This is a genomic window from Pseudomonas sp. PK-RTE-24, assembly GCF_054052265.1.
Map to the genome: position 1 here is coordinate 2,486,104 of NZ_CM133224.1, position 55,247 is coordinate 2,541,350.

Here is a 55,247-nt window from a genome sequence, read left to right on the forward strand (position 1 = left end):
TCCCCTCGATTTGGGGGCGCTTCATAGTGGATCAGTGGTGTTTGACAGAAAAGCGGTTGAGTGTGGATTCTTGCCTGAATGCGGTATTACCCAAGCAGCGCACATATTGTTACGGCTGTGCCAACAGGCACGCTGCCTGGTGCGCGTCCGCACTGCTAGACTGCAGCGACATCGAATTTTCCAAGGGTGAGTCATGAAGCCTTCTACTGCTCTCGACATGCAAAGGTCCGCCGTCCGCGAAGTGATCGGGCGCTTTCGCGTGGCAAACCCGCGTGTATTTGGTTCAGCATTGCTGGGGACGGATCTGGACGGTAGCGATCTCGATCTGCTGGTTGACCCGCTGCCCGGCACGACGCTTTTTGATCTGGGCGGACTTCAGGTTGAGCTTGAAGACCTGCTGGGTGTTGCGGTCGAGGTGCTGACCCCCGGCGACCTGCCAGTGAAATTTCGTCAGCAGGTGCTTGATCAGGCGCGACCCGTCTAAAGCAGCGATCAAACCAAGTTTTGAGAGCACCTGCCCTTGAGCAGGTGCGTTTTTATCGACTTACGGCATCACCGGCGGCGTATACGCCAATGTCGTCCCCAGCGCCCACAACAACAGCAGCACCAGCGGCGTGTGCACCAGCAGTTGCACAAACGAGAAGCCTATCAAATCCCGCGCCTTCAACCCGAGCACGCCCAGCAGCGGCAGCATATAGAACGGATTGATCAGGTTCGGCAGGGCTTCGGCGGCGTTGTAGATCTGCACCGCCCAGCCGAGGTGGTATTGCAGGTCATTGGCGACTTGCATCACGTAGGGCGCTTCGATGATCCATTTACCGCCGCCGGACGGGATGAAGAAACCGAGAATCGCCGAATACACGCCCATCAGCAGCGCATAGGTGTCGTGGGAGGCGATGCTGACAAAGAAAGTCGAGATGTGATGCGCGAGGGTTTGCGCGTCGGCGCCTTTGACCGTGGTCATCAGCGCGGCGATCGAGCCGTACAGCGGAAACTGGATCAACACGCCAGTGGTGGTCGGCACCGCACGGGCCACGGCATCGAGGAAGCTGCGCGGGCGCCAGTGCAACAGCGCGCCGAGCATGATGAACAGGAAGTTGTAGGTGTTCAGGCCGGAAATCGCAGTGATCGCCGGTTTGGTCGAAAACTCGTGAAATAGCCAGCCCGCCGCCAGAAGCACCAGCACAATGATCAGCAACGGGCTGTGCTCCAGCCATTCACCGGGGCGAGTGCGCGGTTGCAGCGGCGGCAGGTTGAACGCCGGGTCGATGCCGCAGGCCTTGGCGTCGCGTGCCGAGTTCGGCCCGGGCGCGGTGGCGTAGGCGATGATGATCGAGATCACGATCAGCGCCAGCAGCATGACCCCGGATTGCCAGAGAAAAATGGTTTCGGTGAACGGGATTACGCCAGTGATCGACAGGATCGACGGCGGCAGGCTGCCTGGGTTGGCCTGCAACTGTGCGGCCGACGATGACAAGCCCAGCGCCCACACCGCGCCGAGGCCCAGGTAAGCAGCGGCACCGGCGGCGCGGTAATCCATCTTCAGATCGGTGCGGCGGGCGAGGGCGCGTACCAGCAGCCCGCCAAATACCAGCGACAGACCCCAATTGAGCAGGGAAGCGACCATCGAAATCAACGCTACCCAGGCCACGGCGGAGCGGCCGTTTTTCGGGATGCGTGCCAGTTTGTCGATCAGTTTGACCGCGGGCGGAGAGCTGGCGACGACGTAGCCGCCGATCACCACGAAGGCCATCTGCATGGTGAACGGGATCAGGCTCCAGAAGCCGTCGCCGAAGGCCATCGCTGCAGCGGTGGGTTTGGCGCCCATGGCCAGAGTGGCCAGCGCAACGATGATCACGGCCAACGCGGCGAATACCCAGGAATCGGGAAACCAGCGTTCGGCAAAACTGGAACAGCGCAGGGCAAAGCGCGCGGAGCGGCTATCTTCGATATCAACGGCCACGGGAAGTACCTCGGATTTTTTATGGTTATTTTGATCCGTGGGAGCAGTCGCCCGGCTCGACAGCCACAGAGAACCCTGTGGGAGCGAGCCTGCTCGCGAAGACGTCGGCACATTCAGCATCAGGTTGTCTGAACTGACGCTTTCGCGAGCAGGCTCGCTCCCACATGGGCGGCTGGTCGGTGTTGGCGTGGTCCCTTGGACAGGCGCTAACAGTAAATCAAGCGCCGCCCTTTTGTTGAGCAGGTTTTCGCAAACCGAGACTATGGTCTGACGGGTTGTCGATCCGTGCTTTTGCGTAGACCATGGGCGCCTTGGTTTTTGCCGATGCCTGAGTTCTTTGTCATGACTGCCAATTCTCCAGCCCGACCGGCGCCGTTCAGCCGCTCCGACTACAAGACCCTCGGCCTTGCGGCGCTTGGCGGGGCGCTGGAAATCTACGATTTCATCATCTTCGTATTCTTTGCGCTGACCCTCAGCCAGCTGTTCTTCCCCCCGGAAATGCCCGAGTGGCTGCGTTTGCTGCAAAGCTTCGGCATCTTCGTCACCGGTTATCTGGCGCGGCCTCTGGGCGGGATTCTGATGGCGCATTTCGCCGACCGTCTGGGCCGCAAAAAGGTGTTCAGCCTGAGCATCCTGATGATGGCGCTGCCGTGCCTGCTGATCGGGATCATGCCGACCTACGCGCAGATCGGATATTTCGCACCCTTGCTGTTGCTGGCGCTGCGCATCCTGCAAGGCGCTGCGGTGGGTGGTGAAGTGCCGAGTGCCTGGGTGTTCGTCGCCGAGCATGCGCCTGTCGGCCATCGTGGTTACGCCTTGGGCTTTCTGCAGGCCGGCCTGACGTTCGGTTACTTGATCGGCGCACTCACTGCGACCTTCCTGGCACAGGTTTTCACGCCTGCCGAAATTCTCGATTACGCCTGGCGCTATCCGTTTCTGCTCGGCGGCGTGTTCGGTGTGGTGGGCGTTTATCTGCGCCGCTGGCTCAGCGAAACCCCGGTGTTCATGGCCATGGAAGCGCAGCGCGAGGCGCGGGTCGAGCTGCCGCTGCGCACGGTGCTGCGTGAACATCGTCTGGCCATGCTGCCGGCCATGTTGCTCACCTGTGTGCTGACCTCGGCGGTGGTGGTGTTCGTGGTCATCACCCCGACGATGATGCAGAAAACCTTCGGCATGACCGCCAGCCACACCTTCGGCCTCAGTGCCTTGGGCATCGTTTTTCTGAATATCGGCTGCGTGATCGCCGGACTGCTGGTCGACCGCATCGGCGCCTGGCGCACGGTCATGCTGTACAGCCTGTTGCTGCCGCTGGGCATTGGCGTGTTGTATGGCTGCCTGATCATGGGCGGCCATTGGATCGGCATTGCCTATGCGGTCGCCGGCCTGGCTTGTGGGGTAGTGGGCGCGGTGCCTTCGGTGATGGTCGGGTTGTTCCCGGCGCGGATTCGCGTGTCGGGCATTTCCTTCACCTACAACATTGCCTACGCCGCCTGGGCAAGTATCACACCGCTGTTGCTGATTGGTCTGATGCCGTGGAGTCCATGGATCTGCGTGATCTTTTGTGCCGTGATGGGCGCTGTGGGGATTGTGACGGCGGCGTATTTCGGTGCGCGCATGTCACGTACCGGACCGTGTCAGGCGGCCGGCGCTGCCTGATCCGCAAGCGCCGGATTATTTTCGACTGACGGGTCTGGCGCTGGCTTAAGAAAAGCTGCGCAAGGCCGATGGCTAGGTTGTATCCGCTAACTACCCTGCCATCGGTGCTTTCCCATGTTCAATAAACGCTTGAAGCAAGAGCTGGCCGCTCTCCGCGAAGAACTCTCCAGCCTTGTACAAGTGAAGGAAAGCCTGGAAAGCGAAATGCTCGCGCTGACCCTTGAGCCCGACGGGCGGATTCGTTCGGTCAACCAGAATTTTCTCGATGAAATGTTCTACAAGAGCCAGGACCTGATCGGCCGGGCAATCGAAGACATCGTCCCGGCCCACGTCAAAACCGACGAATTCCATCAGCGCTTCAAGAACTCGATGAGCCGTGGCGAGCACTTCGCCGGCGCCGTGCGCCTGTTGCGCGGCAATGGCGACGAGGCGTGGCTGCGTTCCATCGTGCAACCGGTACGCTCGTCCGATGGCCGGATCAGACACATTTCCTTCTACGCCAGCGACCTGACCCGCACCATCGAGGCCTCCCGCGAGCATGAGAACCTGATCGGTGCGCTGGTGCGTTCCACCGCCGTGATTGAATTCGACCTCAACGGCAATGTGCTCAGCGCCAATGATCGCTTCCTCAACGGCATGGGTTACAGCCTGGCGCAGATCAAGGGTAAACATCACCGCACGTTTTGCGCCCCGGAAGAATACAACAGCGCCGAGTACCAGAACTTCTGGCGGCGCTTGAACAGTGGCGAATTCGTCGCAGGCCGCTTCAAGCGTATCGACAGCCATGGTCGTACGGTGTGGCTGGAAGCGTCCTACAACCCGGTGGTCGATGCCAACGACAGACTGTACAAAGTGGTGAAGTTCGCCACGGTGATCACCGATCAGGTCAACCGCGAGCAGGCGGTTGCCGACGCAGCGAGCATCGCTTACAGCACCTCGCAACAAACCGACAGCACCGCGCAACGGGGCACCACGGTCGTCACCGAAGCGGTCAACGTGATGCGTGATTTGTCGCTGCACATGCAAGCCGCTGGCGAAGGTATCGAGGCGCTCAACGAGCAGTCGCTGGTGATCGGCACGATCGTCAAAACCATCAGCGGCATTGCCGAACAGACCAACCTGCTGGCGCTCAACGCCGCGATCGAAGCCGCCCGGGCCGGCGAGCAGGGGCGTGGTTTTGCCGTTGTCGCGGACGAGGTCCGGCAACTGGCCTCGCGCACCAGCCAGGCGACGGACGAAATCGTCGGCGTGGTACGGCAGAACCAGGAAATGGCCCGCAATGCCGTGGCGCTGATGACCGACGGCAAGCTTCAGGCCGAACAGGGCCTGGCGCTGGCGGCGGAGGCGGGCACGGTGATCGTCGAGATTCAGGACGGTGCGCAGAAAGTGGTGGATGCGGTGGGGCAGTTTGCCAATCAGCTCTCTCACTGACACCGCACTGATCGTTCCCACGCTCTGCGTGGGAATGCCGCCCGGGACGCTCCGCGTTCCTTCGCTGGCGTGACGCAGAGCGTCACAGGATGCATTCCCGCGCAGAGCGTGGGAACGATCACCGAGGGGCAGCGCCGCATCTGCTCGCTCCCACAGGTTCTGTGTTTCGCCAGTGACAGCGCTACAATCGGCTCCTTTTCCCCCGGAGCAGATCCCCATGAGCGACTCCCAACGCCGTCCGGTACCCCTGAACAAAGCCTATCGCCTGCTCAATCACGGGCCGACCGTTCTCGTCAGTGCCGCTCACGACGGGCAGCGCAACATCATGGCCGCCGCCTGGGCCATGCCGCTGGATTTCGAACCGCCGAAAGTCGCCGTCGTCCTCGACAAATCCACCTGGACCCGCCAGTTGCTCGAAGCCTCCGGCACATTTGTGCTGAACGTGCCTTGCGTCAATCAGGCCGATATCGTGCAAACCGTCGGCAATACGTCCGGCCTGGAAATCACCCGTAACCAGGGGCACGACAAATTTCAGGCGTACGGCCTGCACACCTTTGCCGGCGAACAGGTTGAAGCGCCGCTGCTCGAGGGTTGTGTTGCCTGGCTCGAATGCCGCCTGCTGCCAGAGCCGCGCAATCACGAGCAATACGACCTGTTCCTCGCCGAAGTCATCGCCGCCCAGGCCGATGAGCGTGTGTTCAGCGATGGGCGCTGGCATTTCGAAGGGCAGGATGGATTGCGCACGCTGCATCACGTTGCGGGCGGGCATTTCCTGAAGATTGGGGATGGGGTGGATGGCAAGACGTTGGCGGTCTGATTTACTCCCGGGAGAAGGCCTGCTGCTCGGCAGGCCTTTTTCAATGCGGTGTTTCAGTCCCCCAACGCTTCTCCCTCACGCCGAGGATCGGCCCCCCCCGTCAAGGTCGCTTTGCCCTGCGCATCCTTCACCCGCGCGATCGCTTGGGTGCCGCTGGTCATGTCGATTTCGCTGACCGCGTGGCCCTTGTCCTTGAGTGCCTGAATCAGCGCCGGGCTGAACTGTCCCTGTTCCAGTTCGGTGGGGCCATTGCGGCTGCCGAAGTTGGGCAGGTTGATCGCACTTTGTGCATCGAGGTTCCAGTCGAGCAGGCCGATGGTGGTTTTCGCCACGTATTCGATGATTTGCGAACCGCCGGGCGAGCCGACCGTGGCGACGAATTCACCAGTGTTGCGATCAAAGATCAGTGTCGGCGCCATCGACGAACGTGGGCGTTTGCCCGGTTCGACGCGGTTGGCGACTTTCTGCCCGTTCTCTTCGGGGATGAACGAAAAGTCGGTCATCTGGTTGTTCAGCAGAAAACCCTGAACCATCAGGTGCGAGCCGAACGCGGCTTCGATGGTGGTGGTCATCGACACGGCGCCGCCGAGGTCATCCACCGCCACCACTTGCGAGGTCGAGATACGCAACGGCGAGCGGTCCGGTGCATAGGCAACCTGCACGCCCGGCGGTGTGCCCGGTTTGGCGCTGCCCATGCTGCGCTCGCCGATCAGGCTGGCGCGGCTGGCCAGGTAGGCCGGATCGAGCAGACCGTTGACCGGCACCGGGACGAAGTCGGTGTCGGCCACGTATTGCGCACGGTCGGCATAGGCCAGACGTTCAGCCTCGGCGATCAGGTGCACTGCTTGCGGCACCGGTTCGATGCCGGCCGGCTTATCGGTTTTCGTTGGTTTGAGCGGGGTCAGCGACAGGCGTGGGGCGCGAGTCTCCAGCGCCTGCAACGTGCCGAGAATCTGCGCCACGGCGATCCCGCCCGACGACGGTGGCGGCATGCCGCAGACCTGCCAACGCTTGTAGTCGGTACACAGCGGCGCGCGCTCCTTGGCCTGATAACGCTGCAAATCGTTCAGCGACAGGCTGCCGGGGTTGGCGTGCTGTTGAACCCTGGCGACGATCTCTTCGGCGATCGGACCTTTGTACAGCGCATCGGCACCTTCGCTGGCGATACGTTTGAACACGGCCGCCAACTTCGGGTTCTGCAGGCGCGTGCCGACAGCTTTGACGCTGCCATCGTCATTCAGGAAGTACGCAGCCATGTCTGGCGACTGGCGTATCAGTGGATCGGCAGTCAGCAGCGAATGCAGACGCGGGGAAATCGCAAAGCCTTGCTCGGCCAGTTTGATCGCTGGCTCAAACAGCTTCGCCCATGGCAAGCGACCGTGTTGTCGATGCGCCAGCTCCAGCGCCCGCAATACCCCGGGCGTACCGACCGAGCGCCCGCCGATCTGCGCTTGCGTAAAGGCCATCGGTTTACCGTCAGCCTTCAGGAACAGCTTCTCGGTGGCCCCGGCCGGCGCCGTTTCGCGGCCGTCATAGGTGCGCACCTGCTTGCCATCCCACAACACAATCATCGCCCCGCCACCGATCCCGGAAGACTGCGGCTCAACCAGCGTCAACACCGCCTGCATCGCAATCGCCGCATCAATCGCCGAACCACCCTGACGCAACATCTCCCGCCCGGCTTCGGCCGCGAGTGGATTGGCAGCAGCGGCCATGTGTTTATTGGCATGACGGGTTTGCAGATCAGTGCGGTAACCGGAAGCGGCTTCCGGTGCCAGCGGCAAGGAAGAAGAGGGCGGGGCGTTGCATGCGGTGAGGGTCAGAGCGCTGACAAGCAGTGTCAGGGCTGGCAGGCGAAAGCGCTTTAAGGGCTGGGCTGGAAACACGCGGGCTCTCCGTCCGTGGGGTAGAAGTCTTCGGGGACTTTATCGAGCGGGCCGGCGGGGTGCAAACTGCGTGAGGATTACAGCCCTCCCGCTCAGCGGCCGCGCCAATCGTTCGGCCGAAAACGATACCCTTGTGGGAGCGAGCCTGCTCGCGAAAGCGGTAACTCAGGCGATGCGATCTTCTTGAGAGTGATGCAGGGTTAGTGAGTCAGAAACTTATTGCTTGAAGCCGGGTAGACCATGGGTAGAGCGCCACTTTTTCACGATTTCGGTAATGCTCTCGGCTGTTTGTTGTTTCATATCCTCGGGCCAATAGATAAGGTCAGTGCCCGCTGGGTGCTCACACAGACGTTCAAATTCAAACAACAGCGGATCGAGAATCTCGTCTGGGCTTGTGTTGGCTGCAAGAACAGATTGCACAAATTTCAAGAATTCTGCTTCGGTGTAGTCGGATATGTTAGTCATGACATTCCCAAGTTGTAGTTCCACAGTTACAAATGAAAAGGGCGGCAGGATTCATGTCTTGAACCCAGGTAGTCGATTCGCTTCGCGCCATGCCATGACTGTACGAGCTATTCCGGCAGATGTTGTATCTGCTCCGGGCTCGGGGTAGTAGATCAGGTCTGTTCCAGCGGGGTGGCCGGTCAAAGCCCTGAATTCCGCCAGCAATCTGCCAAGCTCCTTGTCAGACCCACTTCTGTTGACTGCTCTTATATTTTTCACGAAACAGATGAATTCTGATTCTGTGTAGTCAGCTATGCTTTGCTTGGTGCGTTTTCTTATCATTGCTTGAAGCCCGACAGCCCATGGTCACTACGCCATTTCTTCAATGACTCAATGATTCCCTGTGCCGAGTCATCGGCGCCATCTTCAGGGTAAAAAATCAAATCGGATCCTGTTGGGTGTCCACATATCAAATTGAAGTGCAGAACGAGCTTGCTTTCTTCTTCTTCGCTCCCCTCATTTCCGATAATGCGCTCAAGGACGTTGATGAATTCTTGCTCGGTGTAATCTGACAAATCGTCTTTAATAAGGAATTCCGTTGCCATTGCCTATCTCATGCACGAATCTTGGATGTGTTGAGACGCAATAAATCGTGACAGCCAAAGTTAACTCGATGGCTCGAACCCTCAACGACACGATTTATCAAGAGTCTTTGAACCCCGGCAATCCCTGTGCTTCTCGCCAGTCCCTGACACTTTGCATTACCCCCACAGGGGAGTTATCAGCACCAGGCTCCGGGTAGTAGATCAAGTCCGATCCTGCTGGATGCTCGCTGATTGTCTCGAAGTGCGCCAACAGTAAATCAGCACGATCATCGTTTTCAGCTTCTTCATCCTCTTTCGCGAGCTCTTGTAGTAGCGCGACGAATTCGGCCTCTGTGTATTCAGAAATGCTGGCTTTTAATAAGGTGTCTTTCATATTTGCCTATTCACGCCGGTGTATATCGATATGGTTCCGAGGAGTATTTACTCGAAGGTTATCTAGGTCATATACGCCACCACCCTTGGATATTTTTTCGAGATGGTGAATTTCATAAGACTTTCTACCGCCGACTCTATCGGCTTTACGCACACGTGGCGCCTTACCCTTACGCATGCGACCAACATTCTGTTCAATCAACTCCCCACCCGATGTTGACTCTGCAACAGTTTTCCAAAAGGTTGCTCTGAATGAGTCGAAGTTTTTGAATTCTCGTCCTCGTAGAGAGTTGGCAACGTCTGTTGGAATCGGAACCCCCACGTCCGAATCAGCCCCCGCAAGCCATATCCCCGCCACATCCTCTCCCACCCCCGTAACGATCCCAGGCGTCTGCCTCGCCGGCCTTGAATAAACCACATACAACGACTTCAGCCCGGTGTCCGCCGGGAACACCAGAATACAATCCTCGGCCGTTACATCCTCGCCCGGCAGACCCTCAATCTGGCTATCGGTGTTGTCCGGGATCGGGTGGACGAGGATCGGGTCGAGTGCCTCACCGTGGTCGGGATAAACCAGCGGAGGCATCGATCCCAACGGCCCGCGTTGCGGCGTCCAGAGAATGGTGATGCCGTTGAGCTTGGCCTCCATGGCGGTCTTGTCGGCGTTCCACTTGACGTTCACCGTGCGTACGGCGTCGTCGCCAGAGGCGCCGGAATGGATGCCGTAAACCCGCAGAACACCTTCGGCATCACGACGAAACTGGAAGCGCACGCGCGTGGTGGCGCGGCTCATGCGGCGTAGTTCTTCGTCGGTGTGAAGCGTGCCGTCGGCCATTTTGCTCGGCAGCATTCCCAGCACGAACACGCTGGCCGGCCCGCCGGCGCCACGGATGGCCCAGTTCAGGCGCTGTTGCAAAATCCCGCCGCCGGCCAGACGCCCCAAAGCCAGGTCGGCACCTATCGCCGTCGCTACAGCGGTACTGGCGGAGGGCATGAGCATGGCGCCGGCGACCATGATCTTGCCGAAGTTGCTGGCTGGCTCCTCGGCAGTGCCAGCGTCCGTGCGACACCAGTTGTCCGGCGTGCAGGACTTGGCAAAGACCCTGTCTTCGCGTGGCTTGGGCGCAGGCCACTCATCCTTCTCGATGTACACCGGCTCCGGCGCTTTCGGTGGAAGCAAAGTAAACCAGGCCCTGCCACCGCTATACGGATTTAATAACCAGTCATCGTCGAGAAGGTATTTGTATTGAGGCATGCCAACTCCCTGTATGGCGCTGAATCGAGCCAGGGGAGCTTGTCGGTATAGGAGCGATTCGGGGAGAGAGCGACAGGTGGCTGATGCTACGAAAGATCCGTTTCGTACCAGAGATCTACTTTTTTCTTACGGAGGCATCTGAATTGCATGCAGGGAGCGGGAGGAAAAGGACTTTTCTCGAGGCATAAAAAAACGGCCTACCTTTCGGTAAGCCGTTTTTAGTACTTGGTGGCTACACAGGGACTTGAACCCCGGACCCCAGCATTATGAATGCTATGCTCTAACCAACTGAGCTATGTAGCCAAGTGGCGCGCATTATTCCCCTGAAATGGCAAAGCGTCAAGCGTAAATCGAAAATATTTCTTCCTGTTTTCAACTGCTTATCCTCCAGCCCCGAAAATCGGGGCCGGGGAGGGCGTCAGCGCAGTTGGAATCTGGCGGTATTGGCGCTCAGTGCCTCGCTACCCTGGCTCAAGGTGTCCGCCGCGAGGTTTACGGCGCGTGCGCCTTCGAGCAAACGCACCGCCGCTTGATCGACCTGCTGGATATTGCCGCTGACTTCGTCGGCAGTGCTGGCCTGTTCTTCAACCGCTGTGGCGATTTGCGCCAGGGTGTCGGTGACACTCTGTACGGCGCTGGCGATTTCTCCCAGGCGTTCGCCGAGTCCGGTGACTGCTTCGGCATCCGATTGCGCCTGACCACAGGCGGCTTCCATCAGGCTTACCGCTTCGTTGACCGTGGCGCGCAGGCTGTCGACGGTGCCGGCGATCTGCGCGGTGGACGATTGCGTGCGCTGCGAGAGGCTGCGCACCTCGTCGGCGACCACGGCAAAGCCGCGACCCTGTTCGCCGGCGCGGGCGGCCTCGATGGCGGCGTTGAGCGCGAGCAGGTTGGTCTGCTCGGCGACGCCGCGAATGGTATCCACGACCAGTTGAATCTGCTGGCCTTGCTCGCTGACCCGGCCAAGCGCGGCGGCGGTATCGTTAAGGCGCTGATTGAGCTGCTGAATGCTCGCCGTGGTGCGTTGGCTGTCGCGGCTGCTGTCGGCGGCGATGCGCCGGGTTTGCTGGGCGCTGCCGGAGGCCTGTTCGCAACTCTGCGCGACGCCTTGCGAGGTGGCGGCCAATTGCGTGGCGGCAGCGGCGATCTGGCTGATCTGCAATTGCTGCGCTTCGACTTCGCTCAGGGCGCCGCTGGAGTGTTGGTTGAGGCTGCGTACCGCGTTGCTCAACTGCGAGGTCTCGTGGTCGACGCCAAGCATGCTGCTGCGCAATTGCACCACAGCGACGTTGAGCGCGGTGCTGATCGCTGCCAGCTCATCGCGCCCCACCACCGGCACTTGCAGGCTCAGGTTACCGTCGCGCAAGGCTTCGGCGAGCAAGGTGATGCCGCTGGCGCTACGGCGAATCGAGGCTTGCAGGCAGACAAACAGATACAACGCGGCCAACAGCAAGCAACCGAAGATAGCAGCGACAAGAATGAACTGGCGGATCGCCGAGCTGTAATACGCATCGAGCCGCTGATCCAGCGCGACCAGGGATTGCTGGCGCAGGGAAGCGAGGTCGGTGAGCAGCGCGTCGAGGCTGCGTTCGAAGTCCTCTGGCTTGAGGTTGATGCTGCCGCCAAACACACCGTCGTCGAGGACTTTCAGGCCGCTGTCGAGGTGTTTCAGGCTGTCGTGATACTGGCCGGCCCAGGCTTGCAGCTCGGCTGGCAGACGCGCCTCCAGCAGGCCGGCGGTTTTCACCAGTTGCTCGCGGGCGTCACCAATGCGGCTGCGCAGATCGCGCAACTGCAGGCGGCTCTGCAGGGTGAACTGACCGGAGACGACCGAAGCCTGGCCGACTGCGGCGAGACGGCCGACCCGCTCGATCAGGTCCGGCGCGTGCTGCGTGGAAATCTGCGTCAGCAGGTAGGTTTCCAGCCACGGTGCAAGGGTCAGGCGATTGTCCATGACGATCTGCTCGCGCAAGGCTTGCAGCGCGCCCAAGGCATTGGTGAAGCGGTCATAACCGTCCGGCCACCAGCCGACGCTGCTGAGGCTTTTCGAATCCAGGCCATTGAGTGTGGTTTGCAGCGCCTGAAAGCGTTCGAGGATTGCGCCGTCGGCGCCTTGCTGGTTCAGGGCATTGCCCAGCTCTGTGGTGGCTTGCAGCACTGCCGGTTGCACGCCGTCGAAGGCGGCCATGGCGGCGAGGGTGGCCGGTGTAGGCTGACGATTGGTCTCGGTGGCGCGCCAGCGGGCGGCGCGGTCGCGTTGAGCGGCGAGCAGGTTGTCCAGCGCATCCAGCGCGAGCAGCTGACGCACGCCGGCACGTTCGCCCGAGATCAGATTGAGCTTCTCGCGATAGTCATGGCCGATCATCAACAGGCTGCCGGCCAGCGGCAGAATGAACAGCAGAAACAACAATTGGAATTTACCTGCGAAGCCAAACCGCCCCAGCAATTTGATCCCCGGTGAAAGGAAAGCCTGCATGCCTCATGACTCCTCTGGACACCACGCACCATTGGCGTGCATCGCGAGCTGTTGGCTCACGACCCGTGCCCTCTAAAAGGCCTCGAAAGTTCACCCTCGCCCGCTCTGTAGGCCGGCTCTGTAGCGAAACTTCCCATTGTCGAGCGCCTTTGTAAGGCGATCGTGTTCAAGGGCAGAAGCAAGGCAAGATTCAGACCATGGCGTTGAGCTATCACCTTCGCCACCAGCGATCCCCTGTAGGAGCTGCCGAAGGCTGCGATCTTTTGACTTTGATGCTTAGAAGCAAGATCAAAAGATCGCAGCCTTCGGCAGCTCCTACGCGAGATAGGAATGTTGGTTAGTTAGCTGGCTAAGGGGATAGCGCGAGCGCACCGAAAAATGGCACATTGACGCACCTGCCTGCGGGCACCCATCTGCTGTCCGGAATTTTCCATGGCTATCAGCAACGTCCAGACCGCCGCTGCCTCGGCGACCGCTGCTCCGCAAAGCAGCCCCTTGGTGATGCGCATCATTGGCGCGGTGGCGCTGGCGCATCTGATCAATGACCTGATCCAGTCGGTGCTGCCGTCGATCTACCCGATGCTCAAGGCCAACTATGGCCTGACGTTTACCCAGGTCGGCCTGATCACCTTGACCTTTCAGTTGACCGCGTCGCTGTTGCAGCCGTGGGTCGGGTATCACACTGATCGCCACCCCAAACCGTGGCTGTTACCGGCAGGCACGGTGTGTACCTTGATCGGCATTTTGATGATGTCGGTGGTCGGCAGCTTCCCATTGATTCTGCTGGCGGCGGCGCTGATCGGCATTGGCTCGTCGACCTTTCATCCGGAAGCCTCGCGTGTTGCCCGGCTGGCCTCGGGCGGCCGGTTTGGTCTGGCGCAATCGACCTTTCAGGTCGGCGGCAATGCCGGCTCCGCGTTCGGCCCATTGCTGGCGGCGGCGATCATCATTCCCTTCGGCCAGGGCAATGTGGCGTGGTTCGGGCTGTTCGCGGTGTTTGCGCTGTTCGTGCTGTACCGCATCAGCCGCTGGTACGCCAATCACCTCAACTTGTTCAAGCTCAAGGCCGGCCAAGCCGCGACGCACGGCTTATCGAAGGGCAGGGTGACCAGTGCCTTGGTGGTCCTGGGGCTGCTGGTGTTCTCCAAATATTTCTACATGGCCAGTTTCACCAGCTACTTCACCTTCTACCTGATCGAGAAGTTCGACCTGTCGGTGGCGAGTTCGCAATTGCACTTGTTCCTGTTTTTGGGCGCAGTGGCGGCAGGGACGTTCTTCGGCGGGCCTATCGGCGACAAGATCGGGCGCAAGGCAGTGATCTGGTTTTCCATCCTGGGGGTGGCGCCATTCACCTTGATCCTGCCGCATGTCGATCTGTTCTGGACCAGCATTCTCAGCGTGGTGATCGGCTTCATTCTGGCGTCGGCATTCTCGGCGATCGTGGTGTACGCGCAGGAACTGGTGCCGGGTAATGTCGGGATGATTGCCGGGATTTTCTTCGGCCTGATGTTCGGTTTCGGCGGGATTGGCGCGGCGCTGCTCGGGCATCTGGCGGATGTGCACGGGATTGAGTACGTGTATTTCCTTTGCTCATTCCTGCCGTTGTTTGGTGTGTTGGCGATCTTTCTCCCGCGTACTAAAAAAGCTTGAGATCAAAAGATCGCAGCCTTCGGCAGCTCCTACAGGGGATAGATGTACATCTGTAGGAGCTGCCGAAGGCTGCGATCTTTTAACAATCTTTCGGGCACAAAAAAGCCGCGTATCAAACGCGGCTTTTTCTTGTGCGGCTGTTGCTTAGACGTTGAAGCGGAAGTGCATCACGTCGCCGTCCTTGACGATGTAATCCTTGCCTTCCAGGCGCCACTTGCCGGCTTCTTTGGCGCCGGCTTCGCCCTTGTACTGGATGAAGTCGTTGTAGGCGATGACTTCGGCACGGATGAAGCCTTTTTCGAAGTCGGTGTGGATCACGCCGGCGGCCTGTGGTGCGGTGGCACCGACCTTGACGGTCCAGGCGCGGACTTCTTCGACACCAGCGGTGAAGTAGGTCTGCAGGTGGAGCATTTCGTAACCGGCGCGGATCACGCGGTTCAGGCCAGGCTCTTCCAGGCCCAGGGCCTCGAGGAACATGTCCTTCTCTTCGCCATCATCGAGCTCGGCGATTTCCGCTTCGATCTTGTTGCACACCGGAACCACCATGGCGCCTTCTTCTTCGGCGATGGCCTTGACCACGTCCAGGTGCGGGTTGTTCTCGAAACCGTCTTCGGCAACGTTGGCGATGTACATGACCGGCTTGGTGGTCAGCAGGTGGAAGCCCTTGATCACGGCTTTCTCGTCCGCGCTCATGTTCTTCATCAGGCTGCGTGCCGGTTTGGCTTCGGTGAAGTGCGCGATCAGTTGCTCGAGCAGAGCCTTCTGAACCACGGCGTCCTTGTCACCGCCCTTGGCGTTGCGCGCGACTTTCTGCAGTTGTTTCTCGCAGCTGTCGAGGTCGGCGAAGATCAGTTCTAGGTCGATGATTTCGATGTCGCGTTTCGGGTCGACGCTGTTGGACACGTGGATCACGTTGTCGTCTTCGAAGCAGCGCACCACGTGAGCGATAGCGTCGGTTTCGCGGATGTTGGCCAGGAACTTGTTGCCCAGGCCTTCACCTTTCGAGGCGCCGGCGACGAGGCCAGCGATGTCGACGAATTCCATGGTGGTCGGCAGGATGCGCTTGGGATTGACGATGGCCGCCAGCGCTTCCAGACGTGGATCCGGCATCGGCACGATGCCGCTGTTCGGCTCGATGGTGCAGAAGGGGAAGTTCTCCGCCGCGATACCGGATTTGGTCAGGGCGTTGAACAGGGTGGACTTGCCGACGTTAGGCAGGCCGACGATGCCGCAATTGAATCCCATGGTGTTTCCCCTCGGGTAAAAGTCAGGCCTTCTGGCTGTGCAGGTTTTTCATCGCGCGGTTCCATTCCCCGGCGAGGATATCCGGCAGCACGCCGAGGGCAAAGTCGATGCTGGCATCGAGTTTTTCCTGTTCGGCGCGTGGCGCACGACCCAGGACGAAATTTGAAACCATACTGGCAACGCCCGGGTGGCCGATGCCAAGCCGCAGACGGTAGAACGTATTCTGATTGCCCAGTTGCGCAATGATGTCGCGCAACCCGTTGTGACCGCCATGGCCGCCGCCCTGCTTGAGCTTGGCAACGCCCGGAGGCAAGTCGAGTTCGTCATGCGCCACGAGGATTTCTTCAGGCTTGATGCGGAAGAAACCGGCGAGTGCCGCCACGGCCTGGCCGCTGCGGTTCATGTAGGTGGTGGGAATCAGCAGACGAACATCCTGACCCTGATGCGAGTAGCGCCCGGTCAGGCCGAAATATTTGCGATCGGCCACGAGATTCACATTCTGTGCGTGGGCGATGCGCTCAACAAAAAGGGCCCCTGCGTTATGCCGGGTCTGTTCGTATTCAGCGCCTGGATTTCCCAGGCCAACGATCAGTTTGATGGCAGTCACGATAGGGGCCCTTCCTTGGAGTGGTGGATAACATCGCCGCGATCGGGGAAAGCGGCGAAAGTGGACGAAAAATGCTCATTTACCATGGATGTAAACTCCGCGTTCTCGCCCGCTTTCTCGCTACGTTCCAGTCCGCGATGTTACTTGCTCACTCCGGCATGACAGAGTGAATTACTCTGCTTCGCCTTCTTCGGCAGGTTCTGCAGCAACACGTGGAGCGTGGACGTTGGCAACAGCCTTGTCATCGCCGTGTGCCAGAGCAACGAACTCAACACCTTTAGGAGCTTTGAGGTCCGACAGGTGAATGATGGTGCCGATTTCTGCTTTCGACAGATCGACTTCGATGAACTCAGGCAGATCTTTTGGCAGGCAGGTCACTTCGATTTCAGCAACAACGTGCGAAACTTCGCCGCCTTTCTTCACTGGAGCTTCTTCGCCAACAAAGTGTACAGGCACGATGGCGGTCAGTTTCTGGCCGGCAACAACGCGTACGAAGTCAGCGTGCATCACGTGGCCTTTGGCCGGGTGACGCTGCAGCGCCTTGATGATGACGTTCTGCTTGGTGCCACCAACGTTCAGCTCGATGATGTGGCTGTAAGCCGCTTCGTTTTCGAGCAGTTTGGCAACTTCTTTGGCCAGCATGCTGATGGATTCAGGGGCTTTGTCGCCACCGTAAACAACAGCTGGAACCAGAGCGGCGAGACGACGCAGGCGGCGGCTCGCACCTTTCCCCAGGTCGGAACGCACTTCAGCATTCAGAGTAAAATCGTTCATTTTGTATCTCCAAAATAGCCATGACCGAGTGGCGTTTGCGACCAGCGCCGAACACGGTATGGGCAAAAAAGCCCCGCCCCGACAGGAATGCCGGGGCGGGGCGCTTTTCGTCAACGAGACATTTCGCGAAGGGCAGGGCCCTTAACGGAACATCGCGCTGATCGATTCTTCATTGCTGATGCGGCGAACCGCTTCGGCAACAACCGGTGCGATATCCAGTTGACGGATACGTGCACAGGCTTGTGCTGCAGCGGACAGCGGGATGGTGTTAGTGACCACCAGCTCGTCCAGCACGGAATTTTCGATATTCTCGATGGCCCGGCCCGACAGCACAGGGTGTGTGCAGTAGGCAAAGACCTTGGCTGCGCCATGCTCTTTCAGGGCCTTGGCCGCGTGGCACAGGGTGCCGGCGGTATCGACCATGTCATCGACCAGAATACAGGTACGCCCTTCGACATCACCGATGATATGCATCACTTCAGAGTGATTGGCTTTCTCACGGCGTTTGTCGATGATCCCGAGATCGACGCCCAGCGACTTGGCAACAGCCCGTGCACGCACGACGCCACCAATGTCCGGGGACACGATCATCAGGTTTTCGAAGCGCTGATCTTCGATGTCATCCACCAGAACCGGGGAGCCGTAGATGTTATCTACCGGAATATCGAAGAAGCCCTGAATCTGGTCAGCATGCAGATCAACCGTGAGAACACGGTCGATGCCGACTACGGTAAGCATGTCAGCAACGACTTTCGCGCTGATAGCCACACGTGCGGAACGCGGACGGCGATCCTGACGGGCATAACCAAAATAAGGAATAACAGCAGTGATACGAGTAGCTGAGGAGCGGCGGAAGGCATCAGCCATCACTACCAGTTCCATCAGGTTATCGTTGGTCGGAGCGCAGGTCGGCTGAATAATGAAGACGTCTTTACCGCGAACGTTTTCATTGATCTCGGCTGTGATTTCGCCGTCGGAAAACTTGCCGACAGAGATGTCACCGAGAGGGATATGCAGCTGACGTACGACACGCCGAGCCAGATCGGGGTTGGCATTCCCCGTAAAGACCATCATCTTGGACACGCGCAGTACCTAGAGGCTGAGGGTAACCTGGATGAGTAGAGAAAATGGCAGGGGCGGCTGGATTCGAACCAACGCATGGCAGGATCAAAACCTGCTGCCTTACCGCTTGGCGACGCCCCTGTATCTGTTGCTTTCAAGTGCCGGGCACTTGATTCCTTTAGAGCAGACTTTGCAGCTTGCGATGCAACATCGAAACGTTGCTTCCTTTCGCTACAAACCCTGTAAGGGTCTCTGTCAGAAGGGCCGAGACTTTATCAGCTTCAGCTTTGCTTGGGAAGCCCCCAAACACACAACTTCCAGTTCCGGTGAGCTTTGCTTCGGTAAATTTACCTAACAAATCCAATGCGTTACGTACCTCTGGATAACGCCTTGCGACCACCGGCAAGCAGTCATTTCGACTGTTTCCCTCGGGAACGGGGCGCACTTTAATGGGCGGTGTGTTACGTGTCAACAAAGGATCGGAAAAAATTTCTGCCGTACTAACAGCGACTTGCGGCACGAGCACCAGATACCACGGTTCTTCGGGGTCGACCGGGGTCAGTTTCTCGCCAACACCCTCGGCAAATGCCGCATGGCCACGGACGAACACTGGTACGTCGGCACCGAGTGACAGGCCCAGTTCCTCCAGGCGATCTTCATCCCAGCCCAGTTGCCACAAATGGTTGAGTCCGAGCAACGTTGTCGCCGCATTTGAACTGCCGCCACCGATGCCGCCGCCCATGGGCAGGACTTTGTCGATCCAGATGTCGATACCGAGCGCGCAGCCGGATTGTTGTTGCAACATCTTCGCCGCGCGCACGATCAGGTTGCTGTCGTGGGGCACGCCGGCGAACTCGGTGTGCAGCTGAATCACGCCGTCATCGCGCACGGCGAAAGTGATTTCATCGCCATAATCGAGGAACTGAAACAGCGTCTGCAATTCGTGATAACCGTCTTCACGGCGACCGAGAATGTGCAGCATCAAGTTGAGTTTGGCCGGCGAGGGCAGGGTCAGGCGTGCAGCGGTCATGCTTTATTGCCCCAACTTGCGCGGTTGCCAGGTTTTGATCACCAGCGTCACGTCAAGGTCGGTGCCGTGCAGCTTGATGCGCTCGGGCAGCCAATAACCATTCTGTTCGGTGTAGGCGGTGTATTCGACTTTCCAGCCGTCCTGCTCAAGGCTGGCCAGACGGCTGTCGGCGTCCAGATTCAAGCGACTCTTGCTTTCCGGGGCTGGCAGGCCGCGAACCCACCAGGCCAGATTCGACACCGGCAGTTTCCAGCCCAGCTGTTCTTCGAGCAGGGCTTCAGGAGATTGCGATTCGTAGCGGCCCTGGTTGGCGACTTCCAGTGATACTTTGCCCGGACGCCCGGTCAGGCGCGCCGCGCCACGACCCAGCGGGCCGGACAGGCGAATGTCGTAGTAGTCCTGACGCTGCAGCCAGAACAGCGTGCCGCTGCCGGAATCTTTCGGCGCGCGGATGCCGATCTTGCCGTCGATCTGCCAGCCATCAAGGCCGGTCAGTTGCTGTTTATTCGCCGCCCACTGGGCCGGGCTGCCGTGGCCCTCGACCGATTCGCGAGTGCCGAAACCCGAACAGCCGGCGAGCAGGGCGATGAAGCTGAAAACAATAACGTGGCGCAAAAACATGGGTTAAAGAGTCTCGGATCCGGTCAGGCGCTTGATGGTGCTGCGCAGAATGGTGCTGTCGGGCTGATCCTTGAGGAACTTGCCCCACACTTGTTTGGCTTCGCGTTGATTGCCCTTGGCCCAGAGGACTTCGCCAAGGTGCGCGGCGACTTCGTGGTCAGGGAAACGCTCGAGCGCCTGGCGCAGGTATTTCTCCGCGTCGTCCAGATTGCCCAGGCGATAGTTCACCCAGCCTAGGCTGTCGAGAACTGCCGGGTCTTCCGGATTGATCTGGTGCGCCTGCTCGATCAGGGTTTTCGCTTCGGCGTAACGGGTAGTGCGGTCGGACAGGGTGTAGCCCAGCGCATTCAGCGCCATGGCATTGTCCGGATCGCGCTTGATGATCAGGCGCAGGTCTTTCTCCATTTGCGCCAGATCATTGCGTTTTTCCGCGAGCATGGCGCGGGTGTAGAGCAGATTGAGATCGTCCGGGTATTTCTGCAGCGCTTGTTGCAGAACCTTCCAGGCCTTGTCGTCCTGTTTGTTGGCCGACAGGGTTTCCGATTCGATCAGATACAGCTGGATCGCGTAATCGGGCTGCTCGTCACGCTCGGCGGCCAGCTTGCTCTGCGCTTCGGCGGTCTTGCCGTTGCTCATCAGGATATCGGCCTGACGCAGCTGTGCCGGCAGATAGTCATTGCCCGGACCGACCTGGGCGTATTCGATGAGCGCGCCTTGTGGGTCATTGCGCTCTTCGGCAATCCGGCCGAGGTTCAGATGCGCTGAATCGACGTGGCTTTCGCGAGCGATCAGGTCTTCCAGATAACCCTTGGCCTCATCCCACGCCTTGGCTTCCAGGCACACCAGCGCCAGCGAATAACGCAGTTCATCGTCTTCCGGGTATTGCTGAACGAGCGTGGAGAATTCGGCCTTGGCGTCGTCCATGCGGTCCTGTTCGACCAGCATGCGCGCGTAAGTCAGGCGCAGGCGTTTGTCTTCCGGGTATTTCCTGATGCTTTTCTGCAACAGCGGCAGCGCTTCGTCGCCACGATTGAGCAATTGAAGCAGGCGCGCACGCAGCAGGATCGGTGCGATCTCGCCATCTTCCGGAGGATTGTCTTCAAGCAGAGTCAGCGCACCTTGATTGTCGCCGTCTTGCTGGAGCAGCAGAGCCTTGCCGAAAATCAGCTGATTGTTGTTCGGGTGGCGCTCAAGCAAACGGTCGAAGCTTTTCATCAGGCCGTTGCGGGTTTCCTGATCGGTGTCGGCGGCCGACAGCGCGAGGAAATCGAAATGGGTGTCGCCCTTGCCCTGCAGGACTTTCTCCATGTAGACCATGGAGTCGTCGTAACGCCCGGCGCGGGCCAGTTGCACGGCAGCGGCGCGTTGCGCTTCGAGATCATCCGGAGCGTTGCGCGCCCAGATCAGCGCGGTGTCGAGGGCCGGTTGATCGGCGCCCAGATATTCGGCGATGCGGAACGCACGCTCGGAAACGCCCGGATCCTGGGTGTTGATGGCCTGGGTCACGTAATTGTCCAAGGCAATGTCGAAACGATTGCGCTGGCCGGCGAGTTCGGCGCTCAGCAGACTGAACACGGTTTCCTCGCTGAACGAGCCGTAAACCTTGGGCTTTTCAGGTGCGGGCGTGGTGTCTTCGACCGGCGGGGTGCCGTCCGGCGCAACGGGCGCCATGGCCTGGCAGCCGCTGAGGAAGACAAAAGCGAGGAGCAACGCGGAAGATCTATTCATATAGGAAGAGGACGACTAACCTGCGGTCGGATCATCATGACACAAGCCTTCGGCCAAACATAACCGAGACTCAATTGTGGCCATTATAGGGGCTGACGATTGGGACAATAGTCAGCGGTAGTTGTTCTGAATCTTTCGAAGTAGGACAATTGCCGGCTTCACGTCACCACCAGCGACCTTGAATGGCCTTCCTTGCACTCGGTATTAACCACAAGACTGCTTCAGTAGACGTCCGCGAGCGCGTGGCCTTTACCCCTGAGCAGCTGGTGGAGGCCTTGCAGCAGCTCTGCCGACTGACCGACAGCCGCGAAGCCGCGATCCTCTCCACCTGCAATCGCAGTGAGCTTTATATAGAACAGGATCAGCTGTCGGCCGATGTCGTGCTGCGCTGGCTGGCCGATTATCACCATCTGAGCCTCGACGAGCTGCGCGCCAGTGCCTATGTGCATGAAGACGATGCGGCTGTTCGTCACATGATGCGCGTCGCCTCCGGGCTCGACTCGCTGGTGCTGGGCGAACCGCAGATTCTCGGTCAGATGAAATCGGCCTACGCCGTGGCCCGCGAGGCCGGTACCATCGGTCCGCTGCTGGGGCGGCTGTTTCAGGCGACGTTCAATGCCGCCAAGCAAGTGCGTACCGATACCGCGATCGGCGAGAACCCGGTGTCGGTGGCGTTTGCCGCAGTGAGCCTGGCGAAACAGATTTTCAGCGATCTGCAACGCAGCCAGGCGCTGCTGATCGGTGCCGGCGAGACGATTACGCTGGTCGCGCGCCATTTGCATGAGCTGGGGGTCAAGCGCATCGTCGTCGCCAACCGCACGCTGGAGCGCGCCAGTCAGTTGGCCGAGCAGTTCGGCGCTCACGCGGTGCTGCTCTCGGACATCCCGGCGGAACTGGTGCGCAGCGACATCGTCATCAGTTCGACCGCCAGTCAGCTGCCGATCCTCGGCAAGGGCGCGGTGGAAAGTGCGCTGAAGCTGCGCAAGCACAAGCCGATCTTCATGGTCGACATCGCGGTACCACGAGATATCGAGCCAGAAGTCGGCGAGTTGGACGACGTTTACCTGTACAGCGTCGACGATCTCCACGAAGTGGTCGCCGAGAACCTCAAGAGCCGCCAGGGCGCTGCGCAAGCGGCGGAGGAGATGGTCTCGGTCGGCGCCGACGATTTCATGGTGCGCTTGCGCGAACTGGCGGCAGTCGATGTGCTCAAGGCCTATCGTCAACAGAGCGAGCGCTTGCGTGACGAGGAATTGCAAAAAGCCCTGCGTCTGCTGGCCAACGGCGGCAACGCCGAAGACGTTCTCGGGCAACTGGCCCGTGGCCTGACCAACAAACTCTTGCATGCGCCCAGCGTGCAGTTGAAAAAGCTGTCTGCCGAAGGCCGCCTCGATGCGCTGGCCATGGCCCAGGAACTCTTTGCCCTTGAGGGCTCACCGGATAGTTTTTCGGATAAAAAACCGCAATGAAAGCGTCACTGCTCAACAAGCTGGACATTCTCCAGGACCGTTTCGAGGAACTGACCGCGCTGCTCGGCGACGGTGAAGTCATTGCCGATCAGGCCAAATTCCGCGCCTATTCCAAGGAATACGCCGAACTCGAGCCGGTAGTGGCCGCCTATAAAAAGCTGCTCGGCGTACAAAGCGATCTTGAAGGCGCGCAGGCGCTGCTCAAGGACAACGACCCGGACATGCGCGAAATGGCCGTGGAAGAAGTTCGCGAAGCCAAGGAGTTGCTGGTCACGCTGGAGTCCGATCTGCAGCGCATGCTGCTGCCTAAAGATCCGAATGACGGCCGCAACGTCTTCCTCGAAATCCGCGCCGGCACCGGTGGCGACGAGGCGGCGATCTTCTCCGGCGACCTGTTCCGCATGTACTCGCGTTATGCCGAGCGGCGTGGCTGGCGCGTCGAGATCCTCTCGGAAAACGAAGGCGAACACGGTGGCTATAAAGAAGTCATCGCGCGCATTGAAGGCGACAACGTTTACGGCAAGCTGAAATTCGAGTCCGGCGCGCACCGCGTCCAGCGTGTACCTGCCACCGAATCTCAGGGCCGGATCCACACCTCGGCCTGCACCGTGGCAGTGTTGCCGGAGCCGGACGAGCGCGAAGCGATCGAGATCAACCCGGCGGATCTGCGTGTCGATACTTACCGTTCCTCTGGCGCTGGTGGTCAGCACGTCAACACCACCGATTCGGCGATCCGCATCACCCACATCCCGACCGGTACTGTCGTCGAATGCCAAGAGGAGCGCTCCCAGCACAAGAACCGCGCCCGGGCGATGGCGTGGCTGTCGGCCAAGCTCAACGATCAGCAAAACGCTGCGGCGGCCAACGCGATTGCCAGTGAGCGCAAGTTGCTGGTCGGCTCCGGTGATCGTTCCGAGCGCATCCGCACCTACAACTACGCTCAGGGCCGGGTCACCGACCATCGCGTCAACCTGACCCTGTATTCCCTGGATGAAATTCTCGCCGGTGGCGTCGAAGCCGTGATCGAGCCGCTGCTGGCCGAATATCAGGCTGACCAACTCGCAGCGATAGGTGAATAAATGACCATCATCGCCAGCCTGTTGCGCGCTGCCGAGTTGCCGGACTCGCCGACTGCGCGTCTGGACGCTGAATTGCTTCTCGCCGCCGCACTGGGCAAGTCGCGCAGCTTCCTGCATACCTGGCCCGAGCGCATCGTGCCGAGCGAGGCTGCGCTGACCTTTGCCGAATATCTGCAACGCCGCCGCAGTGGCGAGCCGGTGGCTTACATTCTGGGCCAGCAGGGCTTCTGGAAACTCGATCTGGAAGTCGCGCCGCACACGCTGATCCCGCGTCCCGATACAGAACTTTTGGTAGAGGCAGCCCTTGAGCTGCTGCCGGCAACCCCGGCCAAGGTCCTCGACTTGGGCACCGGCAGTGGCGCGATTGCTTTGGCTTTGGCCAGCGAACGCCCGGCGTGGAAAGTCACTGCCGTGGATCGTGTGCTTGAAGCCGTGGCCCTGGCCGAACGCAATCGCCAGCGTCTGCACCTGAACAACGCTACGGTGCTGAACAGCCATTGGTTCAGCGCACTTGCAGGCCAGCGCTTTCAACTGATCATCAGCAACCCGCCGTACATTGCCGCCGCCGATCCGCATCTGGTCGAGGGCGATGTACGCTTCGAACCGGCCAGTGCGCTGGTCGCCGGTGAAGATGGCCTCGACGATCTGCGCCTGATTGTTGCGCAGGCGCCGGAACATCTTGAGGCCGGGGGATGGCTGATGCTCGAACACGGCTATGATCAGGCCGAAGCCGTACGTGATCTGCTGCTTACTCGTGGCTTTGAAGAAGTCCACAGCCGCACCGATCTGGGCGGCCATCAACGCATCAGTCTGGGGCGCCTGCCGTGCTGAATGATCAGGAATTGCTGCGCTACAGCCGGCAGATTCTGCTGCAACACATCGACATCGACGGGCAACTGAAGCTCAAAGACAGCCGCGTGCTGATCGTTGGCCTCGGCGGCCTCGGCGCGCCAGTGGCGCTGTATCTGGCAGCAGCGGGCGTTGGCGAATTGCATCTGGCGGATTTCGACACGGTCGATCTGACCAACCTGCAACGGCAGATCATTCACGACACCGACAGCGTCGGCATGTCCAAGGTCGACTCGGCGCTCAAGCGCCTGGGCGCGATCAATCCCGAGATTCAACTGGTCGCCCATCGTCAGGCGCTGGACGCCGATTCCCTCGCCGCAGTGGTGGCGGCGGTGGATCTGGTGCTCGATTGCTCGGACAACTTCTCTACCCGTGAGGCGGTCAACGCCGCCTGTGTTGCCGCGCGCAAGCCCTTGGTCAGCGGTGCGGCAATTCGTCTGGAAGGGCAGCTGTCGGTGTTCGATCCACGGCGTGCCGAGAGCCCTTGCTACCACTGCCTTTACGGGCACGGCAGCGAAGCCGAACTGACGTGCAGCGAGGCTGGCGTGGTCGGACCATTGGTCGGTCTGGTCGGCAGTTTGCAGGCGCTGGAAGCGTTGAAGGTGCTGGTCGGCTTTGGTGAACCATTGGTGGGGCGACTGTTGTTGATCGACGCCTTGGGCTCGCGATTCCGTGAGCTGCGGGTCAAGCGCGATCCGGGCTGCAGCGTCTGTGGCGCCCGCCATGCGTGAAGCGCCGATCGGCGTGTTCGATTCCGGGGTCGGCGGCTTGTCGGTCCTCGGCGAAATCCAGCGCTTGCTGCCCAACGAATCGCTGCTTTATGTCGCCGATTGCGGGAACATTCCTTACGGCGAGAAAACCCCGGAATTCATCCGCGAGCGTTGCAGCGTGATGGCCGGGTTTTTTCGCGAGCAGGGGGCCAAAGCTTTGGTGCTGGCGTGCAATACCGCGACCGTGGCGGGGGTTGCCGATCTGCGTCGCGATTTCCCCGACTGGCCGATTGTCGGCATGGAACCGGCGGTCAAACCGGCCGCAGCGGCCACACGAAGCGGCGTGGTTGGCGTCCTGGCCACGACCGGCACATTGCAGAGCGCGAAGTTTGCCGCGTTGCTCGATCGCTTCGCGGCTGACATAAAAGTCATCACCCAGCCCTGTCCGGGACTGGTCGAACTGATCGAAACGGGTGATCTGCACAGCGCCGAATTACGCACTTTATTGCAAGGTTACGTCGCTCCATTGCTGGCGCAAAACTGCGACACGATCATTCTTGGCTGTACCCATTATCCCTTCCTCAAGCCGCTACTCAGGTCGATGATCGCCGACGATGTCAGCCTGATCGATACCGGAGATGCCGTGGCCCGGCAGTTGCAACGCTTGCTCGCCGAGCGTGATCTGCTGGCGCAACGTCCGAGCCAGCCGGTGAAGTTCTGGACCAGCGGCGATCCGCAATCTCTCAGAAAAATCCTACCGTTGCTGGGCCAAACTGCGTCGAATGTGCAAAACTTCGACTTGTAAAAAAAATGTGAAATAACTAAAAAAACGCTGAACTTCTGACCAAGCGCGGATTTCTATAGCGACAGCAGCAACTAAAAACCAAACGATCGTTCCGGAAAAGGAAGTTTCAAAGTGAAGCGACTATTCTGCTTGGCCGCGATTGCGGCCGCACTGATGGGGCAAAGCATTACTGCACAAGCCGCTGGCGTTGAATTCGCCGTCGGCGGTACCAGCGATTCGACAATGACGTATCGCTTAGGCATGAATTTCGACTGGGACAAGAGCTGGCTGCAGAGCGACGTGGGTCGCCTGACCGGCTACTGGAGCGGTGCCTACACGTACTGGGAAGGTGACAAGACCTCCAGCAACAACAGCCTGTCGTTCTCGCCTGTATTCGTTTACGAGTTTGCCGGTCAGTCGGTCAAGCCATACGTGGAAGCGGGTATCGGCGTGGCGTTCTTCTCCAACACCGAATACGAAAGCAACAACCTGGGCGGCTCCTTCCAGTTTGAAGACCGCATCGGTGTCGGCCTGCGTTTCAACGGCGGCCACGAAGTCGGCATCCGCGCCACGCACTACTCCAACGCCGGCCTGTCCAGCGACAACGATGGTGTAGAAAGCTACGCGCTGCATTACACAATGCCGCTGTAATCCGCCTACGCGGAACCAACGTGGGAGCGAGCCTGCTCGCGAAAGCAGAGTGTCAGTCAATTCAAATGGTGGCTGACACACCGCCTTCGCGAGCAGGCTCGCTCCCACAGTTGTTTCTGCGCCGTCAAAGAAATCAGCGGTAGGCTGTAGCAATTCCCCGGCGCTCTTCGATGCACTCCGGCGCGCCCATTTCAAACTCGCGGCAAATCAGCGGGCGTCGTTCATAGATCGTGCACATCATGCTGTCGCGATCCAGTGCCGCGCACCAGCCGTCGTCCAGACGCAGCATCACTTCGCCGCCCCATTCATCGGTATCGATAAAGCGATCAGGCACGCCGGTGTCGGTGATCAGCATCACTTCGAGCTGGCAGCAGCACGCCGCACAGGTCGAGCAGGTGACCGCCGGTTCGGCGATTTGGGTGTGTGGGATGGTTTTCATCGTGGCAGTGTAAGGCAGTGATCGCCGTGGGTGTGAAAGCGCTGACGGACGCTCACGGCGCCAGACGCCGCGCCATCAAGTGCAACAGCGGGAACAGCCCTGCCCAGAGCAGTCCGATGACGATCAGCGTCGACACTTCGCCGTAAGGGAAATGCACGCCGGCCAGGCGTCCGCCACCGTAGTACGACAACGCCCCGCCCACCGCGCCAAGTCCGCTGGCCAGCCACCATGGCCGCGCGCTCCAGGCCAGGCAGTGGCGCAACGTGGTGGCGAGCAGTGCCCATAGCAGCATCAGCCACAGCGGAATCAGCGGCGAGGCGTCTGCAAAGCGGAACACGCCGAGATAACGCAGAACACTGTCCACCGCCGTGCCGACAATCACCACGCACAGTATCAAACGACCTTCCGCCGCCCAACTGCTGATCCAGCGCAGATGAATCACCAGCGCCGCCAGTGCCAGCAACAGCCATAAACTGTTGCCGCCGAGCACGCAGGCCAGCCAGCCGAGCTGAAACAGCACGGCATTGGCGATTCGCTCACGCATCGAAGCGTCCGAGCAGCGGCGCGGTCATCGCCGCCGGTTTGGCCAGCAGCAATTGCGCGGTGCCGATGGTGCGTTCGAGGAACCCGCCCTCGCAATAGCACAGGTAAAACTCCCACAAACGCAGGAAATAATCGTCGTAGCCCAGCTCGCTCAGGCGACCATGGGCGAGGCGAAAGTTCTCGTGCCACAGGCGCAGTGTCTTGGCGTAATGCAGGCCGAAATCTTCCATGTGCAGCAGGTTCATGTCGGTTTCGCGGCCGACCACATCGAGCATCTTGTGCACCGAGGGCAGGGCGCCGCCGGGGAAGATGTAGCGCTGGATGAAGTCGACGCTGCGCTTGGCCTGTTCGTAGCGTTGTTCGCGAATGGTGATCGCCTGGAGCAGCATCAGGCCGTTGCTTTTGAGCAACTGCGCGCATTGCTTGAAGTAGGTCGGCAGGAACCGATGGCCGACCGCCTCGATCATCTCGATCGATACCAGTTTGTCGTACTCGCCGCTGAGGTCGCGGTAGTCCTTGAGCAGCAGGGTGACGCGATCCTGCAAGCCGAGTTGTTCGATGCGCTTGGCAGTGAACGCGAACTGCTCTTTCGACAGCGTCGTAGTGGTCACGCGGCAACCGTAATGCTGCGCTGCGTAAAGGGCCATGCTGCCCCAACCGGTGCCGATTTCCAGCAGGTGGTCGCTGGGTTTGAGCGCGAGTTTCTGGCAGATGCGTTCAAGTTTGTTCAATTGCGCCTGTTCCAGGGTGTCGCTCGGCGAAAGGAACTGGGCGGCGGAATACATCATGGTCGGGTCGAGAAACTGTTCGAACAGTTCATTGCCGAGGTCGTAGTGCGCGGCGATGTTTTTCTGCGAACCCTTGCGCGTGTTGCGATTGAGCCAGTGCAGGCCTTGCACGAAGGGCCGGCCCAGACGCGCCAGGCCACCTTCCATGGCATCGAGTACATCGAGATTGCTGACGAACACGCGCACCACAGCAGTCAGGTCCGGCGAACTCCAATAGCCGTGGATGAATGCTTCGCCGGCGCCGATCGAGCCGCTACTGGCGACCATGCCCCACAGGGCCGGGTCGAGTACATGGACTTCGCCGAGCAGAGCACTGCCCGGGGTGCCGAAAAGCATTTGTTCGCCATCCTCGACGACCATCAATTGTCCGTGTTTGAGCTGGGCCAATTGGCGCAACACGCCACGGCGCAGCAGCGAGCCGGTCAAACCGTTGGTGCTGAAGCGACCGAGCGGCAGGCTAGAGGATTTCATGGTGCGGCTCCTTCGGAGGCACAGTGGCGGTTTTAAAGCTGCCGTCGGCAGCCTGGTGAGGGAAGATCGGCGCGCGCTTGAGCAGCAGTCGCAGTGCTTGCCAATAAATCGCCAGAGCGGTTTTTGCGGTCATCCACGGGAAGCGCCGCAGATAGCGATGCAGGCTGCGACGATCGAGCGGTTCGCGGCGCAGATTCAGTGTGGCGTCGAACAGTTTCTCGCTGCCCTGCCAATCGGCCATGTGCACACCCAGGCTTTGCGCGGCCGGGCTGAAGCTCATGCGGTATTCGAGGTCACGGGGCAGAAACGGCGAGACGTGAAACGCCTTGGCTACAGCAAAATGTTGGTGGAAATCCACCAGACTGGTCGGCGTCTGCGCCGGCAACACGTAATGAAAACGCTCGCGCCATGGCGTATTGGTGACTTCACAAACGATCGCCGCGAGTTGTCCGTCGGCTTCATGGCAGTAGAAGAAGCTCACCGGATTGAACGACAGCCCCCAACTGCGCGGCTGGGTCAGCAGGCATACCGCGCCTTGTGGTTCATGACCGATGGCTGCACCGACCTGCTGGCGCACCGCGTCGATCAGGCGCATGCCCTTGCCGGTGAAGGCTTTCAGGTAATCGGTTTCGCGAAACGAGAACGGCGCAAAGCGGCTGCGCCCCGCCAGCGGCGACAAGGCCAGCACGGCATCCTGTTCGCTCAGGTCGAGATAGAGCAGGCCGATGCGGTAGCGGAATTCGTGGCGGCGCGGCGCAAAACGTCGGTGGCCGATGACGCCGCTGTACAGAGCGCTGTTCACAGGGTTTCACCGAACGCGGCGGCTACGCGCAGCCCGCTGACCACGCCATCTTCATGAAAACCGTTGGCCCAGTAGGCGCCGCAATAATGCGTGTGCTGCTCGCCATCGAGTTCGCCCCAGCGGTTTTGCGCGGCTGCGGCGGCCAAGGTGTATTGCGGGTGAGCGTAGGTGTAGCGGGCCAGTACCTTGTCCGGGCTGATGCCGGCGGTCTGGTTGAGGCTGACGCAGAACGTAGTGTCGCTTTCGATGCCCTGCAGGATGTTCATGTTGTAGGTGACCGCCGCGCGCGTATGGCCGGCGCCCCCGAGGCGATAATTCCAGCTGGCCCAGGCCAGTTTGCGCGTCGGCAGCAGGCGCGTGTCGGTGTGCAGCACGACATCGTTGTCGGCGTAGAGCAGGGCGCCGAGAATCGAGCGCTCGGCGTCGCTCGGGTTGGCCAGCAGGTTCAGCGCCTGATCGCTATGACAGGCGAACACCACTTTGTCGAAATGTTCGAGGCCGGCCGGGCTGTGGATAACCACGCCGTGCTGGTTGCGCTCGACGCGGCTGACCGGGCAGTTCAGGCGAATCCTGTCGCTGAACGAAGCGGTCAGCGGCGCGATATACGCACTGGAACCGCCTTCAATGACCTGCCACTGCGGCCGATCACTGACCGACAACAGGCCATGATTCTTGAAAAAACGCAGGAAAAACTGCAGCGGGAAATTGAGCATTTCCGCCATCGGCATCGACCAGATCGCCGCGCCCATCGGCACGATGTAGTGCAGGATGAAGCGCTCGCCGTAGCCGCCGGCCTTGAGGTAATCATCGAGCGTGGTATCGGCGGCGATGCGCAGTTCCACCAGGTCGCGCTGGGCTTCTTTGTTGAAGCGCAGAATGTCGCGCAGCATGCCCCAGAACCCGGGCGACAACAGATTGCTGCGCTGGGCGAACAGGCTGTTGAGGTTGTTGCCGTTGTACTCGACGCCGGTGTCCGGGTCGGTTACCGAAAAGCTCATTTCGGTCGGCTTGAACGCCACGCCGAGCTGGTTGAGCAAGCGAATGAAGTTCGGGTAGGTCCAGTCGTTGAACACGATGAAACCGGTGTCGATGGCGAACGATTGCCCAGCCACGCTGACCGGCACGGTGTGGGTATGCCCGCCGACCCAGTCACTCGCTTCGAACACGGTGATGTCGTGGCGGCGGTTCAGCAGGTAGGCGCAGGTGAGCCCGGCTATACCGCTGCCAATTACGGCGATTTTCATATCGGGTCCCGCTGCGGTGGGTTCTTGCGCACCATGCGTTTGCCGATCGCCAATTGCGCGCGGGCGGGCAGCTTGGACAGCGGCCACAGCGCGGCCATGAACAGCCCCGGGAAGGCAATTTCCAGCGGACGGTCCTTGAGTTTGGCGAAGATGTGCCGCGCCGCTTTATCCGCAGGCCAGCTCAGCGGCATCGGGAAATCGTTCCTCTCGGTCAGCGGCGTTTCGACAAAACCCGGGCTGATGATGGTGACTTCAATGCCTTCATCCGCCAGATCGATGCGCAGCGATTCGAACAGGTAACGCAGCCCGGCCTTCGATGCGCCATAGGCTTCGGCCCGTGGCAGTGGCAGGTAAGTCACCGAGCTGGCCATGCCGACCAGATGCGGCGCGGTGCCTTTGCGCAACAGCGGCAGAGCGGCTTCGATGCAATAGCTGCTGGCGAGCAGATTGGTGCGCACCACGTGCTCGATGATCGACGAATCGAACTGGCGCGCGTCGACATATTCACAGGTGCCGGCGTTGAGAATCACGCTGTCCAGCGATCCCCAGGCCTCGGCGATCTGCTCACCGATTTCGCGCACGGTCTGACTGTTGGTCAGATCGCCGGGCACCACCAGCACCTGGCCCGGATAACGCTGGGACAAGACCTTGAGCGGCGCGGCCGAGCGCGAGCTGACCGCCAGGTGCGCGCCGCTTTTCAGAATGTCCTCACACAAGGCTGCACCGATGCCACTGCTGGCCCCGGTCAACCAATACCGCCGTGGAGGTGTACGACTCATCCCATTCTCCTTTTCAGCCAGGCAATCACCCGGCCCAATATTGGCAAGTGTTCATACAGCAGCGCCCCGGCATCGAAATAATCCCGATGGCGATAAACCTTGTCGCGCCAGAGCAGGTGCGAGCAGCCACCGACCCTGATTTCCCGACCGTTGGCCAGGCGCGGATGGCGATAACTCATGACCCAGCGCAGGTAACCCTCACCTTCGCGGATCTGGTCGAAACCATGAAAATCGAAACGCAGATCGCTGACGTTGGCGTACAGCTCGCTGAAGTAATCCTGCAGTTGTGCCAGGCCCTGAACTTCGTGCAGCGGATCGGTGAAATGAATGTCGTCGCTGTACAGCTCGCCGAGGCGATACAGGTTGTCTTTGTTCAACCCGCAAAACTCGCGGGCGAAGCTGCGCAGGAATTCACTCATCGCTGCCGCCCACAGGCTGGCGCGACGGCAGGTTCTTGAACGCCGTCAGCGCACGCTCGCGTGAAGTGCTGAGGTTGACGATCGGCGCCGGATAACCGGCCACGCCGAACAGTCCTCCGGCTGCCGCCGGATTGTGCACTTCCTTCTTGTTGAGCCCGGCCAGTTCCGGCAACCAGTGCTTGATGAACACGCCTTCGGCATCGAATTTTTCCGACTGGCTCAACGGGTTGAAGATACGGAAGTACGGCGCCGAGTCGGTGCCGGTCGATGAGCTCCACTGCCAGCCACCGTTGTTGGCCGCCAGGTCGCCGTCGATCAGGTGGCGCATGAAAAAGCGTTCGCCCTCGCGCCAGTCGATCAGCAGGTTTTTGGTCAGGAACATCGCTACGACCATGCGCAGGCGATTGTGCATCCAGCCGGTTTCCAGCAGTTGACGCATCGCCGCGTCGATGATCGGCAGCCCGGTGCGTGCCTCCTGCCAGGCCTTGAGTTCTTCCGGCGCATCGCGCCAGGCCAGCGCTTCGGTTTCCGGGCGGAAGGCGCGATGCCGAGAGACGCGTGGGTAGCCGACCAGAATATGTTTATAGAACTCGCGCCACAGCAGCTCGTTGATCCAGGTCACTGCGCCGACCTTGCCGCTTTCGAACTCGCCCTGATTGCTTTGCAGTGCAGCGTGCAGGCACTGGCGTGGCGAGATCACGCCGGCGGCAAGATACGCCGACAATTGGCTGGTGCCAGGTTTGGCCGGGAAATCGCGTTCACTGCGGTAGTAGTCGATCTGCGCGTCGGTGAAGGTATCGAGGCGGCGTCGCGCCTCTTGCTCGCCGGCCGGCCACAGGGCGCGCAGGGATTCGCTCGGTGTGGCGAAACCTTTTACCGCCTCCGGAATTGCATCGCTGGCGATATCCAGCGCGGCCTGCTTGCCGGGTGCCTTGACCAGTGCCGGCATCGAGCGATGCAGGCGTTCGTAGCAGACTTTGCGAAACTGACTGAACACCTGGAAGTAGGTGCCGGTCTTGGTCAGCACTGTGCCGGGTTTTAACAGCAACTGATCCAGGTAACTGTGGAATTCGATGCCTTCGGCTCGCAACGTTTCGGCCACGGCTTCATCACGGCGGCTTTCGTGAACGCCGTATTCCTCGTTGACGTGCACCGCCTCGATCTTCAATTGCCGGCAGAGTTTGAGCAGCTCCGTCGGTGCCTGATCCCAGTGCGGTGCGCTGCGAATCAACAACGGGATGTTCAGCGCGCCGAGGCTTTGGCTCATTTCGCGCAAATTGCGCAGCCAGAAGTCCACTTTGCACGGCGCATCGTCGTGCTCCAGCCATTGCTGCGGACTCAACAGATACACCGCCACGGTCGGGCCGCGCGCTGCGGCGGCCGCGAGGGCAGTGTTGTCATGTAGGCGCAAGTCGCTGCGCAGCCAGATCAGTTGCATGTGATTAAACCCATCATCAAATCAATCCGCGCTCGAGCAGCGCCTGGTGTGCGGCAAGCGGATCTTCAGCCAGGAACAGATCGGCAGTCTGGGCGGTGCGTGCGGACAACTCGGTGTGGTGGATGTGCACCGTGGGGCCAGCAATCAAGGTCGGGCAATTGACGTTTGCCAACAGCTTGGGCAACTGCGCCAGTTGCATGGCTTTGCTCGAATACAGCAGCACGCCACGGGCTTGCAGATGCTCGACGGTCAGCGCCAGTTCACCGGCCGGCAGTGGCCAGTCGAACACTTGCACCGGGCAATCGGCACTGCTGATCAGCCATGCGCACAGCCACAGATGAGGCTCCAGCGGCAGGTCGGAATGATTGATCAACAGCAGCGGCGCCGAATGCAGCTGACGGTTGTTATGGTAGATGCGTGCGCCGAATTTGCTGCGCAACCAGGAAAAGAAAAACGTCCGTTCCATCTGCGCACCGAACTGGCCCTGCCAGCGCTGTTCGAGCTCGGCCAGCAGCGGCATCAGCAATTGCTCGCACAACGTCCGTGGCGGATACAAGGCGATGGCCTGATTGACGCTGTCATCCAGCGCGCGCTCATTGAGCGAGGTGACCGCCGACAGCAACGTCTGATGCAGACGCTGCCAATCGTTTTCCACGGTTTCCGTGAAGGCCTGCGGCGCGTCGAGGAGAGGCTTGACCTGACTGACCGCAACGCCACGGTTGAGCCAGGTAAGGATGGCCATGATCCGCTGCACATGTTCAGCGCTATACAGTCGATGGCCCTTGGGCGTGCGCTGGGGTACCACCAACCCATAGCGACGTTCCCACGCGCGCAGGGTGATGGCGTTGACGCCCGTCTGCCGCGCGACTTCGCGAATCGGCAACCAGCCCTCGTCGAGGGCTTTCTTGAAGTCGGCGCCGAGGTCTTCCTGGGCGCTGCTGTCGGTTTTATCGTTCATTAGATCGCGTTTCGCAGACTGAGGTTTTCCGGATGCGGCTGCAGGTAAACCTGCTGCGCGATGTACGGGTCCGGATGGAGTCGAAAGTGGTGTTTGAGCAAGGTCAACGGCACCACCAGCGGCACGATGCCCTGGCGGTACTGACCGATGATCTGCTGCATTTCCTGTTTGTCTTCGGCGCTCAGCGATTGTTTCAAATAACCACTGAGGTGCAGCAGCACGTTGCAATGGGTGCCGCGAGTGGCGCATTTCTTCAGCGCGGCCATCAGCTCGCTGAAATAGCGCGGGCCGAGTTCGGCGGGATCGCTGTCGGCCATGTTGCCGAGCATCTTGCCGAGGTTTTTGTATTGCAGCGGGTTGTGCGCCATCAGCAGGTACTTGTAGCGCGAATGGAACTCGGTGAGGGCGCGGCGGCTCAGGCCCTCGGCGAGCACTTGCTGCCAGGCGCTGTAGGCCAGCACGCGGGTGATGAAGTTTTCCCGGAGCACCGGATCGTTGAGGCGCCCGGCTTCTTCCACCGGCAGATCCGGATGCTGTGCACAGAATGCCTGCGCATAGATGCCGCGTCCGCCACCGTTCACTGGCGCGCCGTTGTCGTGATAGACCTTGACCCGTTCCAGCCCGCAGGAGGGCGACTGCTGCATGAAGATGTAGCCGGAAAGGTCCTGCAGCTCGGCGGCCATTTTCTCGCCGTACTCGGCCAGCGGCCTGGTTACGTTGATGGTCCGGTCAACGGTGCCGACTGCCTCGGGTTGTTCAGGGTCGCCGACCAGCCGAATCGGCTCACGGGGAATGCCCATGCCGATAGCAACTTCCGGGCACAGCGGGACGAAATCGAAATATTCGGTGAGGGTACGGCTGCACAGCCGCGATTCCTTGTGCCCACCGTTGTAGCGCACTTCTTCGCCCAACAGGCAGGCGCTGATGGCGATCTTCGGCTTGGACAGGGAAGCAGTAGACATGAGCACCTCGAATCTATACCTGTACAGAGAGTTATCTCTGTACAACTTTTCCTCAGCATAGATCGATGGATGTACAAGTCAAATGATTTGTATAAGATTTTTCTACAGCGCTGAATATGTGGGAGCGAGCCTGCTCGCGAAAGCGGTGGGTCAGTCAGTGATTTCGTATCCGATACAGCGCTTTCGCGAGCAGGCTCGCTCCCACAAGGGAAATCTATTTCCAGCCCAGTAACCAGTGCTTGCTGTCTTTCAGCACCTGCCAATCCAGTCGCTCGCTACGCTGGGTCAGCACCGCCTGCAATTCAACTTCCAGCACCGTACCTTCCTCGTCGCGGATCAGTTCGGTGACCAGAAAATGTTTTTCGCGATTTTGCGGGTGGGCTGCTGTCCACTTCGACAGCAGCAATTTGCGCGGATTGATGCGATTCATTGCAGGTGTTCGTGCAAGCGACGTGCAGCCTCCTGACCGCTCAGCCAAGCGCCTTCAACGCGGCCCGACAGGCACCAGTCGCCGCAGGCGTACAAGCCCAGGTCGGCGTCGGCCAGCGTGGTCCACTCGTGGCCGATAGCGGGGCGGGCGTAGAGCCAGCGGTGGGCGAGGCTGAAGGTCGGCGCAGGCATGGCGCTGTGCAGCAGTTCGGCGAACGCACCGTGCAGATGTTCGATTACTGCTTCCTTGGAGAGGTCGATGTGTTGCCGGCTCCAGGCGCTGGTTGCATGCAGCACCCACGTGTCGAGAGTGCTGTCGCGCCCGGGTTTGCTGCGGTTGCGCGCCAGCCAGTCGAGCGGGCTGTCCTGTACGAAGCAGCCTTCGATCGGCGTATCCAGCGGGGTTTCAAATGCGAGGGCGACGGCCCAGGTCGGCTCCATTTTCACCCCGGCAGCGACGCCGGCAAGTTTCGGTGCGGCGGCCAGCAGCGCGGTGGCTTGCGGTGCCGGTGTGGCGATCACCACATGGCTGAAGGGGCCGTGGGTGCAGCCGTCGGCGTCCTGCAGATGCCAGTGTTCTTCGCCGCGATAGACCTCGGTGATGCGGCAGGCAAACTGCACGTCCAGGCCATCGAGCAGGCCACGGGTGATGGCGCTCATGCGCGGCGTGCCGACCCAGCGGGTCTGCTCGTCCGGCGACATGTTCAGTTGGCCGCCCTGGAAGGTGTACAGCTGCGGCGTCCACTCAGCGGCCCAGCCCCGGCTCTGCCAGCGCTGCACTTCGGTGACGAAGCGCCGGTCGCGCGCGGTGAAGTATTGAGCGCCCAAGTCCAGCGAGCCGGCGTCGCTACGCTTGCTCGACATGCGCCCGCCGCTGCCGCGGCTTTTATCGAACAGTTGGACGGTATGCCCGGTCTCTGTCAGAGCCTGAGCGGCGGAGAGCCCGGCGATGCCGGTGCCGATGATTGCGATAGGTACAGTCATAGGGGCCTCGTTTACCTTTCTGTACAGACTACGCCGTCGATGAAACCTGTACAATTCTGTTTTTTGGTATAACTTCTAGCGTTCTCGTTCTGACAGCTTGGCCTATTGTTAAACCATAGAGCCTGCCCGATCGAAAAGATCCCTGCCTATAAAAATAGACTAGTGATCCGGGTTAAACGCCACGCGAGGAAGATGTCATGCACATATTGCTGACCGGCGGTACTGGTTTGATCGGACGTCAGCTCTGCCGGCACTGGCTGGAGCAGGGCCATCGGCTGACGGTGTGGAGTCGCCGCGCGGAAAAAGTCGCGCAGATCTGCGGCGCGCAGGTGCGCGGAATTTCGCGTCTGGAGGACCTCGGCGAAGAGCCGCTGGATGCGATCGTCAATCTCGCCGGCGCGCCGATTGCCGACCGCCCCTGGACCCATCGTCGCAAGGCGTTGCTGTGGAGCAGCCGCATCACCCTGACGGAAACGCTGCTGGCGTGGCTGGAAACTCGCGCGCAGAAACCGTCGCTGCTGATTTCCGGCTCGGCGATCGGCTGGTACGGCGACGGTGGCGAACGCGAGTTGACTGAAGAATCACCGCCGGGCATCGACGACTTCGCCAGTCAGTTGTGCATCGCCTGGGAAGAAACCGCCCTGCGCGCCGAAAACCTCGGCATCCGCGTGGTACTGGTGCGAACCGGTCTGGTGCTGTCGGCTGAGGGCGGCTTTTTGTCGCGGCTGTTGCTGCCGTTCAAGCTCGGGCTGGGCGGGCCTTTGGGCAATGGTCGGCAGTGGATGCCGTGGATTCACATCGACGATCAAATCGCCCTGATTGATTTTCTTCTGCACCGGAATCAGGCGAGCGGTCCTTATAATGCCTGCGCGCCGAAACCTGTGCGCAACCGCGAATTTGCCAAGACCCTGGGCAGTGTGTTGCACCGCCCGGCGTTCATGCCGATGCCGACCCTGGCGCTGAAAGTCATGCTCGGCGAGCTGTCACTGTTATTGCTCGGCGGCCAGCGTGCGACGCCGGCACGCCTGGTGGAAGCGGGGTTCAGCTTCCGCTTTACGGATTTACGCGCGGCTCTGGATGATCTCTCCAGCCGCCTCTGAAATAGGACGTTGCATGACCGATCACGCTTTGCTTCTGGTCAACCTGGGCTCTCCGGCCTCCACCTCGGTGGCCGATGTGCGCAGCTATCTCAATCAATTTCTGATGGACCCCTACGTGATCGACCTGCCATGGCCGCTGCGGCGGCTGCTGGTGTCGCTGATCCTGATCAAGCGTCCCGAGCAATCGGCCCATGCCTATGCCTCGATCTGGTGGGAAGAGGGCTCGCCGCTGGTGGTGCTCAGCCGCCGTTTGCAAGAGCAGATGACCCGCACGTGGAAACACGGCCCGGTAGATCTGGCGATGCGTTATGGCGAGCCGTCGATCGAAACCTGTCTGCTGCGTCTGGTCAAAGCGGGACATAAGAAGATCACTTTGGCGCCGCTGTACCCACAGTTCGCCGACAGCACCACGACCACCGTGATCGAAGAAGCCCGGCGCGTGCTGCGCGAGAAGAAACTCGACGTGCAGTTGTCGATCCTGCAACCGTTCTACGATCAGCCGGAATACATCGAGGCACTGGCCGCCAGCGCTCGACCACATCTGCAGCAGGACTACGATCATCTGCTGCTGAGCTTTCACGGCTTGCCTGAGCGGCATCTGAGCAAACTCGACCCGACGGGCAATCACTGCCTCAAGGGCGCCGATTGCTGCCAGACCGCCTCGCCGGAGGTATTGGCGACCTGTTATCGCGCGCAGTGTTTCCGTACCGCCGCCGCCTTCGCCAAAAGTATGGGCCTGGCGGACGGCAAATGGTCGGTGTCGTTTCAGTCGCGCCTGGGCCGGGCGAAATGGATCGAGCCGTACACCGAAGTGCGGCTGGATGAACTGGCCAAAAGCGGGGTGAAAAAGATTCTGGTGATGTGCCCGGCGTTCGTCGCCGATTGCATCGAGACGCTGGAAGAGATCGGCGATCGCGGCAAGGAACAGTTCCGCGAAGCGGGGGGCGAGGAGTTGGTGCTGGTGCCGTGCCTGAACGACGACCCGCAATGGGCCAAGGCGTTGGCCACGCTCTGCGAAAGAGCGCCGCTGGCCCTTTAAAAGCTTCGCGAGCAGGCTCGCTCCCACAGGGTAAATGCATTCCAACCTGTGGGAGCGAGCCTGCTCGCGAATGCGGTGTGTCAGGCGATGAAGCTCTAAAGACTTAAATCAGCGGCTCATCCGCTTTCTTGTTCTTCCAGCCATCATTGCCCGGCAGGATCAGGTTCAGCGCAATCGCCACCACCGCGCACAGCGCGATGCCTTTGAGGCCGAAGTCATCAGGACCGGTGCCGGTGCCGACCAGCACGCCGCCGATACCGAACACCAGCGTCACCGAAACAATCACCAGGTTGCGCGCTTCGCCCAGGTCGATCTTGTGACGGATCAGGGTGTTCATGCCCACCGCTGCGATCGAACCGAACAACAAGCACAGAATCCCCCCCATCACCGGCACCGGAATGCTCTGCAGCAGCGCGCCGAACTTGCCGATGAACGCCAGGGTGATGGCGAAGATCGCCGCCCAGGTCATGATTTTCGGGTTGTAGTTTTTGGTCAGCATCACCGCGCCGGTCACTTCGGCGTAAGTGGTGTTGGGCGGGCCACCGAACAGGCCGGCGGCCGTGGTGGCGATGCCGTCACCGAGCAGGGTGCGATGCAGGCCCGGCTTCTTCAGATAGTCGCGACCGGTCACGCTACCCACGGCAATCACGCCGCCGATGTGTTCGATCGCCGGGGCCAGTGCCACTGGAACGATGAACAGAATCGCCTGCCAGTTGAACTCCGGCGCGGTGAAGTGCGGCAGAGCGAACCATGGCGCTGCCGCAATTTTCGCCGTGTCGACCACGCCGAAATAGAACGACATGGCAAAACCCACCAGCACGCCGGAAATGATCGGCACCAGACGGAAGATGCCTTTGCCGAACACCGCCACGATCAGCGTGGTCAGCAGCGCCGGCATGGAAATCATCATCGCCGTCTGATAGTGGATCAGCTCGCTGCCGTCGCCGGCCTTGCCCATCGCCATGTTCGCGGCAATCGGCGCCATGGCCAGGCCGATGGAAATGATTACCGGACCAATCACCACCGGTGGCAGCAGACGGTCAATGAAGCCGGTGCCTTTGATCTTCACAGCCAGGCCGAGGAAGGTGTAGACGAAACCGGCCGCCATCACGCCGCCCATGGTCGCGGCGAGGCCGAACTGGCCCTTGGCGAGGATGATCGGCGTGATGAAGGCGAAGCTCGACGCGAGGAACACCGGCACCTGACGCCCGGTGACGATCTGGAACAGGATCGTCCCCAGACCCGCGGTAAACAGTGCCACGTTGGGGTCCAGGCCGGTGATCAGCGGCATCAGCACCAAGGCGCCGAAGGCCACGAACAGCATCTGCGCGCCGGACAGCACCGTGCGCCAGAGCGGATCGTTGAACTCTTGCTGCATGGTTACGCGTCCTTCTGCTTGGTGCCGAAGATCTTGTCACCAGCATCGCCAAGCCCAGGAATGATGTAGCCGTGCTCGTTCAAACGTTCATCGATGGACGCGGTGTAGATGGTCACGTCCGGGTGCGCCTGTTCGACGGCAGCAATGCCTTCCGGCGCGGCCACCAGGACCATGGCACGGATGTCGCGGCAACCGGCCTTTTTCAGCAGGTCGATGGTGGCAACCATGGAGCTGCCGGTGGCGAGCATCGGGTCGATGATCATCGCCAGGCGTTCGTCGATTTCCGGTACCAGTTTTTCCAGATAGGTGTGCGCTTGCAGGGTCTCTTCGTTGCGGGCAACGCCCACAGCGGAGACCTTGGCCCCCGGGATCAGGCTGAGCACGCCTTCGAGCATGCCGATACCGGCACGCAGGATCGGCACGACGGTGATCTTCTTGCCGGCGATTTTCTCCACCGACACGGTGCCGCACCAACCGGCAATGTCGTAGGATTCGAGCGGCAGATCTTTTGTAGCTTCATAGGTCAACAGGGCGCCGACTTCCTGAGCGAGCTCGCGGAAATTCTTGGTGCTGATGTCTGCGCGGCGCATCAGGCCGAGTTTATGACGGATCAGCGGATGGCGGATCTCGAGGATGGGCATGGGAAAGGCTCCGGCGGCGGGCAAAAAAACCGGCCTAGATTAATCTATCCGAGGGTGATGTCCTATAGGACATTCTGTACGTTAGTCCATAAGAGCTTGATTCGACCTCGCGGGATGCGTACCTTTGCCCGCTTTTCCAATTCCGCCAACCCCTGGAGAGCGCCATGTCCGCTGATCTCGAGCATATCCGTCAAATCATGCGAGAGGCTGACTGCCTGTACACCGAGTCTGAAGTCGAGGCGGCCATCGCTCGCGTCGGTGCACAAATCAACGAACAACTGGCTGACAGCAATCCGGTGGTGTTCTGCGTGATGAACGGCGGCCTGATCTTCTCCGGCAAACTGCTGACGCATCTGCAATTCCCGCTGGAAGCGTCCTACCTGCACGCGACCCGTTATCGCAACGAAACCAGCGGCGGCGACCTGTTCTGGAAAGCCAAGCCGGAAGTCTCGTTCATCGACCGCGACGTGCTGATCATCGACGACATCCTCGATGAAGGTCACACCCTGGGCGCGATCATCGACTTCTGCAAACACGCCGGCGCACGCAAAGTGCACACCGCCGTGCTGATCGACAAGGACCACGACCGCAAGGCACGTCCTGACCTGAAAGCCGATTTCGTCGGCCTGCCGTGCATCGACCGCTACATCTTCGGTTATGGCATGGACTACAAAGGCTACTGGCGCAACGCCAACGGGATTTACGCCGTTAAAGGCATGTAAGAACCTGCATTGCCCCCTGTGGGAGCGAGCCTGCTCGCGAAGGCGTCGTGTCAGTCAGCATCATTGAAAACTGACACACCGCTTTCGCGAGCAGGCTCGCTCCCACAGTTGTTTTTGTGTGTGCTGATCCTTGCGCGACAGCCATGCTAGAGTGCTCGGCCCCGCCCCCCGGAGCCTGTCATGCGCCTCTTGATCCGCAGTCTCGCCGCCCTGTTGCTGTCCCTCAGCCTGCCGCTGTCCGCCGCGCCGATGCACAGCCAGTTCCTGCCGCCGGACGATCTGACCCTGCGCGACGCTGAACCCGAGCAGCAGCAACTGCTGCAAGTCAGCGAGTATTCGGTGGTGGTCGGTGCGCAGCGCCAGTCCAATCAGCAGCCGATTCCGGTCACCTCATCCTTGTTGATCCGCCTCAAGGGCAAGTCTCTGAACAAAGGCGCGAACATCAACCAGGTGCTGGTGAGTTTCGACGGCGAAAGCAAAAGCCTGAAAAAACCGGCCTACGACGACAAAAGCAAAACCCTGACGCTGTTCTATCCGCTCGCTCAGTACCGCGTGGTGATGGATCTGCTGCGCAACGACACGGTGTATGTGCAGTTCCTCAGTTATGCCAATGGCCATATCTGGGCCGATCTTCATACCGGGGCGATTCGTCCGCGTTGAGCCGGGCGGCCGGGCAAGGGTAAACTGCCCGCCCCGTGTCATGTCTGCGAGCTGGAGTCGGCAATGCGTAAAGATAAGAAACAAGTGATTGGTGACGAGATCGGCGATGAGCAGATCAAGCTGTTCCTCGATTTTGAGCCGGTCGACGCCACTTCGCCGTCGCTGCACAAACTGATCAAGGCCTATCGCGGTTTGCGCATCGATGATTTCGAGCGCTTTCTGGGCTTCTTCGTTGCGGCGGGTTATGACGTTGATGGCAAGGATGAGCAGGGCAAGACCTTTGTTGACCTGATCGCCGATCAGCGCAACGCCCCGGAATACATTGAACTGATCGAAAAGTCCCGCGGTTAAGGGCAAAAGACAAGATCAAAAGATCGCAGCCTTCGGCAGCTCCTACATGGGATTTATGTTGGCCCTGTAGATACCGTCTTGAGCCTCACCGGGCAAGCGCAAGTTTCGGGTCATATGGCAGTCCTGACTTGAGCACTCCGTAAATGAAGTGCAGCAGCTTGCGCATTGCTGCGCAGATGATCTGCTTGGGGGCCTTGCCATTGGCTTCCAGGCGTTCTTTCATCGCCTTGATCGCCTTATTGTGTTTCAGCGCCACCATGCCAGGCATGTAAAGGCCTGCACGCAGCCGTGCTGACCCTACTCTTGAGATCAGGGTGTGACCTTTGAGCTTTCCTGATTCCTGCAGCTTTGGATTCAGCCCTGCAGCAGCGACCAGTTGGCGAGGATCACTGTATTTGCGCAAGTCACCCAGTTCGGCGAGCAATCGTTCAAGCGTTTTTTGTCCGATGCCGTCGATGGTTACGATGAGATCCCGCATCTGACGCATATCCGGGTCGTCATCGATGTGTTTTTTGATCGCCTTATGCGTTTCTACGATCTCTTTTTCGATATGGCGCAGAACGGAGTTGATCGAGTCTTTGACCTTTTCGTCGGAAACGTCCAGACGATTAAGCTCCATTTGTTCCATTTCCTGAAGGTCATCCAGGCGGCGCACCATTGCTTTTAACTGGCGGTATTTCAGCGGCTCAGGCGCCCATGGGTGAAGTTTTTGATCCTTTTCCCGGGCAAAGTCGGCGATCAGTTTGGCATCGCTTTTATCAGTCTTGATGCGGCGCAGTTCGCTGTCAGCGTACGCTTTGGTCGTAGCCGGGTTCACGACGCAGACCCGGAAGCCTTTGTTGTAAACGAATTCCGCGAGCTCCAAATGGTAGACGCTGGTGGCTTCCATCACGATCAGGGCCGAACGCTCGGCATTTTTTTCTAGCCACGCCTCAAACTCTTTAAAGCCCTTTGGATCGTTGGCCAGCTTGGCCTTGGTTTTGTGCTTGCCGTTGGGCTGGTGTGTAGCGATATCAAAGGTGTTCTTTGCGATGTCGACGCCAACGAAACCGGACATGATTGATTCTCCACTTGTTCCCTGTTGCGATCATCACGTCACTCTGTCCAACCTTGCGAATGCGGGCTCTCGCCGCAGGCGGGCCCAAGATACCGTGCGAACTGTACGAGTGAGTGTGGAGGGCTGGAGCACGATCTACGTCACAGGCAAAAAGCCTAAGGAGCTGCGCGGCTTCCAAGTCCCTCCCTCGATGATCAGTCGAGAACTATCGCTCCTGACGGAGCGTTAGTCGAGATACAAGGAGCTGCCGAAGGCTGCGATCTTTTGCTTTTCAAGGCCATAAAAAAACGCCCCGATCGGGGCGTTTTTTATGCGGCAAGATCAAGCGTAGCTTGGGGTCTCGCTGCTTTCTTCAACCAGTTCCAGGGCGATGTTGTTCTGCGTGTTGATCTTGCGATACAGCGCAGCATCGGTTTCCAGAACCTTTTCACGGGCCGGGAAGATCTCGGCCAGTTTGGTAGCCCATTCGCCGGAGGCCTTGGCCGGGAAGCACTTCTCGATCAGTTCAAGCATGATCGAAACGGTCACCGACGCGCCTGGCGAAGCGCCGAGCAGCGCGGCGAGGGAGCCGTCTTTCGCCGCGACCAGTTCGGTACCGAACTGCAGGATGCCGCCCTTTTTCGGGTCCTTCTTGATGATCTGCACCCGTTGGCCGGCCACTTCCAGGCGCCAGTCTTCGGCTTTCGCCTGCGGGTAGAAACGTCGCAGGGATTCCAGGCGCTGTTCCATCGATTGCATCACTTCGCTGACCAGGTACTTGGTCAGGTCCATGTTGTTTTTCGCCACCGCCAGCATCGGCCCGATGTTGCCGGCGCGCACCGACATCGGCAGGTCCATGAAGGAGCCATGCTTGAGGAACTTGGTGGTGAAACCGGCGTATGGCCCGAACAGCAGGGATTTCTTGCCGTCGACGACGCGAGTGTCGAGGTGCGGCACCGACATCGGTGGCGAACCCACGGCCGCCTGGCTGTAGACCTTGGCCTGGTGGTGCTTGACCACTTCCGGGTTATCGCAACGCAGCCACTGGCCACTGATCGGGAAGCCGCCGAAGCCTTTGCTTTCTTCGATGCCCGACGCCTGCAGCAACGGCAGGGCCGCGCCACCGGCACCGAGGAAGACAAACTTTGCGTCGACTTCGCGGGTGTTGCCGTTGTTGACGTCCTTGATGCTGACGGTCCAGCCGGCGCCGTTACGCTTGAGGCCGGTCACGCGCTTGCAGTATTTGACCTGAGTGTCCGGGGCGCTGCTCAGGTGCTTGAGCAACTGATTGGTCAGGGCGCCGAAGTTGACGTCGGTGCCGTTCATCACACGGGTGGCGGCGAGGACTTCGTCGGGCGAGCGGCCCGGCATCATCAGCGGCATCCACTCGGCCATCTTGCCTTTGTCTTCGGTGTACTCCATGTCGGCAAACGCGTGGTGCTTGCTCAGGACATTGAAGCGCTCCTTGAGGAACGACACACCGCTTTCGCCCTGAACGAAACTCAGGTGCGGAACCGGGCTGATGAAGGATTTGCACGAGCCGAACGTGCCCTTCTTGGTCAGGTACGACCAGAACTGCTTCGACACCTCGAACTGGGTGTTGATGTGCACGGCTTTCTTGATGTCGACGCTGCCATCGGCAGCCTGCGGGGTGTAGTTCAGCTCGCACAGGCCGGCGTGACCGGTACCGGCGTTGTTCCACGGATTGGAACTCTCGGCGGCGCCGGAATCCATCAACTCGACGACTTCCAGCTTGATCGCGGGGTCGAGCTCTTTGAGCAGTACGGCCAGGGTGGCACTCATGATGCCGGCCCCTACCAGAACTACGTCGACTGCTTCGTTATGCGCCATTTAACGCGTCTCCCAAATCTGCAGCACCAAATTGTCGGCATGGCTGCCAGGCGTTCCAGGGCAGGTCAGTGGGCCCGGGCTATCCGTGGTCAGGTGGGCCATGTCCGAATCTTCGCAATTTTTCGCAACTTCGACGGATGCGTGCGGCCTGGTTTCAAGCGTTCCATGAACGCATTTTCGCGCAGGGCTGGCAATTCGACTTATGGTCGAGTCATCCGTTTTCGTGCAACCAAATCCGTAGCGGACAGGCTTCAGGCTCCGATGTTCGAGGTATACCCGGTCCTGTGTCGTTGGGCTGTTTCAGACGCTAATGGTGCATGTTCAGACGCAAAACTATTCATTTGCTCGCCACACTCTTGTGAAGTTGTGAAAACCCGTTTTTTTCACGCTCTTTTGAAGACGTGAACCTCAAAAAAGGGCTGCCTTGGCCTGGCACCTGCCCGCTAGGGCAAAACAACGCGGTGGCCGAGCGAATGACAGCTCTGCAGATTCGCGAAAAGCGGGTTTTTGCCGGAAGAACAGGCAAGCGCGCCAACTTCACTCGATCTGTGTGGGCGGCTCTCTGTGGGCGATTTTGATGTCGATGCATGCGCATTGACGGTGTTGCGGGGCCCGATCAGGAGACGTCCTTATAATCGGGGGGAGATTGTAGCGAAGAAATGCGCGCAGTTGCTCGTGTTTAATGACTTTTATTAGGCATCCGGTCAGATGCTCAACTGCACCTGACCCCGTGCGCGCATTTGTCGCGGTACGACCCGGGCGCTGGCGGGCAGCGGCTGGTTCAGCCAGGTCAGGCGGATTTCTTCGATTTCCACCCAGCCGTCGCCCATCGGTTGCAGGCTGCACTGCTTGAAGGCCTGGCAATGACCGTTGCGGTCGAGCAGGGCAAAGCTGCGATGCAGCGGGCGTGGGGCGAACAGCGAGATCAGATAACGCATGGCAGAGTTCCTTGAAGGAGGACTGCTGTGAAGCTTGCCGGTGGGCCGTGACGTCGCGGTGTATGGACGGTGAAGAATGTGTGACAGGAACCGCTTTCGGCGGGGTTTGTCAGACATTTCAGTATTCACTGTGCGACGCTGGTTACGCGCAGTGGCCCACCGCTATACTGCCGGCCTGTTTGTGCCTGATTCTGGAGAGAAGAGCATGTTGCAACGCCTGTTGTTCGGTTTGATCACTGTCGCCGGTTTGACCCTCGCCGGCTGCGCCCACAGCCCGCAACAACTGAATCCGGAGCCAAAGCTGACCACGCAATTGCCAGCGGTCGGTCGCGGCCAGCCGGTCATCGTGCGTGTGGTCGACGGTCGTCCGTCGCCGACCCTCGGTACCCGTGGCGGTCTGTATCCGGAAACCAGCGCCATCACCGTGCAGCGCGAGCAGATCCTGCCGAAGCTGCAGGCCCAGGCCGAAGCTGCCGTACGTCTGCTCGGCTTCACCCCGACCACCAGCGCACCTAACGCGCCGCAGCTGACCGTGACCCTGGCCGAGCTGAAATACCAGTCGCCGAAAGAAGGCATGTACGTGACCGAAGCCACCATCGGCGCGACCTTCCGCTCCGACGTGCAGAACGCCAACCGCCGTTACAGCGGCCGTTACGGTGCGTCGCTGGACCAGCGCTTCGGCATGGCGCCGAATCAGGAGACCAATACCAAACTGGTCAGCGATGTATTGAGTGACGCACTGACGCGTCTGTTCAAGGACCCGACCGTGGGTCAGGTGCTCGCTGAGTAAGCGTGCGGCGAATATGAAAAAGCCCGGGGCCAGTGATGGTTCCGGGCTTTTTTGTGGATCTGAGATTTGTGTCGTATGGGAAATCGATTCCCCTCACCCCAGCCCTCTCCCGAGGGAGAGGGAGCCGATCGCGTGTGCTTCAAAACCTGAGTTCGGCGCGGTATCTCAAGTCGGCGTATCTACCGCAAACACCTCGGTCAGTCCCCTCTCCCCAAGGAGAGGAAGCCGATCGCGTGTGCTTCAAAACCTGAATTCGGCGCGGTATCTCATGTCGGCGTATCTACTGCAAACACCTCAGTCAGTCCCCTCTCCCTCTGGGAGAGGGCTAGGATGAGGGTGCTTTTGTTCAGGCAGCCTGGGAATAGAAATCAAGCACGCTCACGCCAGTCAACAAATCGGTCTCGGGCAGGTCCGCATGCTGATGCCCGCCCAGCGCGCAATACACCAGCCAGTGCCGATCCTGCACGTTGAAGGCAAGGCTGCCGATCAGGCTTTGCTGGTCGTCGTAAGGAGTGATGAGGTACAGACGATCCTGGTTTTCCGCGTGCAGCATGTCGCATTCCATTCGGGTTTCGAGGCGCGCAGGGTGAAGCATCCACGTGACGATGCCATGACACAGGACAGCCATCGGTCGATTGTCAGGTTATTTGTCGCAAAGGCTGGGGCAGGGCGTCAGGGTTTGGGTAGAATTCGCGCCGCGGTCGTCGGTCTGGCGTCTGCCACACCGGTTAAGTTCGAGGTCTGTGATGTCGCTGCACTTGATGACGCTGTTTACCGCCCATCCCGCCAAGTTGATCAACCTGCTGGCCTTGCTCCTGGCCTTTCCGGGCAGCTGGCTGCTGCACGCGACCCGCCGCCGTGAGCAACGCGCCCAGGCCAGTCTGGCGGCACAGCGCCAGGCGCAGCCCAATGCCGAGCCGATGCTCGATTGGGCGACGTTGCGCATGAACCGGTTTTTCTATCGCTTCGGATTTGCTTGCCTGGGCCTGGCCCTGATCGTCTCGTGGATCAGCACGCGCTTCTGAAAGCAAAAGCAAACCCTGTGGCGAGGGGATTTATCCCCGCTGGACTGCGTAGCAGGCCCCGTTTTTCTCAGGTAAAAACTTGGGAGCGCTGCGCACTCCAACGGGGATAAATCCCCTCGCCACAGCCGTTGCCTACAGCGGCAACCCAGCCTTGACCCGATACTGATTGCGCACCGGCGTCGCATATTGCAGCACCAGGTACGGACGATGCTCAGCGGGGCAGGCGTCCAGACGGCTTTGCCACTCATCCTGCGCCTTGGCCAGTTCGTCAGCCGGGAACACCTCGGCCGCCGTCGGCACATTCAGTTGCAGATCGGCATCCGCCCACTGCGCGTACGCCAGGTAATGCACCGGGAACAACCGGTAGCCGCCGAGAATCTGCTTGTCCATCTCGATCGCCAATTGCTTGGTGTCCTCGAACACCTCAGTGATCGGCGCGGCAAAGTTCACGTGGACCCGGCCCTTGTAGCCGGTGATGCCCTTGGCAATGCTCACGTCATCCTCGCCCGGCGCCTTGGCGTAGGTGCCGGTGGTGGCGCGGATGTAGAGTTCGCGGGCCTTGGCCTGGTCGCAGGGGTCGTACTCATAGCTGATCGACACCGGCGTCACGTTGAGCGAGCGGATCACTTCGCCGAACGGCTCGTCCTTGCGGCTCATGTGGAACATCTTGAGGATCGCCGACTCGGTGCGGTCGTCGCCGTCCTTCGCCCGACCTTCAGCCTGAGCAATCCAGATCGACGCGCAATCGTTGCGGATCGAGTGATTGATGTACGCCGACAGCAATTGATACGCCGCCATTTTTTCGCGACGGCCGGTGATCGAACGGTGGACGATGAAGCTCTTGTTCAAGCGCATCAGGTCACTGACAAACGGCTTCTGCAGCAGGTTGTCGCCAATCGCGATGCGCGGCGTCGGCAGGCCGGCGTGGTACACCGCGTAGTTGACGAAGGCCGGGTCCATGACGATATCCCGGTGGTTGGCGATGAACAGGTAGGCGCTGCCGGACTTGAACTGCTCGACACCGGTATAGGTCACGCCGTCGGTGGCGCGCTCGATGGTGTGGTCGACGTAGAACTCGACTTTGTCCTGTAAGGTAGCCACGGAATTCACGTCGGCAAACTCACGACGCAGCCGATGGGCTATAAGAGGTTTGAGCATCCAGCCGAAGGCACCGGCAAAACGCGGGAAGCGGAAGTGGGTGAGGATATCTAGAAACGCCTTGTCGCCGAGCAGCCTTGCCAGTACCGCAGGTACTTCGCTGTCGTCGTAAGGTCGGATGGCATCGAATTCGCCCATCATGCTCTCTTGTTGGAAACGGCTAGGGTAAGTAAAGGGTTTGATCGAAAACCCGCAGGGCACGGTCTGAAAAGTAGCCAGACAAAAATAGCCCTGCAAATAGACCGGCGATTATACGCACAAGTCACTTGGGAGACCGCGATGCTGGAAGATGCACGGTATGAATGTCCGTATTGCGGTGAGGAAGTCGAGACCACGCTGGATTTGTCCGGCGGCGATCAAACGTATATCGAGGATTGCCAGGTGTGCTGTCGTCCGATCACCTTTGTCCTGCAAGTCCATGAGGACGAGTGGCATCTGGAAGTCTTCAGCGAAAACGAGTGAGGGCCGCGTATGCAGCGCATCTACGAACCGGCGAACCTGATGGAAGGCGAGATGCTCAAGGGCATGCTCGCCAACGAAGGAATCGAGGCGCACCTGATCGGCTGTGATCTGGTGGGCGGTACGGGTGAACTGCCGATCTTCGGCCTGCTCGGGCTGTCGGTGGATAACGATCAGGCCGAATACGCCCGCGAGCTGATCAACTTGTACAATGCCGCGCTGCCGCTACACGGCGACGAACCGGAGAGCTTCCCCGGGACGCTGGTCTGTTAGGCTGGCGCTGGTTTTATTCAGAGTTATGTTGCCCCATGTGTGGACGTTATGCCCTGTTTCGCTGGAACCGCGACTTTGCGGCCCTGCCAGGTTTTCCCGCCGATCAACAGGCGCAGTGGAACATTTCCCCCAATGATTCGGTGTTGATGCTGCGTGCCGACGAAGGCGGCCAGCGCACGTTGGCCCGTGCGCGCTGGGGCCTGACACCGCCGTGGCTGACCGATCTGTCGAAGACCCCGGCCCATGCTCGCGCCGAAACCGTGGCCGAGCAGCCGATGTTTCGTGAGGCGCTGCGTCTGCGGCGTTGCCTGCTGCCGGCCAACGGTTTCTACGAATGGCGCGGCACCCAGCGCAAGCGACCGTACTGGTTGACGCCGGGGGAGGGCTCATCGTTGTTTTTCGCCGCGATCTGGGAAGCGTATCCGGTGCAGGAACAGGTCTGGCTGAGCACGGCAGTGATCACTCAATCGGCGGCGAGTCAGCGGCGACCGTTGATTCTCGATGAAGCGGGGCAGGCTGCCTGGCTTGATCCCGAAACGCCGCTGCATGTGCTGCAGGGGTTGCTCGCCAGTGAGCCGGCGGCGCTGCGTGAGCGGGTGTTGGCGAATCTGGTGAATGATCCGAAGTTGAATGGGCCGGAGTGTTTGACCCCGGCTTGATTTGCGTGGATCAAAATCCCCTCACCCCAGCCCTCTCCCGGAGGGAGAGGGCGCCGAATGGGGGATGCTTGAGAGGTACACCGACCTGAACGATCTGTTGTGAATCCATAATCGACTTTTTTTTTTCAGGTCGATGTATAGCGCAAGACATCGCGGTCGGTCCCCTCTCCCTCCGGGAGAGGGCTAGGGTGAGGGGCTCTTGATCTTTCAGACCTTGAACTGATTGATCAACCGCCGCTGCTGTTCCGCCAGTTTGGTCAACCCGGCGCTCGCCGAACTCGATTCATCCGCACCGCCCGCCACTTCATTCGCCACCTGACCGATGTTGATCACGTTGCGGTTGATGTCGTCGGCCACTGCGCTTTGCTCTTCTGCCGCACTGGCGATCTGCGTGTTCATGTCGTTGATCACCGACACCGCTTGAGTGATCGTTTCCAGCGCTTCGGCCGCTTTCGCCGCGTGCTGCACGCTTTCGTCGGTGCGGTTCTGGCTGTCTTCCATGACGCGCACCACATCGCGGGTGCCCTGTTGCAACTGCTGGATCATGCTCTGGATTTCTTCGGTGGCCTTCTGGGTTTTCTGCGCCAGATTACGCACCTCGTCGGCGACCACGGCAAAACCACGACCCTGCTCGCCGGCTCGCGCGGCTTCGATCGCCGCGTTCAGTGCCAGCAGATTGGTCTGTTCAGCGATGCCGCGAATGGCAGTGAGGATGGCGTTGATGTTTTCGCTGTCCTTGGCCAGCGTCTGCACCACCTCGACAGCCTTGCCGATTTCCACCGCCAGTACGCCAATCGAATTCGAGGTGTCGCGCACGATCTGCATGCCCTGGCTGGCGGCCTGATCGGCGTGGCTTGCCGCTTGTGCGGCCTGCGTGGCGTTGCGCGCCACGTCCTGGGCGGTGGCGGTCATTTCCTGCACCGCTGTCGCCACTTGATCGATTTCGGCCATTTGTTTCTGCACGCCGATGTTGGTGCGGATGGCGATGTCGGCGGTGTGTTCCGAGGAATCGCTGACGCTCTGCACCGAGGTCACCACCTGGGTAATCATCGCCTGCAACTTCGCGAGGAAAGTGTTGAAGCCTTTGGCAATCGAGCCCAATTCGTCGCTGCGGTCACTGCTCAAGCGACGGGTCAGATCGCCTTCGCCCTGAGCGATGTCATCAAGCATGGCGACCATTTGCTTGAGTGGCCGCGCGATGCCGTGACCCACCAGCCAGATCACCAGCAGGCCGATGCCGGCGATGATCAGGCCGACCATGGCCATGCCGAAGGTGTCGGACTTGCGCTGGGCATCAAGATCAGCCTGGAGGGTTTGCAGATCGGCCATGACGGCGTTGAGCGGCAATTGCAGCATCAGTGTCCAGCGTGCGTCGGTCTGGCCGATGCCGAACGGCAGGTACAATTCGATGCGGCCCTTGGCCTGATTCACCGAATAGGTGACCTCGTCGCGCTTGAGGTTGGCGAGATTGCTGGCCTGTTCGGCGTCGAGAATGTCGCTGACTTTTTCGCCGAATTTGCTCGAATCCTTGGTATAGGCAACGATCCGCCCATTGCCGCCGACCAGGGCCATTTCACCGGCGCCGCTGTAAAGCTTATGGTTGGCGGCGAGGAGCATGTCCTGAATGAAGTTCACCGAGAGGTCGGCGCCGACGATGCCCTGGAACGCGCCGTTGACCATGATCGGTTCAATGAACGAGGCGAGCATGACGATCTTGTCGCCGACCTTGTACGGTGCCGGGTCGATCACGCAGGCTTTCTTCGTCTCTTTCGAGCACAGGTAGTACTCGCTGGCGCGCACCCCGGTGGACAAGGTTTTCTGATCGTCGACATCGGCCAGTTTGTCCACGCCCAGACTGCCGTCGGTATTGCGGAACCACCACGGCAAAAAGCGCCCGGTGGCCGGATCGATACCGACCACGGCGCTGCCGATGTAGGCCGCGTCATTGTGGTCCAGTGCGTTTTTTTCCCAGCCGATGTAGGTGCCGAGAATCTTCGGGTTCTTTTCGACGTTTTCCTTGATCAGGCTGATCAGTTGCTCGCGGCTGACGCTCAGGCGCGGCTGACCGTCGGCGCCGGTTGTACCGAGCAGGGCGTTGACGCGCACCAGGCCGCCGGCAATCAGCAGCGGCGCTTCGAGTTCGCGCTGGATCTGGCTGACCTGGGTCTGCGCCAGCGAGGTCAGGCGCTGTTCGATGACTTGCTCGAACTGCGCCTGGGTGCGCTGTTGCACCATTTCTTGAGTGCGGGCGCCGGAAAACAGCGCGTACAGCACCAGCGCCGCGACCACGCTGAGAACGATGGCGCCGGCCAGAGCGGCGACGGAAAACTGGATCGACTTGAACTTCATGGGAGCTCCGCACGCAAGAGGACAATCTGCGAGGGATTTATCGGCGGGGTGTGCGGGGCCATGAGAGACGTTGGTCGGAATCGCCGCGCGATGTCGCTGATGGATCGGTGCACGGCGGATTCAATGCGCGTCGAGGAATTTCCAGCCAGTCTTGCGGCCTTAGGTGGATGTACGCGCAATGCGTCCGTTGTATCTGGCGCCAATACAATTAGCCGCCTAGGATACGCCTCAGGTTTTCAGGGAGCTTTTGAATGAACAAGACATTAGTGGTAAGTGCTTTGAGCGCAGCGCTGTTGCTGGCCGGTTGTCAGTCGGTCAACACCACCAGCGGCGGCGCCGTGGGCGTGGAGCGCAAGCAGTACATGTTCAGCATGCTGTCCTCGCAAGAGGTCGACCAGATGTACGCACAGTCGTATCAGAAGACTGTCGGCGAGGCGTCGAGCAAAGGTGTGCTGGACAAGACCAGCCCGGAAGCCAAACGCGTGCAGACCATCGCCAACCGCTTGATCGCCCAGGCGCCAACCTTCCGCCCGGACGCGGCGCAGTGGCAATGGGAAGTCAATCTGATCAAGAGCGATGAGCTCAACGCCAACTGCGGGCCCGGCGGCAAGATCATTTTCTACACCGGACTGATCGACAGCCTGAAACTCACCGACGATGAAATCGCTGCGGTCATGGGCCATGAAATCGCCCACGCCCTGCGCGAGCACGGCCGTGAGGCGATGTCCAAAGCCTATGGCATGGAAATGGCCAAGCAGGGCGCCGGCGCTTTGTTCGGTCTGGGCCAGGACAGCCTGGCGCTGGCCGACACTGTCGCCAACTACGGCATGACCTTGCCCAACAGCCGCGCCAACGAAAACGAAGCTGACCTGATAGGCCTGGAACTGGCCGCCCGCGCCGGCTACAACCCGAACGCGGCGATCACCCTGTGGGACAAGATGAGCAAGGCTTCCGAAGGCGCGCCACCGGAATTCATGAGCACTCACCCGGCATCCAGCAGCCGCATTGCTGCGTTGCAGGCAGCGATTCCGAAGGTGATGCCGTTGTACGAAAAAGCCCCGAAGTCCTGAGCCAATGATCGTTCCCACGCTCTGCGTGGGAACGCCGCAAGGGACGCTCCGCGTTCCAAGCGGGACGCAGAGCGTCCCCGGCTGCATTCCCACGCGGAGCGTGGGAACGATCCTTCTCTCAGGGTTAAACCCAGCCGCTGCTCTGCATCGCTTTATAAACCGCAACAATCGCCAGAATCATGAACGCCGAAGCCGCGAGGCGGCGGATCAGGGTCAGCGGCAGTTTCTCTGCGGCAAAGTTACCCGCCAGTACCACCGGCACGTTGGCAATCAGCATGCCCACTGTGGTGCCGATGATCACCAGCCAGAGTTCCGGATATTGCGCGGC

57 protein-coding genes, 2 tRNA genes and 3 pseudogenes (1 of these 62 running past the window's edge) are annotated in these 55,247 nt (G+C 60.2%); 23 read left to right on the plus strand and 39 right to left on the minus strand.

Features of this window, described 5'->3' with window-relative positions; translation table 11 throughout:
- Positions 1-193: 193 nt before the first annotated feature.
- Positions 194-484, plus strand: a complete 291-nt coding sequence (locus ACV8MC_RS11160; protein WP_042609686.1) for a nucleotidyltransferase family protein — start codon at positions 194-196, stop codon at positions 482-484.
- Between the two features lie 60 nt (positions 485-544).
- Here the strand turns inward: ACV8MC_RS11160 and ACV8MC_RS11165 are convergent, their stop codons facing one another.
- Positions 545-1,963 carry a short-chain fatty acid transporter gene (locus ACV8MC_RS11165; RefSeq protein ID WP_016773194.1) on the minus strand — a complete coding sequence of 473 codons (1,419 nt, stop codon included), beginning with the start codon at positions 1,961-1,963 and terminating at the stop codon, positions 545-547.
- Positions 1,964-2,305: 342 nt separating this feature from the next.
- Between ACV8MC_RS11165 and ACV8MC_RS11170 the strand changes: the two genes are divergently transcribed.
- The 4 genes and pseudogenes from ACV8MC_RS11170 to ACV8MC_RS11185 all read left to right on the plus strand — a co-directional run bounded on the left by ACV8MC_RS11170 (position 2,306) and on the right by ACV8MC_RS11185 (position 5,867).
- A complete protein-coding gene (locus ACV8MC_RS11170; protein ID WP_457265286.1) occupies positions 2,306-3,619 on the plus strand; it encodes an MFS transporter in 1,314 nt (437 codons plus the stop codon).
- 204 nt (positions 3,620-3,823) lie between these two features.
- Positions 3,824-4,462: pseudogene (locus ACV8MC_RS11175) on the plus strand (PAS domain-containing protein); the annotation flags it as partial.
- A 150-nt stretch (positions 4,463-4,612) separates the two neighbouring features.
- Positions 4,613-5,050, plus strand: a pseudogene (locus ACV8MC_RS11180) (methyl-accepting chemotaxis protein); the annotation flags it as partial.
- Between the two features lie 217 nt (positions 5,051-5,267).
- Complete coding sequence (locus ACV8MC_RS11185; RefSeq protein WP_236168893.1) at positions 5,268-5,867, plus strand: flavin reductase family protein; 600 nt, start codon at positions 5,268-5,270, stop codon at positions 5,865-5,867.
- 53 nt (positions 5,868-5,920) lie between these two features.
- Here ACV8MC_RS11185 and ggt read toward each other — a convergent pair whose 3' ends face one another.
- The 8 genes from ggt to ACV8MC_RS11225 all read right to left on the minus strand — a co-directional run bounded on the left by ggt (position 5,921) and on the right by ACV8MC_RS11225 (position 12,905).
- On the minus strand, positions 5,921-7,753 hold the full coding sequence (gene ggt / locus ACV8MC_RS11190) for a gamma-glutamyltransferase (protein ID WP_457265287.1): 1,833 nt from the start codon (positions 7,751-7,753) through the stop codon (positions 5,921-5,923).
- 216 nt (positions 7,754-7,969) lie between these two features.
- Positions 7,970-8,218 (minus strand): bacteriocin immunity protein, encoded by a 249-nt coding sequence (locus ACV8MC_RS11195; protein WP_457265289.1) that lies wholly within the window; start codon positions 8,216-8,218, stop codon positions 7,970-7,972.
- A 51-nt stretch (positions 8,219-8,269) separates the two neighbouring features.
- Positions 8,270-8,539 carry a bacteriocin immunity protein gene (locus tag ACV8MC_RS11200; protein ID WP_457265291.1) on the minus strand — a complete coding sequence of 90 codons (270 nt, stop codon included), beginning with the start codon at positions 8,537-8,539 and terminating at the stop codon, positions 8,270-8,272.
- Positions 8,536-8,802: a bacteriocin immunity protein gene (locus tag ACV8MC_RS11205; protein ID WP_224789895.1), complete on the minus strand. Its 267-nt coding sequence runs from the start codon at positions 8,800-8,802 to the stop codon at positions 8,536-8,538. The genes ACV8MC_RS11200 and ACV8MC_RS11205 overlap by 4 nt, the downstream gene beginning before the upstream one ends.
- 97 nt (positions 8,803-8,899) lie before the next feature.
- Positions 8,900-9,175, minus strand: coding sequence for a bacteriocin immunity protein (locus ACV8MC_RS11210; RefSeq protein ID WP_150741817.1), 276 nt, complete (start codon positions 9,173-9,175; stop codon positions 8,900-8,902).
- 6 nt (positions 9,176-9,181) lie between these two features.
- Positions 9,182-10,429, minus strand: coding sequence for an S-type pyocin domain-containing protein (locus ACV8MC_RS11215; RefSeq protein ID WP_256811404.1), 1,248 nt, complete (start codon positions 10,427-10,429; stop codon positions 9,182-9,184).
- Positions 10,430-10,655: 226 nt separating this feature from the next.
- Positions 10,656-10,732 (minus strand) — tRNA-Met (locus ACV8MC_RS11220).
- A gap of 115 nt (positions 10,733-10,847) precedes the next feature.
- Positions 10,848-12,905 (minus strand): methyl-accepting chemotaxis protein, encoded by a 2,058-nt coding sequence (locus tag ACV8MC_RS11225; protein WP_431078215.1) that lies wholly within the window; start codon positions 12,903-12,905, stop codon positions 10,848-10,850.
- Between the two features lie 432 nt (positions 12,906-13,337).
- On the opposite strand from ACV8MC_RS11225, the gene ACV8MC_RS11230 reads away from it, so the two are divergent.
- The gene (locus tag ACV8MC_RS11230; RefSeq protein WP_039761258.1) at positions 13,338-14,555 is read left to right on the plus strand and encodes an MFS transporter; all 1,218 of its coding nucleotides are present in this window, start codon (positions 13,338-13,340) and stop codon (positions 14,553-14,555) included.
- Positions 14,556-14,699: 144 nt separating this feature from the next.
- On the opposite strand, the gene ychF is transcribed toward ACV8MC_RS11230, so the two are convergent.
- The 8 genes from ychF to ACV8MC_RS11270 form a co-directional block, all read right to left on the minus strand.
- Positions 14,700-15,800 (minus strand): redox-regulated ATPase YchF, encoded by a 1,101-nt coding sequence (gene ychF / locus ACV8MC_RS11235; protein ID WP_016773202.1) that lies wholly within the window; start codon positions 15,798-15,800, stop codon positions 14,700-14,702.
- Positions 15,801-15,822: 22 nt separating this feature from the next.
- The gene (gene pth, locus ACV8MC_RS11240; protein WP_016773203.1) at positions 15,823-16,407 is read right to left on the minus strand and encodes an aminoacyl-tRNA hydrolase; all 585 of its coding nucleotides are present in this window, start codon (positions 16,405-16,407) and stop codon (positions 15,823-15,825) included.
- Positions 16,408-16,578: 171 nt separating this feature from the next.
- Positions 16,579-17,181, minus strand: coding sequence for a 50S ribosomal protein L25/general stress protein Ctc (locus tag ACV8MC_RS11245; RefSeq protein WP_056790308.1), 603 nt, complete (start codon positions 17,179-17,181; stop codon positions 16,579-16,581).
- 141 nt (positions 17,182-17,322) lie between these two features.
- A complete protein-coding gene (locus tag ACV8MC_RS11250) occupies positions 17,323-18,264 on the minus strand; it encodes a ribose-phosphate pyrophosphokinase (RefSeq protein ID WP_003171603.1) in 942 nt (313 codons plus the stop codon).
- A 45-nt stretch (positions 18,265-18,309) separates the two neighbouring features.
- Positions 18,310-18,384: transfer RNA gene (locus tag ACV8MC_RS11255), tRNA-Gln, on the minus strand.
- Between the two features lie 37 nt (positions 18,385-18,421).
- Positions 18,422-19,273 (minus strand): 4-(cytidine 5'-diphospho)-2-C-methyl-D-erythritol kinase, encoded by an 852-nt coding sequence (ispE, locus tag ACV8MC_RS11260; RefSeq protein WP_457265296.1) that lies wholly within the window; start codon positions 19,271-19,273, stop codon positions 18,422-18,424.
- A 3-nt stretch (positions 19,274-19,276) separates the two neighbouring features.
- Entirely contained in the window at positions 19,277-19,894 is a 618-nt protein-coding gene (lolB, locus tag ACV8MC_RS11265; RefSeq protein ID WP_042609700.1) for a lipoprotein insertase outer membrane protein LolB, read from the minus strand.
- Between the two features lie 3 nt (positions 19,895-19,897).
- On the minus strand, positions 19,898-21,622 hold the full coding sequence (locus tag ACV8MC_RS11270) for a tetratricopeptide repeat protein (protein ID WP_457265298.1): 1,725 nt from the start codon (positions 21,620-21,622) through the stop codon (positions 19,898-19,900).
- Positions 21,623-21,804: 182 nt separating this feature from the next.
- Between ACV8MC_RS11270 and hemA the strand changes: the two genes are divergently transcribed.
- From hemA to ACV8MC_RS11300, 6 genes are all read left to right on the plus strand, one after another.
- Positions 21,805-23,091, plus strand: coding sequence for a glutamyl-tRNA reductase (gene hemA / locus ACV8MC_RS11275; protein WP_016773209.1), 1,287 nt, complete (start codon positions 21,805-21,807; stop codon positions 23,089-23,091).
- Positions 23,088-24,170, plus strand: coding sequence for a peptide chain release factor 1 (prfA, locus tag ACV8MC_RS11280; RefSeq protein ID WP_016773210.1), 1,083 nt, complete (start codon positions 23,088-23,090; stop codon positions 24,168-24,170). Before hemA ends, prfA begins: the two co-directional genes overlap by 4 nt.
- A complete protein-coding gene (gene prmC, locus ACV8MC_RS11285; protein WP_252878884.1) occupies positions 24,171-25,001 on the plus strand; it encodes a peptide chain release factor N(5)-glutamine methyltransferase in 831 nt (276 codons plus the stop codon). It abuts the gene before it with no gap.
- Positions 24,995-25,750: a molybdopterin-synthase adenylyltransferase MoeB gene (locus tag ACV8MC_RS11290; protein WP_315435715.1), complete on the plus strand. Its 756-nt coding sequence runs from the start codon at positions 24,995-24,997 to the stop codon at positions 25,748-25,750. Before prmC ends, ACV8MC_RS11290 begins: the two co-directional genes overlap by 7 nt.
- Complete coding sequence (gene murI, locus ACV8MC_RS11295; protein ID WP_122747842.1) at positions 25,743-26,534, plus strand: glutamate racemase; 792 nt, start codon at positions 25,743-25,745, stop codon at positions 26,532-26,534. The genes ACV8MC_RS11290 and murI overlap by 8 nt, the downstream gene beginning before the upstream one ends.
- 111 nt (positions 26,535-26,645) lie before the next feature.
- The gene (locus ACV8MC_RS11300; protein WP_041480001.1) at positions 26,646-27,164 is read left to right on the plus strand and encodes an acyloxyacyl hydrolase; all 519 of its coding nucleotides are present in this window, start codon (positions 26,646-26,648) and stop codon (positions 27,162-27,164) included.
- Between the two features lie 133 nt (positions 27,165-27,297).
- Here the strand turns inward: ACV8MC_RS11300 and ACV8MC_RS11305 are convergent, their stop codons facing one another.
- The 12 genes from ACV8MC_RS11305 to ACV8MC_RS11360 all read right to left on the minus strand — a co-directional run bounded on the left by ACV8MC_RS11305 (position 27,298) and on the right by ACV8MC_RS11360 (position 37,420).
- A complete protein-coding gene (locus tag ACV8MC_RS11305; RefSeq protein WP_024014290.1) occupies positions 27,298-27,603 on the minus strand; it encodes a YkgJ family cysteine cluster protein in 306 nt (101 codons plus the stop codon).
- Between the two features lie 52 nt (positions 27,604-27,655).
- Positions 27,656-28,147 carry a DUF2878 domain-containing protein gene (locus ACV8MC_RS11310; protein ID WP_041480000.1) on the minus strand — a complete coding sequence of 164 codons (492 nt, stop codon included), beginning with the start codon at positions 28,145-28,147 and terminating at the stop codon, positions 27,656-27,658.
- Positions 28,140-29,405 (minus strand): SAM-dependent methyltransferase, encoded by a 1,266-nt coding sequence (locus ACV8MC_RS11315; protein ID WP_236168897.1) that lies wholly within the window; start codon positions 29,403-29,405, stop codon positions 28,140-28,142. Before ACV8MC_RS11315 ends, ACV8MC_RS11310 begins: the two co-directional genes overlap by 8 nt.
- Entirely contained in the window at positions 29,392-30,207 is an 816-nt protein-coding gene (locus ACV8MC_RS11320) for a DUF1365 domain-containing protein (RefSeq protein WP_056790285.1), read from the minus strand. Before ACV8MC_RS11320 ends, ACV8MC_RS11315 begins: the two co-directional genes overlap by 14 nt.
- Entirely contained in the window at positions 30,204-31,451 is a 1,248-nt protein-coding gene (locus ACV8MC_RS11325; RefSeq protein WP_457265302.1) for an NAD(P)/FAD-dependent oxidoreductase, read from the minus strand. The genes ACV8MC_RS11320 and ACV8MC_RS11325 overlap by 4 nt, the downstream gene beginning before the upstream one ends.
- Entirely contained in the window at positions 31,448-32,230 is a 783-nt protein-coding gene (locus ACV8MC_RS11330) for an SDR family NAD(P)-dependent oxidoreductase (RefSeq protein ID WP_016773219.1), read from the minus strand. Before ACV8MC_RS11330 ends, ACV8MC_RS11325 begins: the two co-directional genes overlap by 4 nt.
- Positions 32,227-32,649, minus strand: a complete 423-nt coding sequence (locus ACV8MC_RS11335) for a nuclear transport factor 2 family protein (protein ID WP_041479995.1) — start codon at positions 32,647-32,649, stop codon at positions 32,227-32,229. The genes ACV8MC_RS11330 and ACV8MC_RS11335 overlap by 4 nt, the downstream gene beginning before the upstream one ends.
- Positions 32,642-34,087 carry a deoxyribodipyrimidine photo-lyase gene (gene phrB, locus ACV8MC_RS11340; protein WP_457265304.1) on the minus strand — a complete coding sequence of 482 codons (1,446 nt, stop codon included), beginning with the start codon at positions 34,085-34,087 and terminating at the stop codon, positions 32,642-32,644. Before phrB ends, ACV8MC_RS11335 begins: the two co-directional genes overlap by 8 nt.
- Before the next feature lie 16 nt (positions 34,088-34,103).
- The gene (locus ACV8MC_RS11345) at positions 34,104-35,045 is read right to left on the minus strand and encodes a MerR family transcriptional regulator (RefSeq protein ID WP_056790272.1); all 942 of its coding nucleotides are present in this window, start codon (positions 35,043-35,045) and stop codon (positions 34,104-34,106) included.
- Entirely contained in the window at positions 35,045-36,007 is a 963-nt protein-coding gene (locus tag ACV8MC_RS11350) for a YbgA family protein (protein ID WP_041479992.1), read from the minus strand. The genes ACV8MC_RS11345 and ACV8MC_RS11350 overlap by 1 nt, the downstream gene beginning before the upstream one ends.
- A gap of 214 nt (positions 36,008-36,221) precedes the next feature.
- Entirely contained in the window at positions 36,222-36,437 is a 216-nt protein-coding gene (locus ACV8MC_RS11355) for a TIGR02450 family Trp-rich protein (RefSeq protein ID WP_056790269.1), read from the minus strand.
- A complete protein-coding gene (locus ACV8MC_RS11360; protein WP_375122677.1) occupies positions 36,434-37,420 on the minus strand; it encodes an NAD(P)/FAD-dependent oxidoreductase in 987 nt (328 codons plus the stop codon). Before ACV8MC_RS11360 ends, ACV8MC_RS11355 begins: the two co-directional genes overlap by 4 nt.
- Positions 37,421-37,617: 197 nt before the next feature.
- Between ACV8MC_RS11360 and ACV8MC_RS11365 the strand changes: the two genes are divergently transcribed.
- Entirely contained in the window at positions 37,618-38,520 is a 903-nt protein-coding gene (locus ACV8MC_RS11365; RefSeq protein ID WP_056790263.1) for a TIGR01777 family oxidoreductase, read from the plus strand.
- A 13-nt stretch (positions 38,521-38,533) separates the two neighbouring features.
- Positions 38,534-39,559: a ferrochelatase gene (gene hemH / locus ACV8MC_RS11370; protein ID WP_129997672.1), complete on the plus strand. Its 1,026-nt coding sequence runs from the start codon at positions 38,534-38,536 to the stop codon at positions 39,557-39,559.
- A gap of 103 nt (positions 39,560-39,662) precedes the next feature.
- On the opposite strand, the gene ACV8MC_RS11375 is transcribed toward hemH, so the two are convergent.
- Positions 39,663-40,937 (minus strand): uracil-xanthine permease family protein, encoded by a 1,275-nt coding sequence (locus ACV8MC_RS11375; RefSeq protein ID WP_003228120.1) that lies wholly within the window; start codon positions 40,935-40,937, stop codon positions 39,663-39,665.
- Positions 40,938-40,939: 2 nt separating this feature from the next.
- On the minus strand, positions 40,940-41,578 hold the full coding sequence (gene upp / locus ACV8MC_RS11380) for a uracil phosphoribosyltransferase (protein ID WP_024014279.1): 639 nt from the start codon (positions 41,576-41,578) through the stop codon (positions 40,940-40,942).
- 164 nt (positions 41,579-41,742) lie between these two features.
- On the opposite strand from upp, the gene ACV8MC_RS11385 reads away from it, so the two are divergent.
- The 3 genes from ACV8MC_RS11385 (at position 41,743) to ACV8MC_RS11395 (ending at position 43,311) form a co-directional block, all read left to right on the plus strand.
- Entirely contained in the window at positions 41,743-42,300 is a 558-nt protein-coding gene (locus ACV8MC_RS11385; RefSeq protein WP_016773231.1) for a hypoxanthine-guanine phosphoribosyltransferase, read from the plus strand.
- A 180-nt stretch (positions 42,301-42,480) separates the two neighbouring features.
- Positions 42,481-42,960 (plus strand): hypothetical protein, encoded by a 480-nt coding sequence (locus tag ACV8MC_RS11390; protein ID WP_056790257.1) that lies wholly within the window; start codon positions 42,481-42,483, stop codon positions 42,958-42,960.
- Positions 42,961-43,023: 63 nt separating this feature from the next.
- Positions 43,024-43,311: a PA4642 family protein gene (locus ACV8MC_RS11395; protein WP_150652030.1), complete on the plus strand. Its 288-nt coding sequence runs from the start codon at positions 43,024-43,026 to the stop codon at positions 43,309-43,311.
- Between the two features lie 85 nt (positions 43,312-43,396).
- Here the strand turns inward: ACV8MC_RS11395 and ACV8MC_RS11400 are convergent, their stop codons facing one another.
- The 3 genes from ACV8MC_RS11400 to ACV8MC_RS11410 form a co-directional block, all read right to left on the minus strand.
- Complete coding sequence (locus ACV8MC_RS11400) at positions 43,397-44,368, minus strand: IS110 family RNA-guided transposase (RefSeq protein WP_252867835.1); 972 nt, start codon at positions 44,366-44,368, stop codon at positions 43,397-43,399.
- A gap of 321 nt (positions 44,369-44,689) precedes the next feature.
- Positions 44,690-46,198: a malate dehydrogenase (quinone) gene (mqo, locus tag ACV8MC_RS11405; protein ID WP_457265307.1), complete on the minus strand. Its 1,509-nt coding sequence runs from the start codon at positions 46,196-46,198 to the stop codon at positions 44,690-44,692.
- Between the two features lie 704 nt (positions 46,199-46,902).
- Positions 46,903-47,136, minus strand: a complete 234-nt coding sequence (locus tag ACV8MC_RS11410) for a hypothetical protein (RefSeq protein ID WP_039761314.1) — start codon at positions 47,134-47,136, stop codon at positions 46,903-46,905.
- Positions 47,137-47,341: 205 nt separating this feature from the next.
- Between ACV8MC_RS11410 and ACV8MC_RS11415 the strand changes: the two genes are divergently transcribed.
- Positions 47,342-47,926, plus strand: a complete 585-nt coding sequence (locus ACV8MC_RS11415) for a YajG family lipoprotein (RefSeq protein ID WP_039761315.1) — start codon at positions 47,342-47,344, stop codon at positions 47,924-47,926.
- A gap of 346 nt (positions 47,927-48,272) precedes the next feature.
- Here ACV8MC_RS11415 and ACV8MC_RS11420 read toward each other — a convergent pair whose 3' ends face one another.
- Entirely contained in the window at positions 48,273-48,479 is a 207-nt protein-coding gene (locus ACV8MC_RS11420; protein WP_095181665.1) for a hypothetical protein, read from the minus strand.
- Positions 48,480-48,672: 193 nt separating this feature from the next.
- On the opposite strand from ACV8MC_RS11420, the gene ACV8MC_RS11425 reads away from it, so the two are divergent.
- On the plus strand, positions 48,673-48,951 hold the full coding sequence (locus tag ACV8MC_RS11425) for a hypothetical protein (protein WP_016770663.1): 279 nt from the start codon (positions 48,673-48,675) through the stop codon (positions 48,949-48,951).
- Positions 48,952-49,083: 132 nt separating this feature from the next.
- Here ACV8MC_RS11425 and ACV8MC_RS11430 read toward each other — a convergent pair whose 3' ends face one another.
- Positions 49,084-50,247 carry a 1-acyl-sn-glycerol-3-phosphate acyltransferase gene (locus ACV8MC_RS11430; RefSeq protein ID WP_457265309.1) on the minus strand — a complete coding sequence of 388 codons (1,164 nt, stop codon included), beginning with the start codon at positions 50,245-50,247 and terminating at the stop codon, positions 49,084-49,086.
- Between the two features lie 141 nt (positions 50,248-50,388).
- Here ACV8MC_RS11430 and ACV8MC_RS11435 point away from each other — a divergent pair, with 141 nt between their 5' ends.
- The 3 genes from ACV8MC_RS11435 to ACV8MC_RS11445 are packed head-to-tail and all read left to right on the plus strand — an operon-like array spanning position 50,389 to position 51,500.
- Positions 50,389-50,571 (plus strand): CPXCG motif-containing cysteine-rich protein, encoded by a 183-nt coding sequence (locus ACV8MC_RS11435; RefSeq protein WP_041479983.1) that lies wholly within the window; start codon positions 50,389-50,391, stop codon positions 50,569-50,571.
- 9 nt (positions 50,572-50,580) lie between these two features.
- Entirely contained in the window at positions 50,581-50,841 is a 261-nt protein-coding gene (locus tag ACV8MC_RS11440; RefSeq protein ID WP_041479982.1) for a putative signal transducing protein, read from the plus strand.
- Positions 50,842-50,876: 35 nt separating this feature from the next.
- Positions 50,877-51,500 carry an SOS response-associated peptidase gene (locus ACV8MC_RS11445; protein ID WP_256809611.1) on the plus strand — a complete coding sequence of 208 codons (624 nt, stop codon included), beginning with the start codon at positions 50,877-50,879 and terminating at the stop codon, positions 51,498-51,500.
- A gap of 207 nt (positions 51,501-51,707) precedes the next feature.
- On the opposite strand, the gene ACV8MC_RS11450 is transcribed toward ACV8MC_RS11445, so the two are convergent.
- Positions 51,708-52,550, minus strand: a complete 843-nt coding sequence (locus tag ACV8MC_RS11450; RefSeq protein ID WP_370593580.1) for a methyl-accepting chemotaxis protein — start codon at positions 52,548-52,550, stop codon at positions 51,708-51,710.
- A gap of 60 nt (positions 52,551-52,610) precedes the next feature.
- Positions 52,611-53,849, minus strand: a pseudogene (locus ACV8MC_RS11455) (methyl-accepting chemotaxis protein); the annotation flags it as partial.
- Between the two features lie 251 nt (positions 53,850-54,100).
- Here ACV8MC_RS11455 and ACV8MC_RS11460 point away from each other — a divergent pair.
- A complete protein-coding gene (locus ACV8MC_RS11460) occupies positions 54,101-54,919 on the plus strand; it encodes a M48 family metallopeptidase (protein ID WP_016773242.1) in 819 nt (272 codons plus the stop codon).
- Between the two features lie 124 nt (positions 54,920-55,043).
- Here the strand turns inward: ACV8MC_RS11460 and ACV8MC_RS11465 are convergent, their stop codons facing one another.
- Positions 55,044-55,247, minus strand: the end of a protein-coding gene (locus ACV8MC_RS11465) for a TMEM165/GDT1 family protein (RefSeq protein ID WP_016773243.1). It continues 381 nt past the right edge of the window; the window shows 204 of its 585 coding nt (coding positions 382-585); its start codon lies beyond the right edge, outside the window — the gene reads right to left on this strand; the stop codon is at positions 55,044-55,046.

Coding starts and splice junctions, on each gene's coding strand:
- ACV8MC_RS11195 (WP_457265289.1), bottom strand. CDS start 8,218: ATGACTAACATATCCGACTACACCGAAGCAGAATTCTTGAAATTTGTG.
- ACV8MC_RS11450 (WP_370593580.1), bottom strand. CDS start 52,550: ATGATTACCCAGGTGGTGACCTCGGTGCAGAGCGTCAGCGATTCCTCG.
- ACV8MC_RS11395 (WP_150652030.1), top strand. CDS start 43,024: ATGCGTAAAGATAAGAAACAAGTGATTGGTGACGAGATCGGCGATGAG.
- ACV8MC_RS11415 (WP_039761315.1), top strand. CDS start 47,342: ATGTTGCAACGCCTGTTGTTCGGTTTGATCACTGTCGCCGGTTTGACC.
- ACV8MC_RS11170 (WP_457265286.1), top strand. CDS start 2,306: ATGACTGCCAATTCTCCAGCCCGACCGGCGCCGTTCAGCCGCTCCGAC.
- ACV8MC_RS11210 (WP_150741817.1), bottom strand. CDS start 9,175: ATGAAAGACACCTTATTAAAAGCCAGCATTTCTGAATACACAGAGGCC.
- ACV8MC_RS11425 (WP_016770663.1), top strand. CDS start 48,673: ATGTCGCTGCACTTGATGACGCTGTTTACCGCCCATCCCGCCAAGTTG.
- ACV8MC_RS11390 (WP_056790257.1), top strand. CDS start 42,481: ATGCGCCTCTTGATCCGCAGTCTCGCCGCCCTGTTGCTGTCCCTCAGC.
- ACV8MC_RS11385 (WP_016773231.1), top strand. CDS start 41,743: ATGTCCGCTGATCTCGAGCATATCCGTCAAATCATGCGAGAGGCTGAC.
- ACV8MC_RS11205 (WP_224789895.1), bottom strand. CDS start 8,802: ATGGCAACGGAATTCCTTATTAAAGACGATTTGTCAGATTACACCGAG.
- ACV8MC_RS11435 (WP_041479983.1), top strand. CDS start 50,389: ATGCTGGAAGATGCACGGTATGAATGTCCGTATTGCGGTGAGGAAGTC.
- ACV8MC_RS11420 (WP_095181665.1), bottom strand. CDS start 48,479: ATGCTGCACGCGGAAAACCAGGATCGTCTGTACCTCATCACTCCTTAC.
- mqo (WP_457265307.1), bottom strand. CDS start 46,198: ATGGCGCATAACGAAGCAGTCGACGTAGTTCTGGTAGGGGCCGGCATC.
- ACV8MC_RS11355 (WP_056790269.1), bottom strand. CDS start 36,437: ATGAATCGCATCAATCCGCGCAAATTGCTGCTGTCGAAGTGGACAGCA.
- ACV8MC_RS11230 (WP_039761258.1), top strand. CDS start 13,338: ATGGCTATCAGCAACGTCCAGACCGCCGCTGCCTCGGCGACCGCTGCT.
- ACV8MC_RS11310 (WP_041480000.1), bottom strand. CDS start 28,147: ATGCGTGAGCGAATCGCCAATGCCGTGCTGTTTCAGCTCGGCTGGCTG.
- hemA (WP_016773209.1), top strand. CDS start 21,805: ATGGCCTTCCTTGCACTCGGTATTAACCACAAGACTGCTTCAGTAGAC.
- ACV8MC_RS11225 (WP_431078215.1), bottom strand. CDS start 12,905: ATGCAGGCTTTCCTTTCACCGGGGATCAAATTGCTGGGGCGGTTTGGC.
- ACV8MC_RS11410 (WP_039761314.1), bottom strand. CDS start 47,136: ATGCGTTATCTGATCTCGCTGTTCGCCCCACGCCCGCTGCATCGCAGC.
- ACV8MC_RS11245 (WP_056790308.1), bottom strand. CDS start 17,181: ATGAACGATTTTACTCTGAATGCTGAAGTGCGTTCCGACCTGGGGAAA.
- ACV8MC_RS11200 (WP_457265291.1), bottom strand. CDS start 8,539: ATGATAAGAAAACGCACCAAGCAAAGCATAGCTGACTACACAGAATCA.
- ychF (WP_016773202.1), bottom strand. CDS start 15,800: ATGGGATTCAATTGCGGCATCGTCGGCCTGCCTAACGTCGGCAAGTCC.
- ACV8MC_RS11330 (WP_016773219.1), bottom strand. CDS start 32,230: ATGAGTCGTACACCTCCACGGCGGTATTGGTTGACCGGGGCCAGCAGT.
- hemH (WP_129997672.1), top strand. CDS start 38,534: ATGACCGATCACGCTTTGCTTCTGGTCAACCTGGGCTCTCCGGCCTCC.
- ACV8MC_RS11315 (WP_236168897.1), bottom strand. CDS start 29,405: ATGAAATCCTCTAGCCTGCCGCTCGGTCGCTTCAGCACCAACGGTTTG.
- ACV8MC_RS11305 (WP_024014290.1), bottom strand. CDS start 27,603: ATGAAAACCATCCCACACACCCAAATCGCCGAACCGGCGGTCACCTGC.
- ACV8MC_RS11185 (WP_236168893.1), top strand. CDS start 5,268: ATGAGCGACTCCCAACGCCGTCCGGTACCCCTGAACAAAGCCTATCGC.
- ACV8MC_RS11335 (WP_041479995.1), bottom strand. CDS start 32,649: ATGAGTGAATTCCTGCGCAGCTTCGCCCGCGAGTTTTGCGGGTTGAAC.
- prfA (WP_016773210.1), top strand. CDS start 23,088: ATGAAAGCGTCACTGCTCAACAAGCTGGACATTCTCCAGGACCGTTTC.
- upp (WP_024014279.1), bottom strand. CDS start 41,578: ATGCCCATCCTCGAGATCCGCCATCCGCTGATCCGTCATAAACTCGGC.
- ACV8MC_RS11445 (WP_256809611.1), top strand. CDS start 50,877: ATGTGTGGACGTTATGCCCTGTTTCGCTGGAACCGCGACTTTGCGGCC.
- ispE (WP_457265296.1), bottom strand. CDS start 19,273: ATGACCGCTGCACGCCTGACCCTGCCCTCGCCGGCCAAACTCAACTTG.
- ACV8MC_RS11375 (WP_003228120.1), bottom strand. CDS start 40,937: ATGCAGCAAGAGTTCAACGATCCGCTCTGGCGCACGGTGCTGTCCGGC.
- ACV8MC_RS11440 (WP_041479982.1), top strand. CDS start 50,581: ATGCAGCGCATCTACGAACCGGCGAACCTGATGGAAGGCGAGATGCTC.
- ACV8MC_RS11430 (WP_457265309.1), bottom strand. CDS start 50,247: ATGGGCGAATTCGATGCCATCCGACCTTACGACGACAGCGAAGTACCT.
- lolB (WP_042609700.1), bottom strand. CDS start 19,894: ATGTTTTTGCGCCACGTTATTGTTTTCAGCTTCATCGCCCTGCTCGCC.
- ACV8MC_RS11460 (WP_016773242.1), top strand. CDS start 54,101: ATGAACAAGACATTAGTGGTAAGTGCTTTGAGCGCAGCGCTGTTGCTG.
- ACV8MC_RS11345 (WP_056790272.1), bottom strand. CDS start 35,045: ATGAACGATAAAACCGACAGCAGCGCCCAGGAAGACCTCGGCGCCGAC.
- prmC (WP_252878884.1), top strand. CDS start 24,171: ATGACCATCATCGCCAGCCTGTTGCGCGCTGCCGAGTTGCCGGACTCG.
- ACV8MC_RS11365 (WP_056790263.1), top strand. CDS start 37,618: ATGCACATATTGCTGACCGGCGGTACTGGTTTGATCGGACGTCAGCTC.
- ACV8MC_RS11360 (WP_375122677.1), bottom strand. CDS start 37,420: ATGACTGTACCTATCGCAATCATCGGCACCGGCATCGCCGGGCTCTCC.
- ACV8MC_RS11270 (WP_457265298.1), bottom strand. CDS start 21,622: ATGAATAGATCTTCCGCGTTGCTCCTCGCTTTTGTCTTCCTCAGCGGC.
- ACV8MC_RS11350 (WP_041479992.1), bottom strand. CDS start 36,007: ATGTCTACTGCTTCCCTGTCCAAGCCGAAGATCGCCATCAGCGCCTGC.
- ACV8MC_RS11400 (WP_252867835.1), bottom strand. CDS start 44,368: ATGTCCGGTTTCGTTGGCGTCGACATCGCAAAGAACACCTTTGATATC.
- ACV8MC_RS11215 (WP_256811404.1), bottom strand. CDS start 10,429: ATGCCTCAATACAAATACCTTCTCGACGATGACTGGTTATTAAATCCG.
- murI (WP_122747842.1), top strand. CDS start 25,743: ATGCGTGAAGCGCCGATCGGCGTGTTCGATTCCGGGGTCGGCGGCTTG.
- phrB (WP_457265304.1), bottom strand. CDS start 34,087: ATGCAACTGATCTGGCTGCGCAGCGACTTGCGCCTACATGACAACACT.
- ACV8MC_RS11325 (WP_457265302.1), bottom strand. CDS start 31,451: ATGAAAATCGCCGTAATTGGCAGCGGTATAGCCGGGCTCACCTGCGCC.
- ACV8MC_RS11160 (WP_042609686.1), top strand. CDS start 194: ATGAAGCCTTCTACTGCTCTCGACATGCAAAGGTCCGCCGTCCGCGAA.